The organism is Pinirhizobacter sp. (genome assembly GCF_036499745.1).
GTDB lineage: Bacteria > Pseudomonadota > Gammaproteobacteria > Xanthomonadales > Rhodanobacteraceae > Pinirhizobacter.
This window is the reverse complement of the sequence record NZ_DASYDG010000030.1, coordinates 1-57,472: the sequence shown is the minus strand read 5'-3', so window position 1 is coordinate 57,472 and position 57,472 is coordinate 1. Positions and strand designations below refer to the sequence as shown.

Below are 57,472 nucleotides of genomic sequence, written 5' to 3'. Positions count from 1 at the left end.
GGATCGAACTCGTAGCCGGCATGCAGGTCCACCCTGCGGATCGGCCTTACCCACAGGTCGTCCCAGGGGGAGCCCTGGTTGAGGAAGTCGTAGGTGGAGAGAAAAGAGCTGGCGTAGTGGTAGCCAAGATCAAGGTCGAAGCCATTCTTTTCGTAGAACACCTGGGCGTTGCCCAGCACGTTCGGAGCGCTCTGCAGCCGCTCATTCTCGAAGCCTTCGATACCAAGATCCACGCGGGACTTCTGGCGTGTGTAATTCACCGACACACCCAGTCCATCGAAGGGCTCGGGGAGGTTCTGGAACTTCTGCCGCAAAGACACTTCCAGTCCATACACCTTGCCGTCGCCACCATTGGTCGGGGTCTTGGTGAGTACGGTGCCTTCGCCAGAGGTATTGGGGTTCGCCTGTCCACCGCCGCTGTCGTAGATGTAGTCGTGAAGTTGCTTGTAGAACGCCGCCACTGAGGCGAAACCGCCCTGGTCGGTCGTCCACTGGCCGGAAAGGTCAAGGTTCGTCGACTTGATCGGCTTCAGGTTCGGATTACCCTCGGTGATGGTGGTGACGCCATCGGAGATGCTCACCTGTGAGCCACCGCCCAGCTGCACGAAGGCCGGGCGGGTGTAGCTCATCCACACCGAACCGCGATACACGGAGTTCGCCGTGGGGCGCCAGCTGGCCGCGATACTGGGCAATGGTTCGTTGTATACGGTGCGGTTGTTTGAGAAATGACCGGTCACCGGATTGCCGTCGGCGTCGTCGGCAGGCGTGGTCCAGAAGGTGTTGTTGATCGAGGTGTGCTCTAAACGCACGCCAGGGATGATCTCAAGGTTGCCCACGTCGAACGTTGCCATGGCATAAGCTGCGCTAACGGCTTCGGTGCCGCGCATGGTGTTGCAGTTGTAGTTGTTGATGTAATTGCTGCCGCAGGTGTCCAGCTCGTCGTCGGCGAAGTTGGCGCGGATCAGGTCCACCACGGCGGCATGGTTCACCTTCGGTGTTTGCCACAGGTACTTATCGGGGAATATCGATGAATAGCTCCCGTTGAAGATGCCCAGGTCGCCCAGGGTCGTCACGCCGTCGTTGATGCCGGATGTGGACCAGTCGCGGTTGGTGAATTCCCGGGAGCTGTCGGTATATTTGACGCCGAACTTGACCGAGGAAAGCGCGCCGCCATCGAAGTCGTACTGGAAATCGACCGCGGCGCCGCCTTTCTTCTGGCCCGATCGCGATTTGGTCAGCTCGCCGCTGTCATTGGCCCACATGGCCGGAACGTTGTTCACCGAATTCTGCAGGCCTGGCGTCAGCAGCGGGTAGGGGAAGCCGTCCTTGCCGTAAGTGGTGAGCGAGCTTCCACCGAAGGCGAAGTTGTCCTGGGAATATTTGTCCTCGCGGCCGTCGATCTCCACGTGCGCCGGGCGGTCGTTGTGCCCGTAGCTGTAGAACAACTTCGGTGAGATCGTCCAACCACCCGCCCGCTTGTCCGCGCCGAACTGGAAGGTGGCGATGTCGGCGCGTTCGGGATTGGTTTCGTACCAGAAACGGTTGGCGATGCGGCCGATATTCGGCACGTAGCCGCCTGACCCATCCGGTACGTAGGTAACGTCCTGCGGCAGGAGCTGGTTGTAGGTGGTGTCCTGCTCTGTTTTTGCATAGGCGTAAGTAGCGCGGGCGTAGACGTCGAGCGTGTCGTCCACCTTCCAGTTGAAGGCGATATTGCCGCCGTAGCGTCGTTCGAAGCCCGAGGCGATGCCGGCGTTCAGGCCAGTACTGGTGAGGTTTCGTGCCGGGTTGTAGCCAGGCGCGCTGGTACCGTCGGCATTGGTATGGGCGAATTCCCACGAGCCATCATTCGACGCGCTTTCGGCGGCGCCCACCTCGCTGTTGGCGATATTTCGGTAGTCGTAATAGCCGCTGGCATAAATGCCGAACTGGTGTTCGCTGCCGAACTTGGTCTGGAACTCGCCCGCCAGGCCCCCGCCGAGCCCGCTGCCGCCGTACTTCCTTGCCTGGCTCTCCGAACGGCCGCTGGCGGTGATGCTGCCGCTGGTGTCCTTGGCGAAATCGAACGCCGTGGGCGTGCGGAAATCAATGGTGCCGCCGATGGCGTCGCCATCCATGTCCGCCATCGAGGTCTTGTTGATCACGATGGTCTGCAGGCCCGACGGCGGCAGCAGCGACAGCTGTACGCTCCGGCTATAGGGCATGCCCTGGGCCACATCGATGCCGTCGATCAGGTTCACGTTGTACTCCGACGGCAAGCCGCGCACCGAGGCGAACATGCCTTCGCCGCGTGCCGCGCCATCGATGCCGCCGAAATAACCGGTGCCTGTGGTAGTGACATTCACACCGGGCATCAGGCCCAGCGCTTCGGCCACGTTGTGCACGGCGGTGTGCTGCAGGTCGCTGGCGGAAAGCACGTCTACCGTGTTCTGCGCATTCATCTGCAAGGTGCTCGCGTCGTAGCGGTTGGCCACGACTGATACCGCTTTGAGTGTCTTGGCCTGGGCCACCTGCGGCTTGGTTGCCGGTTTGCCCGGCGTTACCTGCTCATCGGCCTGTGCGGCGGCAGGTGCCGGGACCGGAGCGGTGGCCTGTTGTGCTGATGTGGTCTGGGCGATCAAAGGCCCTGACACCAATGCAGTGCCCAGTGCGGCCAGGACGGCCAGGTTCAAACGGTTCCTGCGGATATTCCTTTGCTTGTTCATGTGAACTCCCCACCCGATGCGTGACGGCCATGACGGGCAGGCGCCCGCCATCGGAGAACACTGTTCGCGCTTATCGGGGAGTCGTTTTTCTTGAACCCATAGCTGGCCGACACGTGCCATGCATCCGCAAGGAGGCGCGGCAATGTGTTGTTAAGGACAGCCGGGAAACGAGCCGATCAGGTCAAACAGCCGCTGCTTCAGGCTGAGAACGGCGGGGAATAGCCGGCCAGGCACTTCGACCGGGAGCGCAGGGCGCTGAGCTTGGCACGGGAGCGAACGCGGGCACGAATCGCAACGAAGGGCAACCGCGTCCGCTCATGAGCGGGTATGCAGCCAAACCCTTGCATTGCCGGACAACCATGCCCCATCAGGAAAACCCCAGGTGCGTAGATCCGTTTTTGCCGGAATTCGACATGACGGGAATGGCCGGACGGTAACGCACCATGATCGGACGCGTCAACTGGCCATCCGGATGGTTTTTCTTCCGTGCTGCAGCATTTGGCCGTCCAATGGGCCGCCACACCAGCGGGCGTGGCGGCTGCCATCAGGATTTCTTCAACGTGCAAGGCCCGTGTTGACCAGCACCGGCTCGGCATGGATATGTACCCGTTGCAGGTGCCTGCTCGAACCGTGTGCGAACGCGTTCCTGCCGTGCAGAAGTGTGAGATTGTCGGCGATCAGAATGTCACCGGTTCGCCATGCGTGCTCGTAGCGATGGGCAGGATCGGCCAGGGCACGATGCAAACAGGCAATGTTCTCGTGCATCGACGCCTGGTCGAGTCCGTCGTAGGTAACGGTATTGGGGTTCCTGAAGTCCGGGATGTTATCGGTAGGTGGGCTGTACCGAAGCGTCTGGACGCGATAAACCGGGTGTTCGACCACCAGGGCGCTGCGCACGCAACCACCATAGTGGGATACGGCAGGCATGCGGCTGGTGGTTTTTATGGCACGCCATTTTTCAAGAACGGATGCATCGGCATCTTCAAGCAGGCTTACCGTATCGACGAAGACAGTCTCACCGCCCTTGTCCAACTGGCCAGCGTCCACGCAATAAAACACCTGGAACTCCGGGATGGTCGGCATGTACATGCCGTCCCAATGCAGCGGTAGCGATGATGAATCGTAGATGCTGTCGCGCGATTCGTTTTTTTCCACGAGGTTGAGCACCTCACCGTAGGACGCCGTCATGATCTGGCCCCAACGGCGGGCAAAATCGGCGAGCGCCAGGCCAGTGGACTGGTTGGCAAACCCCCGGAGCAGGACGAGCTTGCTGTCCCGCGTCAGTGCGCGGAGGTGATCCACGGGTATGTCCAGGCAGTCCATGGCCGGATCATCCGGCGTAACGAGGGTGCCGAACGATGCGAGCGAGGCCGTCGACACCTGCCGATGGAGGAATGGGGTCGTCGTTCTGTTCACGGGAATACACCTTGGCTTTGCGTTTGCTCGATGACGAAATGGGAAGGACGGCCGTCGACGTGCTCCACTCGCGCACCCGCACGCTCGGCCTCCTCTCGTTTCATCAACCTGAGCTGCCCGCCGACATCCACGGCAACCCCGTGCCAGGGAGTGAGCCAACTGTCTGCGCAGTCCGACAGGTGGATGCCGAATTTTGGCGAATCCGGTGCCTGCGGATGGATGGATAGACGCAGGGCGCCTGGAAAAACCTCGTCCAGCAAATTGCCCCACGCCCGGCTGCGTCGAACCACCTCGATGGCACGTTGTTTTGAATCCGCCTGCAGCGCGGTACGCGAGCCCTCATAGCCCGGTGTCAACCCATCTTCGAACATGAAACGGGTGATGGCGCGATAGTGGGCCCGGCCGATTTCGTCTGCCATGAGTTCGGCGCGTATGTTATCTGCGCCTGTCCCGTGACGATCCATCAGCTTCGTACGGGCCCCCTCAAAATCGACGCTGGCATGATCGGCGGGAAGCAGATCGTGAAGGTTTACTATCTGGATGTGCAATGGCGCTATGGCCGCGACGAGTTTGCGTAGTTCATCCTGGTACTCCGCCACGGTCGTGTCCGGGACACGGATCGTGTCGGCGAAGACGTGGCCGTCGGCGCACAGGATGATTCGTGCACCCGGCTGGTAGTGTCTTGTGATCCGCTCGCACAGGTTGGCCAGGAATGTGAGGGCGATCCGCTCGGCCGTATCGGGCAGGCTGCCGAGAACCTTTCGGGGATTGGGGGATTTTGCCGGGAAGGCGGGAAGGACGAAGGTCAGCGGCGTCGCGCATTCGATGGCTTTTTGCAGCCTGGGCAACTGGTGTTCCACCACGATCGCGCTGTCATCCCTGGCATCTGGACGACGTCTGAAGGGCAGTAGTTCGTCCAGGACTTTGACGGCGATCGCGCGTGGCGAAATATTCGAGTGTTGTTCGCATAAGGAATGCTTTACGTCCATGTGGGTCTTCCCTCTCTTCCAGCCGCATCTGCGGTGAAAAGGGAAGTTACGCGCCCGTAGGCAACCTTGTTGCCGTCGACTCGTGACCTTTCGTGTACGGCGGGGCCAAGGTTCCGTGTAGGGCTTTGCGCTACGGGTTTGTCTTGACCTGGCTGTACCGCGGATTGCTGTCGCCGGCGATGGTTGCCCCACCACCTCTTCCAGTGACGTCCAGAACAATGATGTCGTTACTACCTTGCCTGAGCCATGACGCGGGCACGTAAAGCGTCTTCTGTGGCCCGATGTTCCAGAAGCGACCGACATCGTGTCCATTGATCCACAGGTGGCCAAGCGTCCATCCGGACATGTCCAGGAAAGTACCGGCACCGGCGGAGGCCTTGAACGTGCCTCGCCAGAACGCAGGCTGCGCCGCCGGCGCTGCTACCGGCGCCTTGAAGCGGAGCGCTGATAGATCGTCCAGTGGCAGGCTGTAGGCCTTCCAGTCGAAGAGGTCTTCATTGGCTGCGCGCGGCGTGCGGATCAGTCCCTTGGCTTCATCGGGTAAGTCTGGCCCGTAGTTCACCCGCCCCATGTTCTCCACCAGCAACCCCAGCGTGCTTCCGGCTGCTAGGTCGACATTCGCTTCATGTTGGCCCAGGCGACGATCGATCGTCCCGATCACCTTGCCGTTGCCTATGACGGTGACAAAATCCCGGGCCGAGCGGATGTCGATCGGCCCGTGGATGCCGTGATCGAGTTTCTTCTTGTACAGCACATACCCATGCTCCTGGCCAAGGCGCTCCATGCCCTGGACCCGATGCATCGTATTCGCCTTCGATAGCACCGGCAGTGCTTCGGTGAGCGGAAGCCAGGATGTCAGCTTGAACGGCCCGATGGCCTGGGTTGCCGAAGGTGGCGGTGGAGCAGGAATGGATTCGCCTTCGGGAAGATGTGCGGCGATCACCTTGCGCAGCAGGTTGTACTTCGGACCATAGCGGCCGGCTTCGTCGATCGGTGCATCGTAGTCGTAACTGGTGGTGGTGGGCATGTACGAAGCGGCGCCGCCGTTGGCGCCGGCCATCCAGCCGAAGTTGCTGCCGCCATCGACCATGTACAGATTGAAGGAAATACCCTGTGACAGGAACCAGTCCACGACACGCGCGGCCATCTCCGGCGAGCGCGTATGGTGCGGCTCGCCCCAATGGTCGAACCAGCCGTCCCAATATTCACCGGCCATCTTCGGCATGCCGGCAAGGTAGGGTTCGCTTTCCTTGAACGCAGCCTGCGCGTCGGCCACGTCCCCGTCGAAATTCACGACCGACTGCATGCCCGGCAGGCTGCCCGACTCGAGCATGTCGGGGCCCGGCCCGTTGGAGGTAAACAACGGCAGGTCGAAACCGGCCTGGACCATCTGCTTGTGGATCGCTTCCAGGTAATCGTGATCGTCACCATAGGAGCCGTATTCGTTCTCCACCTGCATCATCAGGATCGGGCCACCATGGCTGGACAGCAGTGGCGCCAGTTCCTGGTGCAATCTGTTGAACCAAGCCTGGCTAGCAGCCATGAAGCGCGGATCGAGGCTTCGCACGCGAAGCCCCGGCGTTGCCAGCAGCCAGCCCGGCATGCCACCGAAGTCCCACTCCGCGCATACGTACGGCCCGGGCCGTACGATCACGTTCAGGCCCTCTTCGGCCGCGGTGCGGATGAAGGCCGCGATATCGCCATTGCCGGTGAAATCGAACTTGCCTGGTTTGGGTTCGTTGACGTTCCAGAAGGCATAAGTGGTGATGGCATTGAGCCCCATCGCCCGAGCCTTGCGCAGGCGGTCATGCCATTCGTCGCGCGGGATGCGAGGGTAGTGCATCTCGCCCGATCGGATCAGGTAGGGTTTTCCGTCAAGCAGGAATTGCCCGCCCGCGATGGCGAAGTGTGCACCCCTCGATTGCCCGATGGCACGTTCGGCGACGCCGCCGCCAGCCTGGGCCGGAGTACCTGCGATCGTGAGCATGGCTGCCGCAACAAGGGCCCTGGCGATCGGCGCACCCGGCCAGACGGATCGGACCATGTTGCGCGTGCCATGTACGGCCGAGCCCACCATCGGCGGCACCTGTCAGTAGTCGTAAGTCACCGAGAATCGCACATAACGCGGGTCCTGCAGTACCAGCGGCGTGCCGTACAGCGGGTTCGGGGTACCGGTGGCGTCATAGTAGAAGTGCGGGTTGATGTTCAGGGTTGGCTGGTTGTTGGTGACGTTGAATACATCCAGGTGGAAGCCGAGCTTTTGCGCGGCGAAGTCCGGCGTGTAATTCACGCCCAGGTCCAGTTGCTTCTGCCAGGGCAGGTTCCCGGTAGAGCCCGGCGGCGCGGGCACGCCGTTGCAGAAGTGATAGTTGGAATTGTAGCCGGCCGGATCGCCGTTCTCGGCGCCAAACAGGCCAAGGCACGCCTTGGGGCTACCCGAAATCAGTGACAGGTTCGCCGACACCATCCATTCGGGCGTGAACTGGTAGTAGCCATAGGCCTTGAGCTGGTGCTTGTGGTTGTTGCCCTGAAGGCCATTGCTGTAAACCATCAGCGAAGGGAAATCCCAGTCTTCCGATTGCGATGGCCCGGCCGACTGCACATTCGATTGGGTGAGTCCTTCGGTGTTGCCATAACTGCGCGAATAGGTGTAATCCAGCCGCCCATACCAGTGGCCGTCGTAAGGATGTTCCAGGAAGGTATCAAGCGCGTAGTAGTTGCGCTTGATGTGCGGGAAGCCAAGTTCGCGGTTGCTGAGCGTGATGTCGTGGTGTGCCCCGGTATCGTCGGCCACCACGAAAGTATTGGCCTTGCCGGGGTTGATCAGGTAACAACTGTTGACCGAGCCCACCGTGATGCCACGTGCCTGCGCCGCGGCGGTGATAAGGTCGACATCGCAGAAGTCGTCGATGCCGGTGCGCAGCACGCGCCGCGAAGCCTTGGCGCCGTAGACCCAGTCGGTGCCGAGCGTCTTGGAGAATCCGAGCAGGAATTCGTCCTGGTACTCGCTCTTCAGGCCCTTGGCGGTGACAGTCTTGGGGTCGGGCAGCACGCCGTAGGCATTGTTGGCCGAGACCGGCCCGGACATCTGGGTGAGGCCGGTAGGCGTGCCGTCGGCGGTGATGCCGCCATAGGTATAGTACTGGCTGGTGCTCACGTAGGCGCCCGCGGCGCTGAGCGCCGGTGCCAGCGGCGAGCCCAGGTAATAGCGGCCGGCATTGCCGAATACCTTGAACGAAGAATCGCCGTCCACGTCCCAGCTGAAGCCAAGGCGCGGGGCCCACTGCGGCCGCGTCTGCTCGATGTAGGCATCGCCATGGGCGTTGTAGTTGGTGAAGGCATCGTTACGCAGGCCCAGGGAAAGCAGCAGGCGGTCGGTCACTTGCCATGCGTCTTCCAGATACTGGGCGCGCTCGGTGCTTCGCACGCTGGCTACGGAGTTCGAGACATTCTTCATCACATAGTAACCGCCCTCGCCGTTGGCGAAGGCGCCGGGCGCACCCACTCCCAGGCTCGGCGCCAGCGGATTGTTGGGCAGCGTGGTAAATCCGTATGACCAGGAATAACCTGGCCCCGACGTATGCGATCCCTGGTTCACCGCCTGGGCGGTGAGGTTGTCGATGCCTGCGGTGATCGTGTGGTTGCCCACGGCCCAGGCCAGGCTCAAGCGCAGGTTGTTCGAGGTATTTCCCTGCTTCGGATCAAAGATGCTGGTGGTGGTCTGGCCGCTGCTGCGGGCGCCACCGCCGGTGATCGCCGGGTTCTGGTTCTCGGTACCGGTGACGTAGGTCAGCGCGTCGTTGTATCCCACCGGCGATTGATAAGCCTGGGTGCGCATCTTGCCGTACTGCGCGGTAAGGGTAAGGCTGTCGGTAAGATAACCGGTGTACTTGGCGTTCCACAGGTCGCCACCGGTTTTGATTTCGTCCATATGGCCAAGCTGCCTGCCGCGCCTCAAGGCATTGAAATCGTAGTTGTAGATATCGCCGTTGGTCGTGCGCTTGTTCGACGCACCGGTGAGTTCAAGGATATTGCTGTCGCTGATGTTCCAGTCGAGCTTGGCGTACCACTTCGGTGCCTTGTAGGTGTAGTGGGTGGCTGGGCTACTGGAGGTCACCGTGCCCACCGAGGTGCCTTCGGTCTTCTGCATCTCCGCCGAGGCGAAGAAAAACAGCTTGTCCCTGATCAGTGGACCACCGAAGTACGCGTCGTACACCGTGTTCCACATGCGGTTCTGCTTTCGCGGATCGTACAGGTTGCCCGCCACGGGCGTGGGCGGAAGGCCATTGGCGTAATACGTGCTGTCGTAGGATGCCCGCGTGGACGCAGGGTCCCAGCTCACCTTGCCGCCGAAGTGCCATTCGTTGCTGCCGCGTTTGCCTACCATGTTGATCACGCCGCCATCGGAACGGCCGTACTGTGCACTATAGCCGCCGGTGTACACCTCTTCCTGGTCGATCGAACCATAGGGCAGGGTGAGGCCGCCGGCCGATTGCAGTGGGTCGGTAGTGTTGAATCCGTTGATGTAGTACGCGTTCTCATTGGCGGCCGACCCGCCAAAACTGGCCAGCGAGCCGCCGGTGGCGCTGGTGAATCCGCCGGCGTTGCCCACGACACCAGGCGCGAGCTTGGCAACGGACTCCGCCGAATAACCCAGCGGCAGTTTCGCCAGTTGCTGCGCCGTGATCACCGTGCGCGAATCGACGCTGGTGACATCGATGCTGGGCACTGCGCTGGCCGATACCTGTACACCGGAAAGGTCTTGCGCCTGTTGCGCCACGAAGGAGACATCGGTGGCCACGCCCACGCGCAGGTCGATATCTTTTCGCTCTTGCGTTACCGCGCCATGCTGCTTCAGCGACACGGTGTAACGCCCCAGCGGCAGCTGGTTGATCGCATAGCGCCCACGGCCATCGACGGGCACATCGCGCTGGAAGCCGTTGCTGCTCTGGACGGTGACGGTGTCGCCCGACCCGGGCGCCACCTGGCCGACGATGCCGCCGGTGGTGGACTGGGCAAGTGCGTGACCTGCACCGAGTGAAGCCATGATCAACAGGCAGAGCCTGCGTTTTGAAACCTTCATGAGTGTCTCCCGTGTTCGCGTGGGCCCCTGGAGCCCGGGTGATGTCGTGCGTCCCTGGGTAAATTCCGGCAACAGCCGGCCAACACGGATCTCCCCCGCGTCAGGAAAACAGCTTGCGATGTGGGTCTAGGGCGCGCTTTTCAGTTCAAGCGTGAGCACCTGGAACGGCTGCAGGGTGATGGCCTGCGGGTGGTCGGCATCGAGCGAGGCGGGGACGTCCGCCGCCGGCCCATGCCAGGTTTGTGAAGCGTTGAAATGCCGTGCCGCACCGGGTGGAAGTTCGAGCTGCCGATCCAGGTCCAGCACTGCCAGCTGCGGTTTGTCCGAAGGATTGCGCAAGGTCAGGATCGACTTCGACGGTGTCCAGGCGGCCCAGCCGTAGACGTCGAGCCTTCCAGGGTCGCCGCCGATCCAGTGCGTGTCCCTGAGCACGGCCGCATTGTTGCGCGACCATTTCGCAGCTTCCGCCAATGTGTCCCAGTCCTGCGAAGAAAGCAGCTCCGGCGTGATGTACATCTCCTGCAACGCCGTGCCGGTGGCGAAGTAGGAATGCACTTCATTGGCGAAATCGTGGCCGGGATCGGTGTTGAGGTTACGGTTCTCGCGGGCGAAGATGATCCCGTGCAGCATCAGCGAATTGAGTGGGAACAGCGGGCCTTTCACCACGATGTTCTGGTAGGTCTGCTGGTCGCGATAGGTGATCCAGCGTTCGCGTTTGCTGCCCACGCCGGTGAGCGCGTCGTCCTCGCCATCGCGCCAGATGGAATCGGCGTAACGTAGCCAGAATGGCGATGCGAGCGTGCCGGTGGTGAGATTGATGAAAAGGTCCGGCCGAGCCTTGCGAAGGTCGGCGATCAGGCTGATCGCGGCATCGAAGTCGCTGTCGAACAGGCTGCCGGGGAACACCTTGTCGGCATTGCCGGTACCGTCAAACTTGAACTGGTTGATACCGTCGTGGGCGACCAGATCAAGCACGGTGTCGTGGAACTGCCTGTAGTACTTCGGCCCTGACAGCGCCAGGCGCTTGTCGATGATCTCGTACCCCGCGGCCGCACCGCGCTGCGCCCGTTCGGCGGCGGGAGGGCCGTAACCACCCCAGGGCGACAACCACATGCCCGGTGCGGCGCCGTACTTCGCCGCGGCATCGCGCAGCGGCTTGAAGCCATCGGGGAAATCCCGGCTGAAGTGCCAGCTGCCGCTGCGGTCGTCCCAGCCATCGTCGAACAGGAAGGAATCGAGTTTCACGCCGCGCCTGGTAGTTAATTCCTCACCGAAGGTGTTGATGCGCGAGACGGCCTGCGTGGCGGTGTAGGGCGTGAAGTAGCCGATGTCGTACCAGGAGTTGTAGTGGAGAAAGGTACGATAGGGGTGGGCGCGTTCGCGTTCCACATAGGCCAGGAAGTCACGCCGCAACTGGTTGTCGTGCGTGACACCCACGGCGGCTGAGTAATCCACCGACTGGCCCTTGCGCAAGGGCAGGCTGCGCTCGATCCACAGCTGGACCTGGGTGCCATGCACCAGGCTTTTGGAGAGGGGATTTTCAAAGCCGAACCAGTCGCGGCCCGAGACCACCGGTGAGCCATCCACCGTGCCGATCACTTCGGCATCCGCGGCCCTGGCTTGCAGCAGGTCGACACGTGCAATGGATTCATCCTGCTTCAGCGCCGTGATGGTCACTTCCTCGCGCAGGTAGTCCGAACCCTGGCGTTGCACCCAGCGGGTGTCCACGCGGAAACGGCCATCGGTATCGGTGAAGCTCGCCTGCAGGGCCTTGCCCGCGAACCGTGCCGCTGCACGCGATGCCGCCGGATCGGCTTTCAATGCCAGGCTTCGGGGCTTGCCGGTTGCCCGCCACTGTCCGGGTCCGAGCTTCGTACCATCGGCAAGCGTGAGCTCAAATGCCGCGGTGACGGGGATCTCGCGCTGGTTGACATGGTCGACGATGGTCATCGACGGTGCGCCACTGCCGGTGGCCTGCCACTTGAGCGATATCGCTTCGTTGCCGAAGGAATCCTCAGCCTGGGCCATGCCAGCGAGCGAAAACGCGGCCAGCATCGCCAGGGCCAGGGTGCATCGTATGCCGGGGTGGCGGGGGCTTGCCTGCATGCGGTGTCTCCGTCAGTGTCCGTCGGTTAAAGCGACCGCACGGTCACGCGCGGCAGCAGCTGGCTGACCGTCGCGTTATCCATCCAGCCGGTTTCTTCGTTCAATGCATTGGCCGCGCCGCAGGCCACGCCAAGGCGCAGCGCTTCGGCCAGGTCGTCGCCCTGCAACAGGCCTGCGGTGATTCCCGCCAGGAAGCAATCGCCGGAACCGACGGTGTTGCGGACGGCATCCAATGCAAGCGTGGCGTGCCAGGCGCGTTGCGCGTCTACCGCGACGGCACCTTCGGCACCGAGCGTGACCACCGGATGCGCCACGCCGCTATCGAGCAGGTGGCGAGCGGCAGCGATGGCATCGTCGATACCGGTGACGTCGCGGCCGATCAGGTGCGCGGCCTCGTCGCCATTGGGTTTGAGCAGATAGGGCCGGGCGCGACTGGCATGGAAGAGGGTCTCGCCGCTGGCGTCGACTACGCAGGGAATATCGGCCGATGCGCAAAGTCGCGCATAGGTATCGGCGGCCATGCCCGTGGGCAGGCTGCCGCTCATCACCAGGGCCCGGCTGCCGGGAAGGGCGGTGCGGCAGGCCTCGAGAAGGGCATCGATTATTTCGGTTGCGATGGCGGGGCCGCGCTCGAGCACCTCGCTGGTACGCCCGTCGGCTTCGACGATGGCAAGGCAGGTGCGCAGGTCGCCGGGCATCGGGACGCCGATGAAGCTCACGCCGCGTTCGGCCAGGCGGTGGGTCAGGAATGCGGCATGCGCTTCATCGACCAGTCCGATCAACTGCACCTCTTTGCCCAATACGGCGAGCGCCTGCGCCACGTGTACACCCTTGCCACCGGGGGACACATGCGAGTGATCGGCGCGCATGACCTTGCCAGGTGCGAACTTACCTACCCGCAGCAGGCGGTCGATGGCGGTGTTGAAGCCAGCGACAGTGATCATGGCGTGGCTTCCAGCAGTACCCGCACTTCCCCTTGCGTGGCTTGTGCGGTGGTGCCGCCCACGCCACGGGTGGAGAGGCTGCCGCAAGCGCTGGCCCACCGCAGGGCAGGCACCAGGCCCATGCCGCGCAGCCATGCATGCAGGAATCCGGCGTCGAAGGAATCGCCGGCGCCGGTGGTGTCGACCACGGTCGAAAGAAACGCCGGCACCTGTACCTGCCTGTCGTCGTCCAGCGCGATGCAACCGCCGGCGCCACGCTTGATCACGACCCGGGCGCCATGCTTTGAAAGTACGTGCAAGGCCTCGCTGGCGTCGCGATGGCCTGCGATGGCACAAGCCTCGATCTCGTTGGGCAGGAACACGTCCAGGTGCGACAGCAGTGCCTGCCAGTCGCCCGCCCATGCCTGTGCCGGGTCGAATCCCGGGTCCAGCGAGGTGGTGACCCCGGCCATGCGTGCGCGCTCGAATAGCGTGGCCAGTCCCGACTGCATGCCGGTCTGGAGGAAATAGCTCGACACGTGCAAGTGCCCGGCACCGGCGAGCACGTCGTCGTCGATGTCATCGGCTTTCAGTGCGCCAATGGCACCGGGGAAGGTCACCAGCGCACGGTCGTGCGCGCCGGAAAGCACCACCGTGGCGCCGGTGGCCAGCGCACTGTCGCGGGCGACGCCGCGGGTATCGATGCCCGCTTCGGCAAGCGCCGCCACACAGGCATCACCGCGCTCGTCACGGCCGGTGCGGCCGGCAAAGCGCACAGGGTTCCCCAGCCGGGCCAGGCCCATGGCGCAGATCATCGATGAACTTCCCGGCGTTTGCCGGAAGCCGTTGGCCAGGATTTCGCCGCCGTGAACCGGGAGCTCGTTTACACCACTCAGGATGTAATCGAGATTGAGTTCGCCAGCGACGAGGGTCGGCTTCATGCGTCCTGATCCCCGCCATGAATGGCAAACTGGCCGACCACGCGCGTGAGCACGCCTTGCGAGGGAGCATCCGGTTCATGGCCGAGTTTCAGGCAATGGAAGAAGGCCAGCAGCTGCCCTACCAGCGCATGCAACAACAACTGTTGCGCCGCGGGCAGGGCATTCATCCCTGGCAGTTCCACCGCAAGGCCGGACGCGCCCAGGTGGTCGGCAGTGATGCCTTCGCCCACCACGACGCGGCGCCGGGCCAGGCCCTTGGCCGATAGCTCGCGAAGAAGGTCCGTTTCGTAGGCGCGCACCGCCGGATCAGACGACAGATACGCCACCAGCAGTCCATCGCGGCTAAGCCATGCCATCGGCCCATGGCGCAGCCCAAGGAAACTTTCCGCCAGCGTGACTACATCGCCACCGGACATCTCCAGCATCTTCAGTGCCGTCTCGCGGGCCACGCCGAGCGCAGCGCCACCGCCCAGGTAAACGGCCGTGGAGAATTCCCCGATGGCCAGCACCGCAAGGTTGTCTGCGTGTTCTTCCAATACTGTCCTTGCCAGCGTGGCCGCTGCATGGCCATCGTCCTGGCTTGCGCGCAGCAGGGCGCTGCCGGCCAGCAACAGGTTGGTGAAGCTGCTGGTCATCACCAGGCTGCGATCGTTGGTGCGTTCATCGAGCACGATCGCATCCAGCCGTGACTGGCTGGCATAGCGCGTGGCCAATGCGCCCCCGGCATTGCAGGTAAGCACCAGGTGCGCATAACCAGGTGCCTGCGCAAGCAGTTGGTCCACCACCCCGGTGCTTTCCGGGCTGTCTCCCGAGCGGGCGATGGATACCAGCAGGCCACGACCGGCTGGAAGCACCTGGGGGCGATGGGTAAGCAAGCTGCCCGCGGGGATGGCCTGGGTGGGTATGCCAAGGTTCCCCTGCAGCAGCGGCGCCAGGCATTCGCCGACATAAATCGAGCTGCCAGAACCGGTTAGCACGATATGTTCAGGCCACGCCGAAAGCGCATGCTCGAGCTTCGCGGCGGTATCGGCGGTGGCCATCGCCTCGCAGGTGGCCACCCAGGTGTCCGGTTGCTGCAGGATCTCCGCGAGCGTATGCAGGTAGCCATGGGCCTCCTGCTCGTGCCGCGAAGCAGTGCGAAGGGAGGCGAGATTGAGCGATGAGGGTTTGACAGGCATCGAGGCTTGATCGAATATGTTGGGAAACGAAAGCAAACGAAAGTTTCGATTTCAGGGTAACCGGAATGAAAAGCGACATGCAAGCACCTAATCACCAGGCACCTACACTCGCCACGCTCAACCTGCCACATGGCAAGCGCACGCGCCTGCATCGCATGCTCTACGGGCATGGCCCGGGCAACGGCACCTTGCTGGTGCTGCCGCTGGACCAGGGGCTGGAGCATGGTCCCACCGATTTCTTCCCGCATCCGCCGGCGGTAGATCCCGAGTACCAGTTCCGCCTGGCCGAAGCTGGCGGATTCTCGGCGATCGCTTTAGGGATTGGCCTTGCCAGCAAGTACATGGGTCCGTACGCCGGCAAGGTGCCGCTGATCCTGAAATTGAACGGCAAGACGAATATTCCCAGTGACGGGGACGCGACCTCGCCATTGTTCGCCTCGGTCGAGGACGCCGTGCGCCTGGGTGCGGACGCGGTGGGATACACGCTGTACGTCGGCTCGCCGCGACAGCACGAGGAACTGGCCCAGTTACGCCAGGTGCGCGAGGACTGCGACCGTTACGGCATGCCGCTGGTGCTGTGGTCCTATCCGCGCGGTTCAGCGATCGATGCCCGCGGTGGCAAGGGCTCGCTTTATGCGCAGGATTACGCCGCCCGCGTCGCGCTGGAAGTGGGCGCTGACATCGTGAAACTGCATGAGCCGGACGGCACCCGGAAGAACGTGCCGCCGCCGTACGACACGCTCGACGAAGACGCAGGCGCGCGTACGTCGCGCGTGGTCCGCTCGGCCGGGCGCACCATTGTCCTGTTCTCCGGCGGCGAGAAAAACGACGACGATGCCGCGGTGTTGCGCAAGGTGGAGTTCTACATGCAGTCGGGCGCCACGGGCGTGATGTTCGGCCGCAACATGTGGCTGCGCCCGTTCGAGCAGGCCGTGGCCCTGACCCGCCAGGTGCATGACATCATGCGTGGTTATTCGCGTTGAGGGGAAAGGGCATGGACACGGCGGACTGGAACGGTTGTGGTTGCTGCGCGCCGCCCGCGCGCATGGCGGCCATGTCCGACGGTGACAGGAACCCGCTGGAAGCCTCACCTGCCCAGGCTGATCTTCGCCTGGTCGATTTCGCGCCGCGAAGCATGCTGCACGGAGCGGTAAACCGGGTGGAGCGGCCACGCTTCCCGGTGATCGACGTGCACACCCACCTCACCTGGATGCGCCACACGCGTGGCGGGGTGTCGCTGGGTGAGGACATGTTGTCCTTCGCTGACGCCAACGCGCTCGTACCCTTGCTCGACCGCAAGGGCATCCGCTGCATGGTGAACCTTACCGGCGGCGTGGGCCGGGGCCTTGAAGATTCCATCGCGCGGTTCGACAAGGTGGCGCCGGGCCGCTTCATGACCATGACAGAGCCATCGTTCCATCTTTTTGGCGAAGCGGACTATCCAGCCTTGCAGGCGCAAGAACTCGAGCGCGCCCATCGCGCGGGCGCATGCGGGTTGAAGCTGCTGAAGACCCTGGGCCTGTACCTGCGCGAGGGCATCGATGAGGGGCAACTGGTGGGTCTGGACGACGCCCGCTTCGATCCCATGTGGGAAACCTGCGCGGCGCTGGGCCTGCCGGTGTTCCTGCATACCGCCGATCCGCTGGCGTTTTTCCAGCCCACCGATCGCCACAACGAGCGCTACGAGGAACTGGCCCAGCACCCGGACTGGTCGTTCTACGGCGAAGGTTTTCCTTCCCATGCGCAATTGATGCAAGCGCGCGACCGGGTGATTGCCCGGCACCCGCGCACCACCTTCGTGCTGCTTCACGTCGGCAACCAGGGCGAAGACCTCGATGCCATCGAGGCGACGCTCGACGCGCATGCCAATGTGCACCTGGACATCAGTGCGCGCATCGGCGAGCTTGGCCGCCAGCCGCGACGCAGCCAGCGTTTCTTCGATCGCTGGCAGGATCGCATCCTGTTCGGCACCGATGCCGTGCCGCCGCCCTTTGGCAACGCCGTGCCCCAGCAGTTGCTGGGCGATGAACTTTACGAGATCTACTACCGGTTCCTCGAAACCGACGACGAATACTTCGACTACGCGCCCGCGCCCATGCCGCCGCAGGGACGTTGGTCCATCTACGGACTGGGCTTGTCTTCGGCTATCCTGCGCAAGGTTTACCACGACAACGCCGCGCGACTGCTCAAGCTCGACGCGCTGCCCGATGACGCCTGAAGGACGATGAGCAAACCAAGCCCGGCACCACCACCCAAGCTCCTGGTCGAGGAGCGCCAGCGCCAGATCGTGGAACTGGCGCGCGCCGAGGGCCGCGTGACGGTGGAAGGCCTGGTCGAGCGCTACGGCATCTCGGCGGTAAGCATTCGCCGCGACCTCGAATACCTCGAGCAGGTGGGCTCGCTCAAGCGCTCGCACGGCGGCGCGGTGCCCGCGGCGTCCTCGCAGCTGGATGTGCCGCTGCCGATCAAGGAAACCCGCCGCCTGCCGGAGAAGCGCCGTATCGGCGAAGCCGCCGCGCGCATGATCGCCGACGGCGAGACGATCATCCTGGACTCCGGTTCCACTACGGTCGAGATCGCGCGGCAGATCCGCCAGCGCAAGTGGAAGTCGCTTACCGTGATCACCAATGCGCTCAATATCGCGCTGGAACTGAGTGGCCTGCCCAGTGTCCGCGTGATGATGCTCGGCGGCATGCTGCGACAGACATCCTATTCACTGGCCGGCCCCGACGCCGAACAGGCGCTATCGCGGCTCACCGCCGATCGCCTGTTCCTGGGTGTCGATGGCCTGGATCCGGCAGTGGGCGTGACCACACCCGACCCGCAGGAGGCCTCGTTGAACATGCTGATGATCAAGGTATCGCGCGAGGTGGTAGCGGTGCTCGATGCCACCAAGCTCGGCCAGCGCAGCCTTTCGGTAATTGCCCCGGTGCGCAGCCTGCATGTGGTCATCACCGACACCAGCGCATCGAAAGTCCACGCCGATGCCATCCGCAAGCAGGGCGTGGAACTGGTCCTGGTGTAGCCCGATCCGGTCGCGGGCTACCGGGTTGCCCAGGCGCGGACGTGGGCGGCGAAGCCGACGCAGTCGGTGAAGCGGTTGTAGAGGGGTACCGGAGCCATGCGGATCACGTCAGGTTCGCGCCAGTCGCCGATCACGCCGTTGTCCGTCAGGTATTCAAACAGCGACCGGCCGGCATCGCGGCCGGCCTTGACGCGGATCGACAGCTGCGATCCGCGGCGGGCGGGCTCGGCCGGCGTTACCACTTCGAGCACGTCGGCGAGGTCGGTCTGGATCAGCCATTCAAGGTAACCGGTGAGCTTGCGCGACTTCTCACCGATGCGCGGCATGCCGGCCTCGTGGAAGATATCCAGTGACATGCGCAGCGGCGCCAGCGACAGGATCGGCGGGTTCGACAACTGCCAGCCTTCAGCGCCGGGCGTGGCCTGGAAATGCGGGCCCATCTGGAAACGCGTGGCCTTGTCGTGGCCCCACCAGCCGGCGAAGCGCGGCAGGTTCGCGGTGGCATGCCGCTCGTGGACGAAGACACCCGCCACGGCACCCGGTCCGCCGTTCAAATACTTGTAACTGCACCAGATAGCGAAGTCGGGACCGGCATCGTGCAGGTTCAGTATCGTGTTGCCCACCGAGTGGGCAAGGTCGAAACCCACCATCGCACCGTGGGCATGGCCTAGCCGGGTGATGGCGCCAAGGTCGAACGATTGCCCCGTGCGGTACTGCACGCCAGGCAGCATCACCAGCGCGAGCTTCGCGCCATGTTCGGTGATGGCGCGCTCGATTGCACCGATCGAGATGCTGCCGTTGGGCTCGTCGGCCTCCAGTTCGATAAGCGACGTGGCGGGGTCGAAGCCGTGGAACTGGATCTGCGATTCAACCGCGTAACGATCGGTGGGAAAGGCGCCCGCTTCGATCAGGATCGAGTGGCGCTCGGGTGTGGGACGGTAGAAGCTCACCATCATCAGGTGCAGGTTCACACCCAGGGTATTCATCGCCACCACTTCCGACGGAAGGGCGCCCACGACCTCGGCCAGGTTGTCGCGCACGTATTCGTGGTACGACAACCACGGCAGCTTGCCTCTGAAGTGGCCTTCCACCGCAAGTTCCCCCCAATAGTCGAGCTCCGACGCGATCGCCTCGCGCACGCTGCGCGGTTGCAGCCCCAGGGAATTACCGCAGAAGTAAAGGCTGTCGTGCCCTTCGTGCGGCGGGATCAGGAAGCGGTCACGAAAACCCTTGAGCGGGTCGGCGTCGTCCTGGGCCTGCGCCCAGGCCTGGTCGTTGCGGTAATCCATGATGCGGCTCACTGCGGTAAATGATTGGCTACGTCGTCACAGCCGGCATCGAACGAGGCCTGCCAGCGGGCGTCGCCCGTGGCCGGACGCACGCAGCGCACCTGGATGGCAAGGTTGCCACTGAAGGCGTAGCGCTCGTGGTAGGTGAACTTCTCGCCGGTTTCCTGCGCGGTATAGAAGTAGTCGTTCGGCGTGGCGGCGCGATGAGTGTCGGGTGCGTAGCCGTTGAGCTGGCGCGCGCGCGCGGTCAGCTGGCCCATCCACGACTGGTAGCCTGCCAGGTTGCCCGCCTGTTTGACCGACACCGTCACCCGTGACAGCGTCTTGGTGCCGACGGGCGAGGGGTCGGGCACCTGGAACACCTGGGTTTCCGGATCGCCCTGGGTTTGCATGATCGGCACCCAGCTGTCGGGCACGCTGAAGCGCACGGCGCCTTTGGCCATGGTGATGTCGCCGGCCATGGCAGGCGCCTGGAACAGCAGCCCAATGGCGGCGAAGGCGGCTAGGTGCACGCAGCGCGGAAGGATCATTCGGTTCAATTCCCGGGTCTAGGGTTTAGTGTCGCTCGAAACGGCTGCGAGGCAATTGCAGCCATTCCAGCGCGGTGCCATGGAACAGGCGTTCGCGGCTTTCGTCATCCAGGCCGAGCGAGTCGATACCGCTGCCGGGAACCTGTTCGCCCAGCGGGAAGGGATAGTCGGTGCCCAGCATTACCTGCGATACGCCGGCCGTGTCGAGAAGGTATTGAAGTGCACGCGGATCGTGCACGCAGGAATCGAAATACAGCCGGTGCATGTACTCGCGGGGATTTCGCGCATTGTCGGTGGCTACCAGGTCCGGACGCATGCGAAAGCCGTGTTCGATGCGGCCAATGCTTGCCGGGAAGCTGCCGCCGCCGTGGGCCAGCATGATGCGCAGCTGCGGCAGGCGTTCGAGCACGCCACCGAATACCAAGGAACATGCCGCGCGGGATTGTTCGGCGGGCATGCCTACCAGCCAGGGCATCCAGTAGCGCGGCATGCCCGCCGCCCCCATCATGTCCCACGGATGCACCAGGACCGCCGCGCCCAGATCGGCGGCGGCCTCGAAGAAGGGGAAGAGCTCCGGTGCGTCGAGGTTCCAGTCGTTGCAGTGCGAGCCGATCTGGACACCTTGCAAGCCCAGTTCGTCCACACAGCGTTCCATCTCCTGGATGGCGAGCGTGGGCGATTGCAGCGGTACGGTACCGATGGCGGCATAGTGGCGGCGATGGTCATGGCACAGGCGTGCGGCGTGGTCGTTCAGGAACCGGTGAAGCTCCAGCGCCTGGTGGCCCTTGGCCCAGTACGAGAACAGCACAGGCACCGTGGAGATCACCTGCACGTCCACGCCATGCCGGGCGTAGTCGGCGATGCGGTGCTCGGCATCGAAGGCGGATTCCCACACCTCGCGGAAGAATTTTCCGTCCTTGTAGATCCGGTGCGATCCCCCGGCGTGCTGCATCACGGGGAAACGGTCGTCGCCGTATTTGGCGGCGAGGTCCGGCCACTGCCTGGGCAGGATGTGGGCGTGGGTATCGATCTTCAGCATGGTGCCAAGTGTAACCTGCCGACCGCCCTCGACGGCACTTAACGTCGTTGAAGGATATGATTGATTGTATTGACGTTATCTACCAGCCGGTCGCTAACGGTAGCTATCTGGTCGGCGGCGCCCGTTAGGCGTCCCCCGGCCAGTGCGGTGACGATTTCCCGCTGCCGGGAGCGCAGGTCCGGCAGGGCCTCGGGGGGCCGTGAATGACGCAGGGCATCGGCCAATTCATGCAACGCCCCGGACGAATCACGCACCAGTGGCGAAACCAGGTCCCAGTTGAGCTGATCGCCCACGTCGTCCGCCATGGCCTCAAGGGTCATCGCCGTGCGGGCCAGGCGGTTACCGTTGGCAAAAAGGGTCTGCGCCATTTCCATCAGGTGCACGGGTGTGGCAGGTTCCGAGCGCATGCGGTCGAGCGAAGCCTGGGCGTTTGTGCGTGCAGTGCGGGAAAGCGTGCGCGCGTCGCGGCGCTCGCGGACATGGGCTGGCCCGGACAGGGTGGCAAGGTACGCTGCATAGGCGTCGAGCATGTCGGCCAGCGCGGCGTGCGCGCGCGTGCGCTCCCACGTGGGCCACAACACGTAGGCTACCAGCGCCATGACCGACCCCAGCACGGTGTTGAGCACGCGGTCGCTCATGGCCGCGGTGGACTCCACGCCATCAAAGGACAGCAGGATCACCACCGTACCGGTGAGCGCCGCCACCGCGATGCCATAGTGCGCCGTGGCGAGATAACGGAAGGCCACGCACAGGATCGCCAGCACCGCGATGTGCGCCCACGGTGCATCAGGGGTGAAGCGCAACACCAGGGTGGTGAGCACCAGGCCAAGCACCGTACCCACCACGCGCAGCAAGCCGAAATTCAAGGTGGCGGCGAAATCCGGCCGCAGCACGATGGCAGCGGTCATCGGTAGCCAGTAGCCGTGCGGCAGGTGGGCATAGCGGGAGATGGCCAGCGCAAGGGTAAGCACGACCGCGCAGCGCACCGCGTGCCGGAAGGCGATGGACTGCGGAATCATGTTCGCGCGCATCGCCGCGAGCGCCGAACCACTGCGTAGCGCCGTGGGAAGGCTGCTTTCGGCAGTCTCGGCGCGGATTTCGCCCCGGCTGCCGGCCCAGTTGGCATTACGGACGGCCGCGGCCAACTGACCGGACAAGGCATGCACGTGGTTGCCGGCGAAGCTGGGCTGGGCCTCCCCGAACAACGCCCGTTCGCTGGCCTGCAGGGTTTTCAGCGCAGCTTCCGCGCGTGTCGGCGGCCCGGCTTCGTCCAGCGCACGGGCCACCCCGCGCAGCACCCGTGCGGCGTCCGCGCGGATCATCTCGCCCACGCCGCTGCCCACGCCGAGCTCCTGCATGGTGATCAGTTCCAGGCGGATCCGTTCGGCGATGTCCAGCAGTACGCGGAAGGCTTCCATCGCGCGCCCGCGAGCATGGAAACGCCCCAGCAAGGTGTGCTGCAGGGTGGTCATCGCCTCGGTAAGCGCGGGTGCTTCGTTGCCCTGGCCCTTCGGTTGTGCGGCAAGCGCCGCCAGGCCACGGTAGACCTCAGCCAGGGCATGGCGCTCGGGCCGGTACCGTTGCAGCGGCCACGCGGCGATCGAGAACAGCGCCAGCAACATGCCGCCGGCGAAGATCAGCAGCGATGCACCGATGGCCTGGCCCACAGGCAAGGGCGTGGCGGCGGTGATCACCAGCAGCAACATGCTGGTCATCCCCACGCGCGCGATGTCCGGACCGAAGATCACCAGCATGCCGCCGAAGAATCCTAGCACCGCGGTCGCCAACGACAGCGTGAGCGGATGGCCGCCGACCAGGAAACCCAGGAGCGCGGCACCCCCCGCCGCCAGTGCCGCCAGGAAAAGTCGTTGCAGGCGTTGCTGGTAGGGGCCGGGCTGGTCCGAGAACATTGTGTCCAGCGCGCCCGCGGCGATGCCGATGCCGATGCCCTCGTGCCCCGTGGCCACGCCGATGGCCAGCGGGATCGCCACTGCCGCAGCGTTGCGCAGCGCCACGCGCATCGGCACGTCGGGCCGGCGCGTGGTGGTGAGCGACTGCAGCACGCTGCGGGGAAGGGAGAATCCCGAGGTCATCCGTTGCTCGTTGGAGAAGGGGCTGCGGGCAGCCCCGTGGCTTTTATGCGCGGCCGGCGAATTCGCCGGTGAGGGTGTTCACCGTGACCTTCTCACCCGTGGTGATGTACTCAGGCACCTGTACTTCCACACCGGTTTCGAGCGTGGCGGGCTTGGTGCGCTTGGTGGCGCTTGCGCCTTTCAACTCCGGCGCGGTGTCGGTGACGGTAAGCACCACGCTGGTCGGCACCAGCAGGCCAACGGGCGCTTCGTCGATCAACTGCACGTAATACCCTTCCAGCCCCTCGACGATATAGCCGGCGTTGTCGCCGACAATCTCCGGCGGCAGCAGGTACTGCGTGTAGTCTTCAGCGTCCATGAACACGAAGACTTCGCCATCCATGTAGGAGTAGGTGGCCTGGCGGCGGCTGAGTTCCACTTCCCTCAGTTCGTCTTCGGCGCGTTGCGAAAGGTCGAATTTGCGCCCCCCGGGGATCGAATACAGGGTGAAGCGGAAGGTAACGTTGCCGCCACGCGCGCTTGGCGAGCTGCGCTCGATGTCACGCACCTGGTACACGGTGCCGTCGTGCTCGATCACGGTACCGCGCTTGACGTCGGAAGCTTTCATGCGAAGGGCTCGGGTGTTGGGCTGGAAAGGAATTACTTCGGCTGCAGGCGCACGGCGCCGTCCAGGCGGATGGTCTCGCCGTTGATGTAACGGCTCTGCACGATGAAGCCCACCGTGCTTGCGAATTCCTCAGGCTTGCCCAGGCGTGCCGGGAACGGGATGGTAGCGGACAACGATTCCTGCACCTGGGGCGTCATGCTGTCGACCATCGGTGTCCAGAAGATGCCCGGGGCGATGGTGACCACACGGATGCCGAAGCGCGAAAGCTCGCGCGCCATGGGGAGTGTCATGCCCACTACACCACCCTTGGAGGCCGAGTACGCTGCCTGGCCGATTTGGCCTTCATAAGCGGCGACCGAGGCGGTGTTGATGATCACGCCACGTTCGCCGTCCTCGCCGGCATCGTTGCCCTGCATCAGGTTGGCCGCGGCCTTGGCCACATTGAAGCTGCCCACCAGGTTCACCATGATGGTGTTGCTGAAGTTCGACAGCGGCATCGCGCCGTCCTTGCCCACCACGCGGCCGGCGCCGAGGATGCCGGCGCAGTTCACCAACACGTTCAGGCCACCCATGACCTCGCGCGCGGCGGCGACGTTCTTTGCCACGTCGTCTTCGGAGGTCACATCCACCCGGCGGAAATGCGCGTTGTCGCCCAGCGCCTCGCAGGACGAGGCGCCTTTCGCGTCGTTGACGTCGAATAGCGCGACCCTGGCGCCGTTGTCCACCAGGTGGCGGGCCACCGCGTAGCCCAGGCCGGAGGCTCCGCCGGTGATCACGGCCTTGACGTTTTCCAGATGCATGGGGAGGGTCCTGTGCGTGGTGCAAAGACCGTCATCTTACCCGAGCGCAAGCCTTACCTGCAGGGCGGAATCGTGGCGCATGCGGGCGAACGGCAGGACGGGCGGCGGCGGATTGGCCGGAACCGCCAGCTCCCTTTGCCACAGGCCCACATCGTGCCACCGGCCGAGCTTGTAGCCGCTGTGGCGCCATACGCCGGCGGGCTGGAAGCCGAGCGCGCCGTGCATGGCCACGCTGCTTTCCCCGGGCAGCGTGATCGCCCCCACCGCCTGGTTGAAGCCCTGCATCTGCATCACGTCCAGCAGGCAGGTGTACAGGCGCCGCGCGATACCGCGCCGGCGCGCGTTTTCATGCACGTAAACCGAGGTCTCGGCGATCCAGTCGTAGGCGGCGCGGTCACGGAAGCGCCCCGCGTAGGCATAGCCGAGTACCGCGCCGTCGTCTTCGAACACCAGCCATGGGTAGTGGGCCAGCCGCGCCTGGATGCGCTGGGCCATGGTGTCGGTGCCGGGCAGTTCCGTCTCGAAGGTGATGGCCGTATGCAGCACGGCCGGGGCATAGATGTCGTGGCAGGCGGCGGCGTCGCCGGCGGTGGCGATGCGGATCATGCGAGGGATTTTTCCATGAAGATGCTATGCGGCGTGGCGCGATGGCTGCCGAAGCTGCCGCAGCGGCGGTAGCCGGCGCGTTCGTAGAGTTCCTGGGCTTCGGTCTGGGCGGTGCCTGATTCGAGCCGTACCAGCTTGCCGCCCGCGCGGCGGATTTCGTCTTCAAGGGCTTCGAGCAGCTGCTTGCCCAGGCCCAGGCCGCGCACGGTGGGGATGACATACATCTTTGCCACTTCCACATAGTCGCCGTGGTCGGCGAAGGCGCCGCAGGCCACTGGCACGCCGTCCACCCGCGCGGTCAGGAACGTGACATTCGGACGGTGCAGCGGCGAGGCGGCGTCACCCGGGCGGCGCTCGCTTTCGGGATAAAGCTCTGCGAGATAGCCTTCGAACTGTTCGATCAGCGGCACGATGTCCCCGGCCCCGGGGTCGTCGACCTGGAAGGTAAGCCGGGGCGGTTGCCTGGCCACCGCTTATAGATCCCTGATGAAGAAGCGGTCGCAGCTGAAATGACCGGTGCCGCCCATCGCGCGGTTCAATGGCACGAAGCCGTGGCGGCGGTAAAGCGTTTGCGCTGAATCCATGCCGGTAAGCGTTTCCAGGTAGCAACGCTTAAAGCCCATGCGCCGCGCCGCCTCAAGGCAGCACTGCATCATCGCCGCGCCTGCCCCGATGCCGCGCGCGCTGGGCAGGAAGTACATCTTGCGCAGTTCGCAGACGTGTTCTTCCGGCGCGTTGATCAATGGTGCGATGCCGGCGCCGCCGGCAACCTCACCATCCATGATCACCACGTAATAGGCGGTGTTGTCATGTGCATAGGCTTTGGCCATGCAATCCACTTCTTCATCATGGATGGCGAAGCCCGGCCCGTCGGCGCCGAACTCGGGCATTACCTGGCGGATGATCGCCGCCATGGCGGCATCGTCGCGGGGTTCGATCGGGCGGATCTGGAAGCTGGGACTCATGGATGACCGTCGGGGCTGCGGTAGAGGGTTCCATCCTTCATCACCAGCACCGGATGGGCAAGGTCTTCGATGTGGGCACTGGGATCGCCCGAGAAAGCGGCAAGGTCGGCGCGCATGCCCACGGCAATGCGGCCGAAGTGGTCGCCCTGGCGAAGGATACGCGCGGCCACGTCGGTGGCGGCGTGAAGCGCCTGGGCCGGGGTCATGCCGTCGCGCACCATGGCAACGGGCTCGCGCCAGTTGGTGCCATGGGCGAACACGCCCACGTCGGAGCCATTACCGATGGTCACGCCCACTTTGAGCGCGGTACGGAAGGCGTGTTCTGCTTCGCGCATGTTGTCGGTGGGCGGATCGCCGGGCTTGTAGTGGTGGAAGTATTCCTCGGTGGCATCTACCGCGGTGAGCGTGGGCTCATAGGTGGTGCCCTGTTTTTTCATTTTGGCAAACGTGGCTTCGTCGGTGCCGTAGCCGTGTTCGATGGTATCCACGCCGGCGGCCACCGCCATCGCCACGCCTTCGCGCGAGGCGGCATGGGCTGCCACCGGCCGGCCGATCAGGTGGGCGGTATCCACGATGGCCTTGAGCTCAGCCTCGGTGAAGGTGGGCGCGGTGGTGCCATCGGGACCCACGCGGTAATCGGCATACAGCTTGATCCAGTCCGCGCCGCGGGCCGCCTGTTCGCGCACGGCGCGCATGGCTTCATCGGTGCCGCTTACTTCCTGGGCGCCGGAGGGAAGGTCGAGATCGGGGCGGAAGCCGCGGGGGCCTGGGCCGTAACTGGCCGTGGCGACGATCGCGCGGGTGGCTACGAACATCCGCGGCCCGGGGATCAGGCCTTCGTTGATCGCGCGCTTGATGGACACATCGCCGAAACCCGCGCCCTCGGTGCCCAGGTCGCGCAACGCGGTAAACCCGGACATCAGCGTGTCCCGCGCATGGGCGGCGGCCTCGAGCACGCGATAGTCCGGCGCTTCCTTCAGCACCTGGTCGTTCCACAGGGTTTCGTTGTAAGGATGCAGGAACACATGCGAGTGAAGATCGATCAGGCCCGGCATCAGGGTGGCGCCGGGCAGGGCGATCTCGCGGACATCGGCGGCCGGATGCAAGCCCTCGCGCGGACCGACGCCGGCAATCACGCCATCGCGCACCAGTACGGCCCAGCCGGCATGGGCGGTATTGCCCTCCGACGTCCAGACACGGTCGGGCAGCAGCAGGATATCGCGGGCGGCAACGGGTGCAGCCGCGGCCACGAGCAACGCAACGAAAAGGATGGCGCGTGTCATGGAGCTCCCCAGTCAACCGGAAACCCGATGATAGCCCGCTCAGGTCGCGGTGCGTGCCCGCGTCACCCGGCTGGCGGTTTCCTTGCCCAGTTGCGCGGCCAACCACGCGCCCGTGGCGATCAGCAGATCCAGGTCCACACCGGTTTGCATGCCCATGCCATGAAGCATGTACACCACGTCTTCGCTGGCGACGTTGCCGGTGGCGCCCTTGGCGTACGGACAGCCGCCGGTGCCGGATACGGCGCTGTCCACAACGCGTACGCCTTCTTCCAGGCAGGAAAGGATATTGGCCAGGGCCTGGCCGTAGGTGTCGTGGAAGTGCACGGCCAGCGCTTGCATGGGCACTTCAGCGGCGACGGCGCGCAGCATGTCGCGGGCCTTGGCCGGCGTGCCCACGCCGATGGTGTCGCCGAGCGAAACTTCATGGCAGCCCAGTTCATGCAGCGCCCTGGCCACGCGCACGACATCGGTGAGCGGCACGTCGCCCTGGTAAGGGCAACCCAGCACCGTGGACACATAACCGCGCACGGTTACGCCATCGGCGCGGGCACGCGCCAACACCGGCCTGAAGCGGTCGATGCTTTCATCGATCGAGGCGTTGATGTTTTTCTGGTTGAAGGCTTCCGAGGCCGCGGTGAACACGGCGATCTCGGTGACACTCACGGCGCGGGCGCGCTCATAACCCTGTTCGTTGGGCACCAGCACCGGGTAGGTTACGCCCGGCACCTTGCGGATGCCGGTGTATACCTGCGCTGCGTCGGCCAGCTGCGGCACCCATTTGGGACTGACGAAGCTGGTGGCTTCCACCACGGAGAGACCCGTGGAGGACAAACGGTCGATCAGCGCGATCTTGACGTCCGCGGGAAGGAGGGTTTTTTCATTCTGCAGCCCATCACGCGCGCCTACTTCGACAATGCGTACGAAAGTTCCGGAGTTCATCTGATAAATCCTCAAGCTTTATCGTTGGCGGCCAGGCGGGCGAGCACGCGGTCCGCTTCAACGAAGTCGCCCTGTTCGGCGCTTATCGATTCGATGGTACCGTCGCGCGGCGCCTTCAAGGCCAGCTCCATCTTCATCGCTTCCATCACCAGCAACTCCTGGCCGGCGGTGACGGTATCGCCGGGTTTCACGCGCACCAGCACGATGCGACCGGGCATCGGCGCCAGCACGCGGTCGTCGCCCGCGGTGTCGGCCAGGATCCAGGCGAAGGCCGGGGCGCGTTCGAAGGCGTGGCGGAAGCCGGCGGCGTCGTGCACGGCCACGTGCGCGGCATCCAGGTGCACCCGAAGGCGCCGTGCGTGTCCATCGAAACGTGCGGTAAGCACACCATCGGCCAGGCGCGCGCCGGACACCTCCGTGCTGGCATCGCCGAACCTCAGGTGATACGTACCGTCGTGGCCATAGGCGGCGATGTCACGGCGTTCGCCGTCCACCACCAACGCGACCAGACGCTTGCCCGGGTGCGCGTTGCGCCAGGCGTCGTTGGCGGCCCACGGTGAATGTGGATCGCCCGCCGACGCCGTGGCCCGGCCTTCTTCGTCCAGCAGCACGGCGGTCGCGGCGGCGAATACGTCACCGTCGGCCGATGGCGTGGCGCCTTTGAGGAACTGATCCAGGTGCCGGTCGAGATAGCCGGTATCGATGTTGCCTTCCACCACCACCGGATGGCGTGCCAGGCGTTCAAGGAACGCGATGTTGGATGCAGGCCCCACGATCTCGCAGGCGGCCAGCGCCTCGCGCAGGCGCTCGAGCGCGCGCGGCCGGTCGCGATCGACGACGATGAGCTTGGCGATCATCGGGTCGTAGAAGATGCTCACCGTATCGCCTTGCACCACGCCGGCATCCAGCCGCACATGCGCTGAAGGTTCGGGCAGGCGCAGGTGCGTGAGCTTGCCCGAGCCCGGCAGGAAGTTCTGCTCGGGATCCTCCGCATACAGGCGCACCTCGATGGCATGGCCGCGGGCCTCGACGTCGCCCTGGGCCAGTGGCAGGTAGCCACCGGCGGCGATGCGCAGCTGCCATTCCACCAGGTCCAGGCCGAGCGTTTCCTCGGTCACCGGGTGTTCCACCTGCAGCCGTGTATTCATCTCCATGAAGAAAAATTCCCCGTCCTGGGCGACGATGAATTCCACGGTGCCCGCGCCCACGTAACCCACTGCCTGTGCGGCGGCCACGGCGGCCTCGCCCATGCGCGCGCGGCTGGCCATGTCCAGGAACGGCGAGGGCGTTTCTTCGAGCACCTTCTGGTAGCGGCGCTGCGCTGAACATTCGCGCTCGTTCAGATGGATGACGTGGCCATGCGTGTCGCCGAACACCTGGAATTCGATATGGCGCGGGTGATCGACATAGCGCTCCAGGATCACCCGCGTGTCGCCGAAGGCACTGGCCGCTTCGCGTTGCGCGGACGCCAGCGCTTCGGCGAAGGCCTCGGCGTTGCGCACGATGCGCATGCCCTTGCCACCACCGCCGGCGGCGGCCTTGATCATCAGCGGGAAACCCGTTTTGGCTGCCTGTCCGGCCAGATGGGCCGGATCCTGGTTTTCCCCGTGGTAACCGGGCACCAAGGGCACGGCGTGTTTTTCCATCAGCGCCTTGGCGGCGGCCTTCGAACCCATGGCATCGATGCTTTCCGGGCGCGGGCCGATGAAGACGATGCCGGCCGCGGCGCAGGCACGGGCGAAGCCTGTGTTCTCGGACAGGAAACCGTAGCCGGGATGGATGGCCTGGGCACCGGTCTTCTTCGCCACCTCGATGATGGCATCGCCGCGAAGGTAGGAATCGGCCGGGCGCGGTCCACCGATCGGCCAGGCTTCGTCGGCCAGGCGCACATGCTGGGCGCCGGCGTCGGCTTCGGAGTACACCGCCACCGTCCTGATGCCGAGCCGGCGGCAGGTACGGATGACGCGGCAGGCGATCTCGCCGCGGTTGGCAATGAGGATGCAATCGAACATGCGGGTAGGGCCCTGATGCGGCGAATCCAAACCATGAAAGCTAGCAGATTCCGGGTGAGGGGCCGATTGCGTTGCAGCAATCAAAGGCGCTTTCGGATGACGTCGAACAGTGGCGTGGCCTTTCGAAGCACGGGGTCCGGCGTGCCGGCCTCGACGGCTTGCCAGTACCGCCAGGGCACCTTGCCGGTACCCAGTTCGTAGTCCATGGCATCCCAGGTGTCTTCGCGGAAGCTGTAGAACGCCCAATGCACGCCGTTGGTGTCAAGCGTACCGATGACATCTTCGAGATAACCTGCGCACCCGGCCAGTTGCCGGACGCAACCGAATTCGGCAGCGACCAGGCGGTTGGCCGGGATGGCGTGGCGGGCAGCCCAGTCCATCGGGATCTTCAGGTACGCCTTGACCCGCCCTGCATCGAAGTTCAGCTGTTTTCCACCGAAGGGAACGACACCTGGATAGGCATAGGGTTTGCGCCGCTTGAGGTTCGGCGCGCTGGTGACGGCGTATGGCTCGTACATGTGGAAGGCATAAAGCACGCGGGTGTCGCCCAGGGGCGCCGGCCAATAGTCGAAGGCATCTGCGGCGGCGTACCAGCCAGCGTCGACCATGATCGGGGTGGTTTTGTCGACTTCGCGGATGGCGGCGATCACCCTGGCATAGAACGCCGGCAGGTTGCGTGCGCCCTTTCTTTCCCGCGCGAACCACGCGGCCATGGCGGCGGGCGGGGCGTGCTCGGGCAGGCCGCCAAGTTTTTCCGGCGCCGGCTCGTTGATGATGTTGTAGGCAGCAATCGCCGGGTGGTCTCTTAGCGCGGTGGCAGCATCGCGCCAGTAGCGCGCCGCCGTGTCCCAGTGTTTGCGATCACGCCAGAGCCGGTCGTCGAAACGATCGCCGTTGTTCTGCGACCAGCGCATCCATGGCAGCGACAGCGGCGCCACCACTACCTTCAGGCCTGCTGCATGCGCGCGATCAAGCGTTGCGCGCAATGTCGCAAGGTCATCCGTATCGAGCGTACGGTAGTCGTCGGCATTGCCGATGAGGAAATCGCGCTGGGCTGGTTTCCATTTATCGAAGGACAGGCGAACCCAGGTGGCGCCATGACCCTTGAGTGCCTGGAAATAGGCGCGGTCCGGCGGCAGCCGGTTGAAGCTGTTGCCGCCATGCCTGGGGATGTTCCAGAAGGTGATGAGGTCGGCGGCCGCGATCGGGGCGCTGGCGGCGAGGCCGGCGAACGTGATGAACACGAGGGCCAAGGGGCGGTGACGGGATGCCATGACAATCCTTGTCGTTTGCGCAGGCGTTGAGTCCAGGCCATGCGCCTGTGCGGTTCGGGGAGGTTAGTTACGCCATGTCGGCCCGCGTTTTTCAAGAAAGGCCTGCAAGCCTTCCTGGCCTTCGGCCGACACCCGGAGGCGGGAGATCAACGCGGCGTTTTCGATATCCATGCGATGGGCTTCATCGGCAGTCTGCCCGCCCATGGCCAGCGCCAGTATCTTCGCTTCGCGCTGCGCCTCCGGACCGCCGGGCCACAGCAGGGCCACGGCATTGGCCACGGCGTTGTCGAGCTCGTCGGCCGGGACCACCTCGTGCAACAGGCCGATGCGCTGGGCGTGGCTGGCGTCGAATACCTCGCCGGTAACGAACAGGCGCCGCGCATGGCGCAGGCCGATGGCAGCCACCACGTAAGGGGAGATAACCGCCGGTACCAGCCCGAGTTTCACCTCCGACAGCGAGAACTTCGCCCCGAAGACGCCGATGGCGATGTCGCAGCAGGCGATCAGGCCCACACCGCCCCCGTAGGCGGCGCCATTGACGCGGGCGACGGTGGGTTTGGAGAGGAACTGCAGGCGGTGCATCAGCGCGGCCAGGCGTTCGGAGTCGGCCCGGTTCTCAGCCTCGCTGGCGCCGGCCATGCCACGCATCCAGTTGAGGTCGGCGCCGGCCGAGAAGCTTGCGCCCTCGCCGGTCAACACCACCGCCCGGACCGTGTCGTCGGCGTCGAGGTCGGCCAGGACGCTCGTCAGCGAGGCGATCAGCGCGTCGTCGAAGGCGTTGTGCACGGCCGGCCGGTTCAGGGTGATGGTGGCCAGGGTTCCGGAGCGCTCCAGAAGGACGGCATCAGTCATGAGTTAAGCCCGGTAGGTAATGTGCAAGAAAGGATACAACGGCGTATAATGCGAATTATTCTTATTTGAGTAATCATCCGTGCGGTTGTCCGAGTTGCCCAAAGGCGCGCCCGCCATGGTCCAGGATGTTGAAGATGCCCACCCCGCCGATCCTATCGCCCAGCGCCTGCGCGATCTGGGCTTTGTCAGCGGCGAGCCGGTGCGCATTGTCGCCCGTGGGCCGCTCGGCGGCGATCCGCTGCTGGTACAGATCGGTTCCACGCGCTTTGCGCTGCGCCGGTCCGAGGCGGCGCGGGTGACTGTCAGACAGGAGGCCACGGCATGAGCGAAACCATCCTGCGCATTGCCCTGGTGGGCAATCCCAACTGTGGCAAGACGGCCCTGTTCAACCAGCTCACCGGCGGCCGGCAGAAGGTCGCCAATTACGCCGGCGTTACCGTGGAACGCAAGGAAGGCCGCTTCGTGGCGCCATCGGGCCGCAGCTTCCAGCTGCTCGATCTCCCCGGCGCCTACAGTTTTGCCGCCACCAGCCCGGATGAAGCCATCACCCGTGATGTCTGCCTGGGGCGCTACCCGGGCGAGGCCGCGCCCGACCTCATCGTCTGTGTCGCCGATGCCACGAACCTGCGCTTGCACCTCCGATTCGTGCTGGAAGTGCGCCGCCTGGGCCGACCGGTGGTACTGGCGCTGAACATGATGGATGCGGCCAAGCGGCGAGGCATCGTGATCGACGTGGACGAACTGCAGCGGCGCCTTGGCGTGCCGGTGGTGCAGACCATCGCCGTGCAGCGTGGCGGTGCGAAGGCATTGATCGAGCGTGTCGATGGCGAGGTGCCGGAGGCCGCGCCCTCCGATCCGATTCCGCTGACAGCCTCCGAAGTGCATGCCGAAGTCCGTGAGCTCCTGGCTGCCACCGTCACTACACCGCGCCAGACCGCCGCTGTCGACGACGCCCTGGACCGCTGGGCGCTGCATCCGGTGATGGGCATGGTGATCCTGGCCGGGTTGATGTTCTTCATCTTCCAGGCGGTTTTCTCGTGGGCGAAGCCGGTGATGGATGGCATCCAGGCGGGTATTACCTGGCTTGGTGCCTGGGTCACCGCTTTCCTGCCTGCCGGCAGTGCCCTGCACAGCCTGTTGAATGACGGCGTGTTCGCAGGCCTGGGTGCCGTGCTGGTGTTCCTGCCGCAGATCCTGATCCTGTTCTTCTTCATCCTGGTGCTGGAGGAATCCGGCTACCTGCCGCGTGCGGCGTTCCTGCTCGACCGCACGATGTTCAAGGCGGGCCTTACCGGCCGCGCTTTCATTCCACTGCTGTCCAGCTTCGCCTGCGCCATTCCCGGGATCATGGCCACGCGCAGCATCAACGACCCGCGCGACCGCCTGACCACCATCATGGTGGCGCCGTTGATGACGTGTTCTGCGCGGCTGCCGGTTTATACCTTGCTGATCGCAGCGTTCATCCCGCACCGCATCGTGGGCGGGGTGTTCAACCTGCAGGGCATCGTGCTGTTCGTGCTGTATTTCGCCGGGATCTTCAGTGCACTGGCGGTGGCCTGGGTAATCAAGCGCATGCGCCGCGACAAGAGCGAGCACGCATTGATCATGGAACTGCCTTCCTATCGCGTGCCGCACGCGCGGGACATCGCCCTGGGCCTGTGGGAGCGCAGCAAGATCTTCCTGCGCCGGGTGGGCGGCATCATCCTGGCGCTTACCGTGCTGCTGTGGTTCCTGGCGAGCTTCCCCGGGCCGCCGGCCGACGCCACGCTGCCGGCGATCGACTACAGCCTGGCAGGGCGCATCGGACATCTATTGCACTACATCTTCGCGCCGATCGGCTTCAACTGGCAGATCTGCGTGGCGCTGGTGCCGGGACTGGCCGCGCGCGAGGTGGCCGTGGCGTCGCTGGGCACGGTGTATGCCATGTCCGGTGGCGAAGACGCCGTCGTGTCGCAACTGGGAACACTGATTTCCCATCAATGGTCGCTGGCCACGGCGCTGTCGTTGCTGGCCTGGTACGTGTTCGCGCCGCAGTGCATGTCCACGCTGGCGGTGATCCGCCGCGAGACCAACTCCTGGCGCAATGTGGCGATTGCCGCGGGCTACCTGTTCGGCCTGGCGTACCTGGCTTCGTTTGCTACCTACCAGATCGCGGCGGCGCTCTCATGACCGCGTTTGCTGTCATCCAGGCCATCGTCATCGGCATCGTGGTGTTGCTGGCCTCGGTGTCCGCGTTCCGCAAGCTGTTGCCGAAGACGGCGACGCGGGTGCAGGCACGAATGTCCGCGTCGTTGAATGCGCCATCGCAGGCCAGGTGGCTGCGGGCCTTGGGACAGCGCATGCAGCCCAAGGCGGCCACGGGAAGCTGTGGCGACGGCTGCGGTAGTTGTGGAAGCTGTGGGCCGAAGCCCGTGGGCAACCAGCCGGACGTCCAGCCGCTGCATTTCCGGCCGCGCCCTCGGCCCTGAGCCCTCGCTAGCCGAGCTCGGCGGAGATGTCCGCCGCCGCCTTGCACAGCGTGCGCACCGTCATCGCCATGTCGATGGAGGATCCTTCCCGGGCGATGAACGGCACGGTGAGTGCGCACACGGCATGTCCGTGTTCGACGATGGGCGCGGAGAGATCCGTGACGCCACCGACCACGTGGCTGGGTGCCGAGGCGTAGCCTTTCTCGCGGATCTTCGTCAGCCGGCGGAGCAGGGCCTTGCGCTCGACGCTCTCGTCGTGCGCTTCGACGATATCCAGCCAGTGGTCCCTGACGGCATCGCCTTGCCAGGCCAACAGCACCAGGCCGGAAGTTGCCTGGGCCATGGGGCGGCGGTGCCCGACGCGCACCACCAGGCCGATGTCGCCGGGTGGGTCGATGCGCGCCACCACCACGATCTGTTCGCCCGAAGGCACCACCAGGTGGCAGCTCTGTTCGATTTCGCCTGCCAGGCGATGCATCACGGGCAGGGCGGTTTCTACCGCATTCTTCACAGGCGGCTGTTCCATGCCCAGCCGGAACAGGCGCGGGGTGATGGCGTAGCTGCCGTCGCCTTCGCCACGGGCGATGTAATCGCGTTCCTCCAGTACCTGGAGCATGCGGAAGATCTCGCCGCGCGAGCGGCCGACACCCTCGGAGATTTCGGCAATACTCAAGGGTGCCGGCGCCGCCGCCAGCAGTTCGATGATGTCCAGGCCCTTATCCAGGGCGGGGGCTCGGTATTTGGTCGGTTCCTTGGCCATGTCCGCTTCGTTTGTGATGACGTGCAAGCTTGCCTGATCGGAAAGGCGGCGCGCCATGCCTGGTTTTGCTGCACTGCGTCTTGTGCGTGCATGAACATTAAGTTCATATTTGCACAACGTGTGCACCGGTGACCACAGGAGCAGTCAATGGCGAGCGCCACCCCGTTACCGATGCCGGCCAGCCGACAGGCGGCCCAAGGCCTGATCGGTCCATTGGTATTGATCGTTGCGTTGTTCTTCCTCTGGGGCCTGGCCAACAACCTCAACGACGTGCTGGTGGCGCAGTTCAAGAAGTCGTTCGTGTTGAGTGACTTCCAGGCAGGACTGGTACAGAGCGCGTTCTACCTCGGGTATTTCCTGATAGCCATGCCGGCCGGCTTGTTCATGCGCCGCTTCGGCTACAAGAGCGCGGTGGTGTTCGGCCTGGTGCTGTACGGCGCGGGCGCCTTCCTGTTCTGGCCGGCGGCAAGCCTTGGCACCTATGGCCTGTTTTTGTTCGCACTGTTCGTGATCGCCAGCGGGCTGGCGTTCCTGGAGACATCGGCCAATCCGTTCGTGACCCTGCTGGGGCCTCCTGAGTCGGGCACGCGCCGGTTGAACCTGGCGCAGGCTTTCAACCCGTTGGGCTCGATCACAGGCGTGCTGGTGGGCCAGCACTTCATTTTCTCCGGCATCGAACACACACCGGCGCAGATGGCCGCAATGGATGCAGGCACGCGCGCGGCATACCTGGCGCAGGAAACCAGCGCGGTGCAGTGGCCGTACTTCGTGATCGGCGTGGTGGTTCTGGCGTGGGCCGCGTTGATCGTAGTCACCCGGTTTCCGGTAGCCGAGGTCGCTACTGATCAAGCACCTGCACGCCATGGCGTGATGGGCCGCCTGCTGCGCGACCGTTCGTTCGTGTTCGCGCTGGCCGCGCAGTTTTTCTATGTGGGGGCGCAGGTGGGCGTATGGAGCTACCTGATCCGCTACGTGCAATTCGGTATGCCGGGAACGCCGGCGAAGGAAGCGGCCAATTTCCTTACCGCGTGCCTGGTGGCCTTCATGGCCGGGCGATTCATCGGTACGGCCTTGATGAAGCGCGTACCGGCCGAGCGCCTGTTGATGGGTTTTGCCGCCATCAATGTGGCGCTGGTGCTCGTTGCCATGACGATGCCGGGCATGGTGGGCGCCTGCGCGCTGGTGGCCTGCAGCTTCTTCATGTCGGTGATGTACCCGACCATCTTTGGCCTGGGTGTGCGTAACCGCAACGATGACGAGCGCAAGATCGGCTCGGCGCTGCTGGTGATGACCATCATCGGCGGCGCGGTACTCACCGCGGGGCTCGGCGCTGTATCGGACCGGTTCGGCATCGCCCATGCGATGGTGGTGCCGGGTATTGCCTTTGTGGTGGTGGCTGCTTTCGCGCGGCACCATGTGCGGGCGCGCGCCTGATGCCGGGCGAGGACGCCGCGGATCAGACTGCCTCAGGTCAGGCCGTTCCCGGGCAGACCTCTTCTCGTCGGGTGTTCGCCCTTGACCTTCGCAACGACGCTCAGGCGATTGCCGAGTACGAGCGCTGGCATCGCGCCGACACCATCTGGCCGGAGGTGGTCAAGTCCATCCGCGACGCCGGCATCGACGACATGCGCATCTATCGCACCGGCAACCGGCTGGTGATGGTGATGGAAGCCGGGGCCGGCTACGACGCGGCGGCCAAGGCTGCCTCGGATACTACCGATCCGCACATTCAGGCATGGGAACGGCTGATGGACACCTTCCAAAAGCGCCTGCCGTGGTCTGCCGAGGGGCAGAAATGGGTACCGATGGACGAGATATTCAGGCTGCCGTGAAGCATCCCGTCGTGAAGGTGCTACCAGAGCGCGTCGCGACTGATCGCTTTGACGTCGGTCTGGCCACATAGCGCCATCGTCGTACTCAATTCCTTACGGATGATCTCGATCGCGGCGGTCACCCCAGGCTGGCCCATCGCGCCCAATCCATAAAGGAACGCCTTGCCTATCAGCGCGCCGCGCGCGCCAAGCGCCAGTGCCTTGAACAGCGCCTGGCCGCTTGTGACGCCGCCGTCGAACAACACTTCGCAGCGATCGCCCACTTCCTGCACCACGGCGGGCAGGGCATCGATGCTGGCCGGTGCGCCGTCGAGCTGGCGGCCGCCATGGTTGGATACCACGATGGCATCCACACCGTGGTCGGCGGCAAGTTTCGCATCGCGCGAATCCATGATGCCCTTGATGATCAACTTTCCGGGCCATTCCTGGCGAATCCATGCCAGGTCCGCCCAGGTGAGGGTGGGATCGAACTGGCTGGCGATCCACTGCGCCAGGGTGGTGAGGCTGTCGCCACCGATGCGCCCGGCGAGATTGCCGAACGAGCGGCTGGGCGCGCGCAGCACGTTCCACATCCAGCGCGGCTTGCTCATGATGTCCAAGGCGTTGCGCAGGGTGAGCTTCGGCGGCACGGAGAGGCCATTCTTGATTTCCCGGTGACGCTGGCCCTGGATGGTCAGGTCAACCGTAAGCATCAGTGCCGAACACTTCGCCGCGTGGGCGCGCTGGATCAGTTCGCGGGTGAAGCCGCGGTCGCGCATCACGTATACCTGGAACCAGAACGGCGTGGAGCTTGCCGCTGCCACCTGCTCGATCGAGCAGATGGACATCGTGCTCAGGGTGAAGGGAATACCCGCTTCCGCCGCGGCGCGTGCGCCCAGGATCTCGCCACTGCCGTATTGCAGTCCGGTAAGCCCCGTGGGCGCGATGGCCAGCGGCAGGCTCACCGGCTGGCCGATGAAGCTGGTGGCCAGGTTGCGCTGGTCGACGTCGATCATCACCCGCTGGCGTAGCTTGATCCGGTCAAGTGCGCGGACGTTCTCGCGAAGGGTGGCTTCGTCGTACGAGCCCCGGTCGGCGTATTCGAAGAAGGCGCGAGGCACGCGGCGGCGCGCCAGTTCGCGCAGGTCCGCCACGTTGGTGATGATGGTCATGGTCTAGCCCGTCATGACGACAGGCGCATCCTGCCATACCGGGCCATCGGGGAAGCGGTGGGCATCGATCGAGGCCTGGTGCATTTCGGCCGAGAAGCCTGGCGCCGCCGGGGCGATGTAGCGACCGTTGCGAAGGATCACCGGATCGACGAAATGCTCGTGCAGGTGATCGACGAACTCGATCGCACGATCGTCCTTGGCCCCGGTGATGGCGACGTAGTCGGCCATCGCCAGGTGTTGCACCAGCTCGCACAGGCCCACGCCTCCCGCATGCGGGAAAACGCGCACGCCGAACTTCGCCGCCAGCAGCAGGATGGCCAGGTTCTCGTTCACCCCGCCCACGCGCGCGGCGTCGATCTGGATCAGGTCCACGCTGCCGGCCTGCAGCAGCTGCTTGAACATCACCCGGTTGTGGGTGTGCTCGCCGGTGGATACCGGCGTGCCGATGGCGCGGCGGATGGCGGCATGGCCCAGGATGTCGTCGGGGCTGGTGGGTTCTTCGATCCAGGCCAGACGGAAGCTTTCCAGCTGGTGCATCCATTCGATGGCCTGCGGCACGTCCCAGCGCTGGTTGGCGTCCACGGCAATGGCAATGTCCGGGCCGACGGCTTCGCGTGCCAGGCGGCAGCGTCGCATGTCGTCTTCCACATGCGCGCCCACTTTGAGCTTGATGGTGTTGAAGCCGTCGGTCACCGCCTCGCGTGCCAGGCGCTGCAGTTTTTCGTCGCTATAGCCCAGCCAGCCGGGCGATGTCGTATAGGCGGGATAACCTTCCTCAAGCAGCCGGGAGATGCGCGCGGCCCGGTGCGGCTGGGCCGCGCGCAGCATTCCCAGCGCCTCATCCGGCGTGAGGGCGTCGGTGAGGTACCGGAAATCGATGGTGGCCACGAGGGCCTCGGGGCTCATCTGCGCGATGAAGCGCCACAGGGGCAGGCCCTCGCGGCGCGCGGCCATGTCCCAGGCGGCATTGACCACCGCGCCGATGGCCATGTGCATCACACCCTTTTCAGGGCCAAGCCAGCGCAGTTGCGAATCGCCCACCAGGCGTGCGGAGAAACCGCCCAGGTCGTCCACTACGTCGGCAAGGTCAAGGCCCACCACGTGCGGGCGCAAAGCATCGAGCGCGGCCGTCTGTACGTCGTTGCCGCGGCCGATGGTGAAGACCAGGCCATGGCCTGAGAGCTCGCCTTCGTCGGTGCGCAGGACCACATAGGCGGCTGAATAATCAGGATCGGGGTTCATCGCATCGGAGCCGTCCAGTTCCCGCGACGTGGGGAAACGGACGTCGACGGTTTCAAGCGCGGTGATCCTGGCCATGGTCAGCGGTCCGCCCGATGGGCATGCGCCACCTGGCGCTGCTCGCCCAGGCCTTCGATACCCAGTTCCATCACGTCGCCAGCCTTGAGGTAGGTGGGCGGCTTCAGGCCCAGCCCCACACCCGCCGGTGTGCCGGTGCTGATCACATCGCCCGGCATCAAGGTCATGTAGCGGCTGATGTAGCTCACCAGTTTCGCCACGCCGAACACCATGTTCCGGGTGTTGCTGGACTGGTATCGATGCCCGTTGACGCTTAGCCAGAGATCCAGGTTCTGCGGATCGGGAATATCGTCGGTGGTGACCAGCCACGGGCCCAGCGGGCCGAAGGTGTCGCAGCTCTTGCCCTTCACCCACTGGCCGCCATGCTCCATCTGAAATTCGCGCTCGGAAAGGTCGTTGACCACCATGTAGCCGGCAACATGGCTTAGCGCCTGGGCTACCGTTACATCGCGCGCGACCGTGCCGATCACCACGCCCAACTCCACTTCCCAGTCGGTCTTCACCGAGCCACGCGGGATCACCACGTCGTCGTTCGGGCCCATGATGGCCGTGGTGGCTTTCATGAACAGCACCGGCTGTTCGGGAATCGGTGCGCCGGTCTCGGCGGCGTGGTCGGCATAGTTCATGCCCACGCAGATCATCTTGCCCACGTTGCCCACGGCGGAACCAAGGCGGACGCCGGCCTCGACGCGTGGGAGGGTGGAAGGATCGATCGACGCCAACGTCTTGAGCGATGCAGGCGACAAGGTGGCGCCGGTGATGTCGGGAACCTTGCCGCCCAGGTCTCGCAGCACGCCATCGGCATCCACAAGACCTGGACGCTCGGCTCCGGGATTGCCATGTCGAAACAGTTTCATCGATACATTCCTAGTTCGACCAGCCGCCGTCGATGACGTGCACGGTGCCGGTGGTGAAAGACGATTCGTCGGAGGCCAGGTACACGGCGAGCGCGGCGATTTCCCCAGGTGTCCCCAGGCGGTCCATCGGCTGGCGGTCGGTGAAACTTTTCCAGACCGCCGCTTCATCGCCACCCAGGGCACGTACACGTTCACCCAGTGATGGCGTCTTCACCGTGCCGGGGCAAATGGCATTGCAGCGCACGCCGCGCGATACGTAATCAGCCGCGATGGAGCGGGTGAGGCCGATCACCGCGGCCTTGGTGGTGCCATAGGCAAAGCGGTTGGGCACGCCCTTGATGCTTGACGCCACCGAGGACATGTTCACGATGCTGCCTTGCCCGCGTTCGAGCATGCCCGGAAGCACGGCGCGGCAAAGGTGGAACATGCTGTCCACGTTGATGGCGAACGAACGCCGCCACGCGCTTTCGTCAGTATCCAGGATGGTCCCGGCATGGACGAAGCCTGCGCAGTTGAACAACACGTCCACCGGATGCTTCGCGATGGCGGTGATGGCGGCCAGGTCGGTAACGTCCAGCACCTGCGTGGCGATGCCGGGGTGTTCTTCGGCCAGCGACGCCAACGCCGAAGCATCGATGTCGGTCGCCAGCACCTGCGCACCTGCAGCGGCGAAGGCCAGCGCGGTGGCGCGGCCGATACCGGCACCGGCGGCAGTGACGAAGGCGCGTTTGCCCGCCAGGCGGCGGGAAGTCTCAAGGGTCATTGGCGGGCCATGGCATGTGCGGGAAGGGATTGGCGGGAGAGGTCCAGGCGGTAGAAACGCGCCGCGTTACCGCCCATCAGCGCCGCCTCGTGATCTGGCGTGAGTGCACGGACGTAGCGCAAGGCCAGTCGCAGCCACGTGGCGTAATCGCAGCGCAACGTCGCCACCGGCCAGTCGCTGCCCCACATCAGGCGCGCGGGCCCGAAGCTTGAGAACAGGTGTTCGACGTACGGCGTGATGGTGGACGGATCCTGATCGGGCGTGAGCTGGGTCAGGAGACCTGAGAACTTGCAGTGCACATTGGGGTACCTGGCCAGCCGCTCGATGCACGTGGCCCAGCGCGAGAAACTGCCATCGGCAAGGTCGGGTTTGGCGCCGTGGTCCACCGCCACGCGAAGCCGTGGCTCGCGGTCGAGCCGCCGCTGCAGCGCAGGCCATTGCGATGGTCCTACCAGGGCATCGAAGGCCAGTTCGCGCGCGTGCAAGCTGGTGAATGCAGCGTCGATGCATGCGCTGTCGAGCCAGTCCGGGTCCTCGATGTCCTGCGCCATGGGGCGTAGTCCCACCAGCAGGTTGCGTCCGTCGATGGCCAGCGCCGCGATGCGTGAGTCGACATCCGGTGCTTCAAAATCCACCCAGCCCACCACGCCTGCCACGCTGGCGTCCTGGCGTGCCAGTTCGAACAGGAAGCGGGTTTCGTCCTCGCTGGGAGCCGCCTGCACCAGTACACACGCTTCGACTCCGGCTTCGTCGCGGATGGCGGCGATGTCCTGGGGAAGAAAATCCTGGCGCAGGGACGCCGGCGCCCCGGCCAGCCAGCCGTAATCGCCGCGGGAAGGTTTCCAGTAGTGCTGGTGGGCGTCGACGATCATGCCGCTACCAGGCCTTCGTCGCGCAGGCGCGCCCATAACGTGGCCGGCAGGGAAGCGGCCATGCGCCGCGTGGCGGCATGCACTTCATCAGGGGAGCGCAGCCCGCAGACCACGGTGGCCACGGCCGGATGCATGAGCGGGAATTGCAGCGCCGCCGCGCCGATGTCGACGTGTTCGGCGCGGCCGATGTCGTAGTAGCGCTGGGCCCGTGCGCGGATCGTTTCGCTGACTGGCTCGTAGTTGTAGGTACTGCCTGGTCCGTCCCCGGCGCCGAGAAGGCCTGAGTTATAGGGCGCACCCGCCATGATCGCCACGCCGCTGCGATAGGCCATGGACATCACCCGAAGGCTCTGCGCCTGCTCGAACAGGGTGAAGCGGCCGGCCAGCAGGATGGTGTCCAGTTCGAAGCGCGGCATCACTTCCAGGCACACGGATTCTTCATTCACGCCGATGCCGACCGCCCGGCATACACCCTGGTCGCGAAGTGCCGCCATGGCGGGAAGGGCCTCGTCGAGCGCCTGCTGCAATACGGCCGACGCGTGTTCGCCATGGACGAGGCTGCCGATGTCATGCAGCAGCAGGATGTCGACGTGGTCGGTGCGGAGCCGGCGCAGGCTCTCTTCCACCGAACGCATGACGCCGTCCCGGCTGTAGTCGAATACCGCGTGCCGGCCGTCGACGGCGAAGCCGTCACCGGTCGGTGCGCTGCCATGCTCAACGAGCCGGCCGACCTTGGTGGAAAGGGTGAATCGGTGACGATGGATGCCGGCCAGGGCATCGCCCAACCGGCTTTCCGACAGTCCGTAGCCGTAATACGGGGCCGTATCGAAATGGGTCATGCCCGATTCGAAGGCGGCGGCAACGGCCGCCTGGGCCACGGCATCGTCGACGCCGGAATAAAGGTTGCCGATGGGCGCCGCACCGAACGAGAGCGGCGACAACGCCCCGACCCGCGATTTCAAGCGGTCAGTGCGGTCGGGCGCCTCGCCGGGGAGGGACATCGGGATTCCGTCGTCTTGTGTGTATATGAACTTTACGTTCATATGTGTACAAAGCCAAGCTGCGATGCAACAACCTCCGCGCGATGCGCGAGGTATTCATTCGCCGCTCCGTTTCGAGCCAGGGTGCGGCTCCATCGAGGGATCGGGCCTGTCCGCGTCCGCCTTCCCGCGCTGGGCCCGCAGCTGCACCCAGCGCACCGCAAGATTCAGCGAAAACCAAAGGGCGATCGCCGCCAGGGGCCACGCCAGGCCTCGCGGCCAGAACACGCCGATGGCGCCCAGCACCAGCAGCCCGAAGAAGCCTGCAAGCACCGGTCCGGTTTCGGTGTCGCCCAGGACGCGGCGTTCGCTCAACGCGGCGCCCACGGTATTGGCCAGGCGCAGTGCGCTGGCGGCGGCGCGGCTGGAGCTGCCACCGGACCGGGACGGACGTGGCGGGCGGGGTTCGCTGCTGGCCACGCGCTCGCGGCCTCGCGAACGTCGCGACGGCGCCAGAACGATCTCGGTAGCGTTCTCAAGGTCCGTTTCATACTGCCGCGCCATCTGCCCGGCGAAGCCCTCATCTTCGATGGCCACGTCGATCTCGCGGTTGCCCAGCCAGCTTTGGATGTTGAGGTTGGACGAACCCACGCGCGCCCACTGGCCGTCGGCTACCGCTGTTTTCGCGTGCAGCATCGAACCGTTCCATTCGAACACCCGGACACCGGCCTTCAACAACGGTTTGTAACCGGCGCGCGACATACCGGCCACCAGCGGGATATCGCTTGTGCCCGGCACCAGCAGGCGCACGTCCACGCCGTCGCGCGCGGCCGCGCAAAGCGCCTGCACGTAGGGCGCGATGCCCACGAAATAGGCATCGGTCAGCCACAGGGATTTCGTTGCCAGCGCCGCGATCATCTGGTCCAGGCGATAGGTGCCGGCCGTGTACGGCTGGTTGGCCACCACCCGAAGGGCGATATTCCCCACCTCAGGACAAGCCACCGGCGGCGGCAGTTCCAGCGGATCGGCGATATCGGCCCAGCTGTCGAAGAAAGCGTTGTCCAGTTCCGCCACGGCCGGCCCACGGATCGATACGCCGGTATCGCGCCAGGGTGGGATGTCCTTCTTCGGGTTACCCAGCCACTTGGCACTGATGCACACGCCTGAAAGAAAACCCAGGCGTCCATCGGTGGTCAGGAGTTTGCGGTGGTTGCGGCTTACCCAGCCGAAGGGGCTGCCGATGCGCGGCGGATTATGGATGCGCACCTGGCCACCGGCGGCGCGCAGCGGCGTCCAGAACGATGGGCGCGATTGCCCCAGGCAACCCACCCAGTCGCTGATCACCGCCACGAACACGCCGGCGCTGGCGCGTTCCACCAGGGCATCGCGGAACGCCCGCCCCACTTCGTCGTCGCGAATGATGTAGTTCTCGAGGAAGATCCGCTCTTTGGCGTTTTTGATGGCCTCGAGCCATTGATCGAAATGCACCTGGGCGTCGATCATCAATTCGACGTCGTTTCCGGCAACCAATGGTGCGCGCGCGGAGCGGCTCAGCGCCTGTTCGGCCAGGCGCCGGTCCGACGCTGCCTGGCGGGCGTGGCGGGAAGTCATGGAGGCAGGGGTTTCCGTGCGTGCGATGAAAGCGAGTCTGGCATGATGCCGTGCATGCCGTCATCGGAGCGTTTACCGGGCCTCGCCGCCTGCATGCCGCCTGACCGCGGGCGGTCATGGCGCTTGCGGTATCCTAGGCACCTGGCCGCATAGCCCCCATATCGACCCCATGACCGAAGCTTCCCCTTATTCCCCGCGTGATGCCACGCCGCAACAGCGCCGCCCCAGTATCGGCGTTCGCGTCGGCAATGTACTGGTGGGTGGTGGTGCGCCGGTGGTGGTGCAGTCGATGACCAACACCGACACCGAAGACCCGGCAAGCACCGCCAAACAGATCGCCGAACTGGCGCGCGCAGGCTCCGAACTGGTACGCATCACGGTCAATACACCGGCCGCCGCGGCCGCTGTGCCGCGCATCGTCGAGCGCCTTGACATGATGGGCGTGCAGGTGCCGATGATCGGCGACTTCCATTACAACGGCCACCAGTTGTTGCAGGGCGAGCCCGCCTGCGCCCAGGCGCTGGCCAAGTACCGCATCAACCCCGGCAATGTCGGGTTCGGCAAGAAGAAAGACACCCAGTTCGCCTCGATCATCGAGTTCGCACTGAAGTACGACAAACCCGTTCGCATCGGCGCCAACTGGGGCTCGCTGGATCAATCGATGGTGGCGGCGCTCATGGATGAAAACTCCACGCGCAGCGATCCCTGGGATGCCAGCCACGTGGCACGGGAAGCACTGATCCGTTCGGCGCTGGATTCCGCCGCCCGCGCGGAGGAAATCGGACTGCCGCGAAACCGCATCATCCTTTCGTGCAAGGTTTCCGGCGTACAGGAATTGATCGCCGTGTACCGTGATATCACCACCCGCGGCGATTACGCCCTGCACCTGGGCCTGACCGAAGCCGGCATGGGTTCGAAGGGCATCACCGCCTCCGCCGCGGCGCTGGCGGTGTTGATGCAGGAAGGCATCGGCGACACCATCCGCATCTCGCTTACCCCCGAACCCGGCCAGTCGCGCACCAACGAGGTGATCGTGGCGCAGGAACTGCTGCAGACCATGGGACTGCGCGCGTTCACCCCCCTGGTTACCGCGTGCCCGGGCTGCGGTCGCACCACCAGTGAATTCTTCCAGGAACTGGCAAAGACGGTGCAGGCGCACGTGCGCGGAAAGATGCCCGAATGGCGGGTGAAGTACGACGGTGTGGAAAACCTCACCCTGGCCGTGATGGGTTGCATCGTCAACGGTCCGGGCGAGTCGCGCCACGCCAACATCGGCATCTCGCTGCCGGGCAACGGTGAGGCGCCCTCGGCGCCGGTGTTCATCGACGGTGAGAAAGCCATGACCTTGCGCGGCGACAACATCGCCGATGAGTTCGTCGGCATCCTCGACAACTACGTCGAAACGCATTACGCCCAGCGATAGTTCATGCAGGAGTTGATCCTGCGTTCACTGCCGCCATGGGAATACACTCAGGCGTTTTCACCCATGGAGCATTGCATGACCGCCAGGCAACCCCGGCTTACCCTCAACGACGGCCACACGGCGCCGCAACTGGGCTTCGGCGTATGGCAGATCGATGACAACGTGGCGACCGAGGCCGTGGCCAGCGCCATCAAGGCCGGCTACCGCTCCGTCGACACCGCCGCCATCTACGGCAACGAGAAAGGCACCGGGGAAGGCCTGCGCCGTGGCGGCGTTCCCCGCGAGGAGATTTTCCTCACCACCAAGCTATGGAACGCCGACCAGGGCTTCGACAGCACGCTTCGCGCCTTCGACAAAAGCCTGAAGCTGCTGGGCACCGACTACGTGGACATGTACCTGATCCATTGGCCAATGCCGGCGAAGGGCACTTACGTCGATACCTTCAGGGCGATGATCCGCCTGCGCGACGAAGGTCGCATCCGCAGTGTCGGTGTGTCCAACTTCAATCCCGCCCACGTGGACCACCTGATCGCCGAGACCGGCGTCGCTCCTGTGGTCAACCAGATCGAGCTGCACCCGGACTTCCAGCAGAACGATGTGGTGAAACACAACCGGGCGAAGAACGTCGTTACCGAATCATGGAGTCCGCTGGGGCAGGGCGGCGATCTGCTGAAGAATCCAACGCTATCGCAGATCGCCGGGGCCCATGGCAAGTCCGTCGCCCAGGTGATCCTGCGCTGGCACCTGCAGACCGGCCACATGGTGATCCCCAAGTCGCAGACCCCGGCGCGCATCGAGGAAAACTTCGACGTGTTCGATTTCCTGCTAAGCACCGCGGACATGCAGAAGATCGCCGGACTCGATGCAGGCCACCGCATCGGGCCGAATCCGGACAGCCTGAACTAAGCCCAGCCCCACATGCCCGCGGGCTGTTTCTCCCGCACCAGTGCCGCGGCATGATCCAGGAACGCATCGCGCGATAGCTCAACGGCGCCCATGCTCAACAGGTGTGGGTTCGTCACCTGCGCATCGAGCAGCGGCATGCCATTGCTTTCGAGCAGCCGGCACAGGGCGATCAACGCCGCCTTGGAGCCACCGGTGGCGTGGCTGAACATCGACTCGCCGCAGAACAGGCGACCCATGGCCAGGCCATAGATGCCGCCGACAAGCCTCTCGCCGTCCCACACTTCCACGCTGTGCGCGTGGCCGTCGCGGTGCAGGGCTTCGTAGGCGTGCATCATCGGCTCGCCGATCCACGTTCCGCGCTGGCCGGCACGTTCGCCGGCGCAGGCGCGGATGACCTGGCCGAAGGCCTTGTCGATGGTATAGGTCCATTCGCTGCGTGAAAGCAGCTTGCGCATGCTGTGGCTGACGTGGACGTTGGCGGTTTCAAACACGCAGCGCGGATCCGGCGACCACCACAGGATCGGTTCGCCAGGGTTGTACCAGGGGAAGATACCCTGGCGGTAAGCCGCCAGTAGCCTGTCGGTGGAGAGGTCGCCGCCGAAGGCGAGCAGGCCGTTGGGTTCTTCCAATGCCGTACGCGGGTCGGGGAAGGATTCAGGCACGCCAGGGTGCAGTTTCGGCAGGCGTATCATCGAGCTGGCGCGGTTGTGCAGGGCATGGCTTAAACGTCTTGCCGTTTAAGTTGCAAAAGGTCCCAGCGGTTGCCGTAGAGGTCCTCGAACACTGCAACCATGCCGTAGGGTTGCTCCTTGGGTTCGCGAATGAAGCGCACGCCGGCGGCGACCATGCGCGCGTGGTCGCGCCAGAAGTCGTCGGTGTTGAGGAACAGGAACACCCGGCCGCCAGCCTGGTTGCCGACGAACGGCTCCTGACCGGCATCGCTGGCCCGGGCCAGCAACAGCGAAGTACCGGCCGAACCTGGTGGTGCCACCACGACCCAGCGCTTGTCCTGATCGGGCTGGTAGGTATCTTCCACGAGGGTAAAGCCCAGCACCTGCGTGTAGAAGGCGATGGCTTCATCGTAGTCGCGGACGACCAGGGCGACGTGGACAATGGATTGCTTCATGCTTCGCTCCGCATAGCGTACGGGCTGTGTTCCATCAGTTCGTCACCATAAGCCTCGCGCGCGCGGCGTTCATGCCGCAACGCATCGGCGACGGCCTCGTGGAAACCCTCGTGCACCAGATAATGACGCGAATGCGTGCGTGTGGGCAGGAAACCACGTGCCAGTTTGTGCTCGCCCTGGGCGCCGGGCTCGAACGTGTGCAGGCCCCGGGCTATCGCGTATTCAATGCCGCGGTAATAGCAGAGCTCAAAATGCAGGCCAGGGACATCCACCACCGCGCCCCAGTAACGGCCATACAGCGTGCCGCCGCCGACCAGGAAAAACGCCATCGCCACCAGCTGGTCACCCATGCGTGCGGTGGCCACCTGCACATCGTTGCCGAAGGACTGGCCCAGATGGCGGAAGAAGGGCCGCGTAAGTGCCGCGTGGTTGCCCTTCATCTCGAAGGTGGATTCGTACAGCGCATGGATGGCGCGCCAGTCGGCGGCGGTCAACTCGGCGCCGCCCGTCATGCCGAGCGTCAGCCCGGACTCCTCAGCCTGTCGGCGTTCCTGGCGGATGTTCTTCCGCTTCTTCGACGACAGTGCGCCAAGGAAATCGTCGAAACTGCCGTAGCCCGGGTTGTGCCAGTGGAACTGCCAGTCGAAGCGCGGTAGCCAGCGCTCGTCGAAGGCGGGAAGATCGGCCTCCTCCAGGAAATTGGCGTGGACCGACGAAAGCCCAAGGCGCCCGGTCTCGGCCAGCAGGCCCGCCACCAGCTGCTTCTTGTGTTCGAGCGACGCGGCCAGGAGGCGCGGGCCAGGCACGGGCGAGTAGGGTGCGGCCGCCAGCAGTTTCGGATAGTAGTCGCCGCCGGCACGCTCGTAGGCGTGTGCCCAGGCGAAATCGAAGACGAACTCGCCGTGGGAATTGCCTTTCAGGTAGGCCGGCACCGCACCGAGCAGGCGTTCGCCTTCATACAGCGCCAGATGACGCGGCTGCCAGCCGTAGTCCGGACGCAGGCAGCCATGCACCTCCATCCCACGCAGGAACGCATGGGACACAAAGGGATTCCCGTCGCCGACGAGGGCATCCCAGTGGGCGGGATCCACGTCGGCAAGGCTGTCCAGGAAGCGGATCACCCCATCAGGTTCTGCTGATCCAGCCAGCGCTCGGCGTCCAGCGCCGCCATGCAGCCGAAACCGGCGGAGGTGACGGCCTGGCGATAGACATGATCGGCGACGTCGCCGGCGGCGAACACACCCGGCACGGAGGTCATGGTGGCCATGCCGTCAAGGCCGCTACGGATATGGATGTAGCCGTCGTGCATGTCCAGCTGTCCATCGAAGATGCCGGTGTTCGGGGTATGGCCGATAGCGACGAAGAAGCCGCTGACGGGGATGTCCCGCGTGGCGCCGGAGTTCACGTCCATCACGCGCACGCCGTTCACGCCCGAGGCATCGCCCAGCACTTCGTCCACCGAGTGATTCCAGACCAGCTCGATCTTGCCGGCGGCGGCCTTCTCGAACAGCTTGTCCTGCATGATCTTTTCAGCGCGAAGCTTGTCGCGGCGGTGCACCAGGTACACCTTGCGGGCGATGTTGGCCAGGTACAGCGCTTCTTCCACGGCGGTGTTGCCGCCGCCGATCACGGCCACGTCCTGGTCGCGGAAGAAGAAGCCGTCGCAGGTGGCGCAGGCCGACACGCCCTTGCCCTTGAAGTGCTCCTCGGAGGCCAGGCCCAGGTACTTGGCGGTGGCGCCGGTGGTGACGATCAGTGCGTCACAGGTATAGCTGCCGGCATCACCCTTCAGGTGGAAGGGACGCTCTGACAGCTCCACCGAGTGGATGTGGTCGAACACCATCTCCGTTTCGAAGCGCTCGGCATGCTCGGCCATGCGGTGCATCAGTTCCGGGCCCTGCACGCCTTTCTGGTCACCCGGCCAGTTGTCCACTTCCGTGGTGGTCATCAGCTGCCCGCCCTGCTGCAGCCCCGTGATCATCGTGGGCTTCAGGTTGGCCCGCGCGGCGTAAACGGCGGCCGTGTAGCCCGCCGGGCCGGAGCCCAGGATCAGCAGGCGACTGTGCTTGGGGGTGCTCATGTATAATCCTTGAGGTTTGAATGCGATTTGGGTGACGCGCTTAAGGGCACTTCTGAAGCCGGTTTCGAGGTCCAGTAACGACCTTTCGAGCCCGACAGAATGGGGAACCGGGCGCGTTGAATCAAGGTCGCAGGCGTAAGGCAAGAGTGCCGGACCCGTCCCCACGGGCCTGGCGTGTGACTTTCCCCACAGGATTTCCCAGCATGCGTATCGGTATTCCCTCAGAAACCAAAACCCTCGAAGGCCGCGTCGCCCTCGTCCCCGCCGCCGCCGCCGACCTCGTCCGCCGCGGCCACGAGGTGTTCATCCAGGCCGGCGCCGGCACCAAGAGCGGGTTTTCCGACGAGGACTACAGCAAGGTCGGCATCAAGATCGTCGCCGACGCCGCCGCCCTCTACGAGGCCGGCGAGTTGATCGTCAAGGTCAAGGAGCCGATCGCCGGCGACCTGGCCCTGCTGAAGAAGCACCACCTGCTGTTCTGCTACCTGCACCTGGCCGCCGAGCCCGAGCTCACCACCCGCCTGCTCGACATCGGCCTCACCGGCGTTGCCTTCGAGTCGGTCGACGAAAATGGCTCGCTGCCGCTGCTGCTGCCGATGTCCGTGATCGCCGGCCGCATCGCCACCCAGATCGGCACCACCCTCCTGCACCAGCCCAACGGCGGCAAGGGCAAGCTGCTGGGGGGCATGGCGTCCACCCCGCGCGGCAAGGTCGTGGTGCTGGGCGCTGGCGCCGCCGGTAGCAACGCCGCGGCCCTGGCGGCCAATGCCGGCGCCAATGTGGTGGTGTTCGACAAGCGCCAGGATCGCCTGGCCGAGATGATGGCCCTGGCCCCCAACGTTACCGCGCTGTACGCCTATGAGTCGTCGGTGGCCGAGGAAGTGGCTACGGCCGACATCGTTGTCGGCGCCGTGCTGATCCCGTCCGCCAAGGCCCCGCGCGTGGTCACCGCCGACATGGTCAAGACCATGGAGAAGGGCAGCGTGCTGGTGGACATCTCCATCGACCAGGGCGGCTGCTTCGAAACCTCCCGTCCCACCACGTGGAAGGAACCCACCTACACGGTGGACGGCGTCACGCACTTCTGCGTCACCAACATGCCCGGCGCCGTGCCGCAGACGTCCTCCATGGCCATCTCGGCGGCGATCCTGCCGTACGTGCAGCGCCTGGCCGGTGGCAACCAGTGGCGCGATTACGCCCCGCTGAAGGCCGGCATTAACGTTGAAGGGGGCAAGATCGTGCATCCGGCCCTGTCGATGGCATGATGTGCGCCAACGAACGAGCAGAACTGGCTATATAAGTGGCGCGAAGCGCAGGTAGTACCAAGAAGGAAAAAACCCCGGCTCCGGGCCTCAGCGACGAGGCACGGCGCCGCCTGCGCGAAGCCGGGGCCCTGTTGCTGCTGCCGCTGGCGCTGTATCTGCTGGTCTGCCTGTTCAGCTACAACGACCAGGACCCCAGCTGGGGCCACCTGGGCAATGTCGACCATGCCCGGAATTTCGGTGGGGCGGTGGGGGCGAACATCGCCAACATCTCCCGCTACATCTTCGGGCTGGTCTCTTATGTGTTCCCGGTATTGCTGCTGGTGCTGGGCGTGCAGGTGCTGCGCCACCACGGCGAGCGTACCGTGGCGCCGTGGGAGCCTTCGCTAAGGCTCATCGGCTACGTCTTCTTCTTCATTACCGGCCCGGCCCTGCTGTGGCTGAACTTCCACGACGCCGCCGTACTGCCGGAAGGCCCCGGCGGCATCCTGGGCCGCTGGGTGGGCAACGGCGTGTCGCGTGCCTTCGGTGACAAGGGCGCGCCGCTGTTGCTGCTGACGATGTTCCTGATCGCCGTCACCCTGGCCACGGGGCTGTCGTGGTTCAAGCTGATGGATATTGTGGGGCAGGGCGTGCTGAAGCTCGCCGGCTGGTTCGGCGGCAAGGTCAAGCAGGCACCGGAGGTCTACGCCGCCCGCCAGGCCCGCGCCGAGCGCGAAGTGGTGAAGAAGGTCGAGGCGGTGAAGCAGGCCAGGCGCGAGCCACTGCGTATCGAGGCGCCGGCAGCACCCGTGGCAAAGAGCGAGCGCGCCACCCGCGAAACACAGATTCCCCTCTTTACCGGCGCGGCCGCTGATGGCGAGTTGCCGCCGCTGTCGTTGCTGGATGAACCCCCGCCGCAGCCAGCGGGATATTCGGAAGAAACCCTCGAGGTGCTTTCGCGCCAGGTGGAGCTGAAGCTCAAGGATTTCCGCATCGAGGCCAAGGTGGTGGGGGTCTATCCGGGCCCGGTGATCACCCGCTTCGAACTGGAACCTGCCGCCGGCGTGCGCGGCAGCCAGGTGTCCAGCCTCGACAAGGACATCGCCCGCGGGCTTTCCGTGGTGAGCGTGCGCGTGGTGGACGTGATCCCGGGCAAGAACGTGATCGGCCTGGAAATTCCCAACACACGCAAGCAGATCGTCTACCTGTCGGAAATCCTGCGTTCGGAGAAATACGACCAGCTGAAGTCGCCGCTGGCGCTGGCGCTGGGCAAGGACATCGGCGGCAAGCCGTCGGTGGCCGACCTTGCCAAGATGCCTCACCTGCTGGTGGCCGGCACCACGGGCTCGGGCAAGTCGGTGGCGGTGAACGCCATGGTGCTGAGCCTGCTGTACAAGTCCAGCCCGAAAGACGTGCGCATGATCATGATCGACCCGAAGATGCTGGAGCTCTCGGTATACGAGGGCATCCCGCATCTGCTGGCACCCGTGGTCACCGACATGAAGGAAGCGGCCAACGCGCTGCGCTGGTGCGTGGGCGAAATGGAGCGCCGTTACAAGCTGATGGCGGCGGTGGGCGTGCGCAACCTCGGCGGCTTCAACAAGAAGGTGCGCGAAGCCGAGGCCGCCGGCCAGCCGATGCTCGATCCGCTGTTCCGGCCCAACCCGGACATGCCGGGCATGACCGCCGATCAGCTGCATACCTTGCCGCACATCGTGGTCATCATCGACGAATTCGCCGACATGATGATGATCGTCGGCAAGAAGGTGGAAGAACTCATCGCCCGCCTGGCGCAGAAGGCGCGCGCCGCCGGCGTGCATTTGATCCTGGCTACGCAGCGCCCGTCGGTGGATGTGATCACCGGCCTGATCAAGGCCAATATTCCCACCCGCATCGCCTTCCAGGTGTCGTCGAAGATCGACTCGCGCACCATCCTTGACCAGTCCGGCGCCGAGACCCTGCTGGGCCACGGCGACATGCTTTACCTGCCGCCGGGCACCGCCACGCCCGACCGTGTACACGGTGCGTTCGTGGACGATCATGAAGTGCATAACGTGGTCGAGTGGCTGCGCGCCCAGGGCAAGCCCGATTACATCGCAGGCGTGCTGGAAGAAGTGCAGTCCACCGGCGACGGGAAGTTCATCAACGACGCCGGCCTGCCGCAGGATGCCGAAGAAGGCGATGGTGATAACGCGCTTTACGACAAGGCCGTGCGCATCGTCACCGAATCGCGCCGGGCGTCGATATCCGGCGTGCAGCGGCACCTTCGCATCGGCTACAACCGCGCCGCCCGCCTCATCGAACAGATGGAGCAGGAGGGCGTGGTAAGCGCACCGCAACACAATGGCAACCGCGAAGTGCTGGCGCCGCCGCCTCCGGCGCGCTAAGCACCGCACCCATCCACCGTCAGCTTGCCCAGGTGTACCGCATGATCCGCCGCCTCGCCTTCCTTGCCTGTTTCCTTGCCGTAAGCGCCGCCCATGCCGCACCGGGCGCCGCACGCGAGCGACTGGATACCTTTGCCAAGGGCCTGCATTCGTTGAGCGGGAATTTCTCGCAGGTGTTGCTGGACGTGAACGGCAAGAAAGGCAAGGTAAGTTCCGGCACCCTGGCCCTGCAGGCGCCGCGCCAGTTCCGCTGGGAAACCACCGCCCCGTATAAGCAGACCATCGTTGCCGATGGCAGCCGCGTATGGCTGTACGACCCGGACCTGGACCAGGTAACGGTAAAGATCCAGAGCAGCGAGGAAGCTCATAGCCCGCTCACCGTGCTCACCGACGTCGGCCAGATCGACAAGAATTTCAAGGTGACCGAGCAGGGCGAGAAGGATGGCCTGGCGTGGCTGCGCCTTGCCTCCACCGGCAAGGATCCGCAGTTCGACTATGCCGATCTCGGCTTCGATGCGGCGGGTCTGAAAAAGATGTCGTTCAAGGATGCGCTGGGCAACACCACGCAGATCGAATTCTCCAACTGGCAGCGCAACGCCGAGCTGCCGGCGGCAACGTTCAACTTCACGCCACCGAAGGGCACCGACGTGGTCGGCGACGCCCCGGTGATCAGCACGCAACCGATCAAGGATTAACGCTGGCCGCGGCGCGAGGGGCGCGGCGGCAGCGGGCGGGCACAAGGGGAAGGGCGGGATGATGTATGTCGTCTGGGGCTTGGTGGGCGCGGTGCTGGGATTCGCGCTGCAGCAGGAATTTTTCGCCACCGTATTCGGCGCGATGCTGGGCATCGGCTGGGCCCGCATGTCGGGGCTGCGGCGCGATCTCAACCTTACGCGAAAGGAATTGGCCCAGGCGCGGCAAGCATTCGGCGCCGCGCCGCGCGCGGGTGATGCACCGCCGCGACCGGTGGCAAGCTATGGCTCGCCTGATACGGGCACGGCTCCGGTGCCTGACGGCGTGGGAGTGCCGGTTGGTGCCGGGGATGCCGTCCCGCCACCACTTCTTCCCGCCGGTGTGTCGGATCTACGGCCGACGGTGACCGATGCGGGTTGGACGGAGGGCACTGCACCGGGTGTGTCGCCGCCGGTACCTCCCGGTCCGCCTCCCATGCCACCGCGCGACACCGTCGCCCCCGCACAACCGCCTGTTCCGCCGCGCCCGACCTGGATCGATGCCGTGGTAACCCGTGTGCGCACCTGGTTCACCGAAGGCAATGTGCCGGTGAAGATCGGCATGCTGGTGCTGTTCGCCGGTGTCGCTGCCTTGCTGAAGTACGCCTCCGATGCCGGCATGTTCCATCTGCCGGTTTCCGTGCGCGTGGCGCTGGTGGCGTTGGCGGCGATCGTTGCGCTTGCCTTCGGCTGGCGGCAGCGTTTCAGGCGACGCGCGTTTGCGCTGTCGTTGCAGGGCGGTGCGATCGGCGTGCTGACCATCGACGTGTTTGCTGCCTTCCGCCTGTACGAACTGCTGCCTCCCACGGCGGCGTTCGGCATGCTGGTGGTGCTGGTCGCTGGCGCAGGCGTGTTGGCGGTACTGCAGGATTCGCTGGCGCTGGCCGTGCTGGGTCTGGTGGCCGGCTTCGCCGCACCCATCCTTACCAGCACCGGCCACGGCAGCCACGTGGCGCTGTTCTCCTACTACGCGCTGCTGAACCTTGGTGTGCTGGCCATCGCCTGGAAACGCGCGTGGCGCGTGCTGAACCTGCTGGGCTTCGTCGCCACCTTCGGCGTGGGCGCTGCCTGGGGCGTGCTGCAGTACAAGCCCGAACAGTTCGCCAGTACCGAGCCCTTCCTGCTGCTGAATTTCTTCTTCTACCTGGTTATTCCCTGGCTCTACCTGCGTCGCGCGGCACAGACACGCGAGCGAGTGCTTGATGCCTGCCTGTTGTTCGGCAATCCGCTGGTGAGCCTGCTGCTGCAAGGTGCGCTGCTGCGCTGGCAGGGCAAGGCGATGGCGGTGTCGGCGCTGGTGGCGGCGGTGGTGTACCTGGGCGTGGCTTACAGCGTGCGCAAGCAACGTGACCTGGGCGTCCTGCGCGACGCGTGGGCGGTGCTGGCGATCGGCTTTGCCACCCTTGCCGTGCCGCTGGCGCTCAGTGCAAGCGTCACCGCCGGCATCTTTGCGGTGGAGGGCGCGGGCCTGGTGTGGCTGGGCTGGCGACAGCAGCGCTGGTTCGCTCGTTGGTCGGGCCTTGGCCTGCAGGGGATTGCCGCGTTCGCATGGGCGGCGGGACACGTGCCTTCGTGGCAGGTGCCGGCGGTGGCCCATCGCAACTACCTCGGTGCGCTGTTGATCGCGGTGGGTGGTGCGGCCAGTACCTGGCTCTACCACCGTTATGGATCGGAGAAGCCGCGTTCGCGCATGGCAGCGGTGGTGTTGTTCGGCTGGACCATGGCGTGGTGGTTGCTCCCCACCACCGTGGAGATCGCCCACCACCTGACCGACGCGCACGCCGCGGCCGGCATCCTGGCCCTGGTGGGCATCACCGCCTGGGTGGTGGCAGAGCTTGCGCGCGGCGCGGTGCATGGGTTGGGAACGGCCATGCGGCTGGTGGTGGCGGGTCTTACATGGGCGTCGATACTGGTGATCGCACTATGCCTGGTGCCTTCATGGCAGGTGCTCGGTGGTTGGCTGTTGCTGGCAGTAGTGGCGACCTTCGCCAGTGGGTGGCGGGCAGTGGCATGTCTGCGGGGTCATCCTCGCCTGGCGGCCGCCACGCAGTTGGGATGGTGGTGGCGCGTGCCGGTGACGATAGCCTGCGCGCTGGTGGTGGCGATGGATGGCTGGCACTGGCTCGACGACAGCTGGCGGCTGCTGATGGTGGTGGCGCCAGCACTAGTGCTTTGGTTCATCGCATTGAGTCGCCCGGCATGGGTGCAACGGCCACTGCAAAAGGAAGATTCCGCGGTGGATCTTCTGCTGCACTCGTTGTTCGTGATGCTGGGTGTGATCTTCCTCTGCTCGTTGTTCGCCGAAGGTT

The 57,472-nt window shown here is 64.9% G+C and carries 49 protein-coding genes (1 of these 49 cut by a window edge); 14 read left to right on the top strand and 35 right to left on the bottom strand.

The genetic code is table 11. The features are described 5' to 3' along the window. From VGM61_RS10480 to VGM61_RS10440, 9 genes are all read right to left on the bottom strand, one after another. Window positions 1-2,705: the 5' portion of a TonB-dependent receptor gene (locus VGM61_RS10480; protein ID WP_331522751.1), read on the bottom strand. It extends 142 nt beyond the left edge of the window; the window shows 2,705 of its 2,847 coding nt (coding positions 1-2,705); the start codon lies at window positions 2,703-2,705; its stop codon lies beyond the left edge, outside the window. Window positions 2,706-3,260: 555 nt separating this feature from the next. Next, window positions 3,261-4,121, bottom strand: coding sequence for a TauD/TfdA family dioxygenase (locus tag VGM61_RS10475; protein WP_331522750.1), 861 nt, complete (start codon window positions 4,119-4,121; stop codon window positions 3,261-3,263). Further along, window positions 4,118-5,110, bottom strand: coding sequence for an isocyanide synthase family protein (locus tag VGM61_RS10470; protein WP_331522749.1), 993 nt, complete (start codon window positions 5,108-5,110; stop codon window positions 4,118-4,120). The genes VGM61_RS10475 and VGM61_RS10470 overlap by 4 nt, the downstream gene beginning before the upstream one ends. Before the next feature lie 130 nt (window positions 5,111-5,240). Next, on the bottom strand, window positions 5,241-7,154 hold the full coding sequence (locus VGM61_RS10465; RefSeq protein WP_331522748.1) for a beta-galactosidase family protein: 1,914 nt from the start codon (window positions 7,152-7,154) through the stop codon (window positions 5,241-5,243). Between the two features lie 45 nt (window positions 7,155-7,199). Further along, window positions 7,200-10,193: a TonB-dependent receptor gene (locus VGM61_RS10460; RefSeq protein WP_331522747.1), complete on the bottom strand. Its 2,994-nt coding sequence runs from the start codon at window positions 10,191-10,193 to the stop codon at window positions 7,200-7,202. Between the two features lie 126 nt (window positions 10,194-10,319). Next, window positions 10,320-12,299, bottom strand: coding sequence for an enterotoxin (locus tag VGM61_RS10455; protein WP_331522746.1), 1,980 nt, complete (start codon window positions 12,297-12,299; stop codon window positions 10,320-10,322). Between the two features lie 26 nt (window positions 12,300-12,325). Next, window positions 12,326-13,243 (bottom strand): 1-phosphofructokinase family hexose kinase, encoded by a 918-nt coding sequence (locus VGM61_RS10450; protein WP_331522745.1) that lies wholly within the window; start codon window positions 13,241-13,243, stop codon window positions 12,326-12,328. Continuing rightward, window positions 13,240-14,163, bottom strand: coding sequence for a carbohydrate kinase family protein (locus VGM61_RS10445; protein WP_331522744.1), 924 nt, complete (start codon window positions 14,161-14,163; stop codon window positions 13,240-13,242). Before VGM61_RS10445 ends, VGM61_RS10450 begins: the two co-directional genes overlap by 4 nt. Continuing rightward, window positions 14,160-15,341 carry a tagatose-6-phosphate ketose isomerase gene (locus VGM61_RS10440; protein ID WP_331522743.1) on the bottom strand — a complete coding sequence of 394 codons (1,182 nt, stop codon included), beginning with the start codon at window positions 15,339-15,341 and terminating at the stop codon, window positions 14,160-14,162. Before VGM61_RS10440 ends, VGM61_RS10445 begins: the two co-directional genes overlap by 4 nt. Before the next feature lie 77 nt (window positions 15,342-15,418). On the opposite strand from VGM61_RS10440, the gene VGM61_RS10435 reads away from it, so the two are divergent. From VGM61_RS10435 to VGM61_RS10425, 3 genes are read left to right on the top strand one after another with little or no spacing between them, the layout of a single operon-like run. After that, window positions 15,419-16,324 carry a fructose-bisphosphate aldolase gene (locus VGM61_RS10435; protein ID WP_331522742.1) on the top strand — a complete coding sequence of 302 codons (906 nt, stop codon included), beginning with the start codon at window positions 15,419-15,421 and terminating at the stop codon, window positions 16,322-16,324. An 11-nt stretch (window positions 16,325-16,335) separates the two neighbouring features. Further along, window positions 16,336-17,559, top strand: coding sequence for an amidohydrolase family protein (locus VGM61_RS10430; protein WP_331522741.1), 1,224 nt, complete (start codon window positions 16,336-16,338; stop codon window positions 17,557-17,559). Between the two features lie 6 nt (window positions 17,560-17,565). Next, window positions 17,566-18,366, top strand: coding sequence for a DeoR/GlpR family DNA-binding transcription regulator (locus VGM61_RS10425; RefSeq protein WP_331522740.1), 801 nt, complete (start codon window positions 17,566-17,568; stop codon window positions 18,364-18,366). A gap of 17 nt (window positions 18,367-18,383) precedes the next feature. Here the strand turns inward: VGM61_RS10425 and kynU are convergent, their stop codons facing one another. From kynU to VGM61_RS10355, 14 genes are all read right to left on the bottom strand, one after another. Then, entirely contained in the window at window positions 18,384-19,655 is a 1,272-nt protein-coding gene (gene kynU, locus VGM61_RS10420; protein WP_331522739.1) for a kynureninase, read from the bottom strand. 8 nt (window positions 19,656-19,663) lie between these two features. Then, on the bottom strand, window positions 19,664-20,185 hold the full coding sequence (locus VGM61_RS10415) for a hypothetical protein (RefSeq protein WP_331522738.1): 522 nt from the start codon (window positions 20,183-20,185) through the stop codon (window positions 19,664-19,666). 25 nt (window positions 20,186-20,210) lie between these two features. Further along, window positions 20,211-21,224: an amidohydrolase family protein gene (locus VGM61_RS10410; RefSeq protein ID WP_331522737.1), complete on the bottom strand. Its 1,014-nt coding sequence runs from the start codon at window positions 21,222-21,224 to the stop codon at window positions 20,211-20,213. Between the two features lie 38 nt (window positions 21,225-21,262). Continuing rightward, window positions 21,263-23,317, bottom strand: coding sequence for an FUSC family protein (locus VGM61_RS10405; protein WP_331522736.1), 2,055 nt, complete (start codon window positions 23,315-23,317; stop codon window positions 21,263-21,265). A 43-nt stretch (window positions 23,318-23,360) separates the two neighbouring features. Further along, window positions 23,361-23,924 carry an elongation factor P-like protein YeiP gene (gene yeiP / locus VGM61_RS10400; protein WP_331522735.1) on the bottom strand — a complete coding sequence of 188 codons (564 nt, stop codon included), beginning with the start codon at window positions 23,922-23,924 and terminating at the stop codon, window positions 23,361-23,363. A 32-nt stretch (window positions 23,925-23,956) separates the two neighbouring features. Further along, window positions 23,957-24,724 carry an SDR family NAD(P)-dependent oxidoreductase gene (locus tag VGM61_RS10395; RefSeq protein ID WP_331522734.1) on the bottom strand — a complete coding sequence of 256 codons (768 nt, stop codon included), beginning with the start codon at window positions 24,722-24,724 and terminating at the stop codon, window positions 23,957-23,959. 36 nt (window positions 24,725-24,760) lie between these two features. Then, entirely contained in the window at window positions 24,761-25,330 is a 570-nt protein-coding gene (locus VGM61_RS10390) for a GNAT family N-acetyltransferase (protein WP_331522733.1), read from the bottom strand. Next, window positions 25,327-25,800, bottom strand: coding sequence for a GNAT family N-acetyltransferase (locus VGM61_RS10385; RefSeq protein WP_331522732.1), 474 nt, complete (start codon window positions 25,798-25,800; stop codon window positions 25,327-25,329). The genes VGM61_RS10390 and VGM61_RS10385 overlap by 4 nt, the downstream gene beginning before the upstream one ends. A 3-nt stretch (window positions 25,801-25,803) precedes the next feature. Beyond that, window positions 25,804-26,295, bottom strand: coding sequence for a GNAT family N-acetyltransferase (locus tag VGM61_RS10380; RefSeq protein ID WP_331522731.1), 492 nt, complete (start codon window positions 26,293-26,295; stop codon window positions 25,804-25,806). Further along, on the bottom strand, window positions 26,292-27,578 hold the full coding sequence (locus tag VGM61_RS10375) for an amidohydrolase family protein (protein WP_331522729.1): 1,287 nt from the start codon (window positions 27,576-27,578) through the stop codon (window positions 26,292-26,294). Before VGM61_RS10375 ends, VGM61_RS10380 begins: the two co-directional genes overlap by 4 nt. A 39-nt stretch (window positions 27,579-27,617) precedes the next feature. Next, window positions 27,618-28,517 carry a hydroxymethylglutaryl-CoA lyase gene (locus VGM61_RS10370; RefSeq protein WP_331522728.1) on the bottom strand — a complete coding sequence of 300 codons (900 nt, stop codon included), beginning with the start codon at window positions 28,515-28,517 and terminating at the stop codon, window positions 27,618-27,620. Between the two features lie 11 nt (window positions 28,518-28,528). Next, on the bottom strand, window positions 28,529-30,529 hold the full coding sequence (locus VGM61_RS10365; RefSeq protein WP_331522727.1) for an acetyl/propionyl/methylcrotonyl-CoA carboxylase subunit alpha: 2,001 nt from the start codon (window positions 30,527-30,529) through the stop codon (window positions 28,529-28,531). An 80-nt stretch (window positions 30,530-30,609) separates the two neighbouring features. Next, entirely contained in the window at window positions 30,610-31,803 is a 1,194-nt protein-coding gene (locus tag VGM61_RS10360; RefSeq protein WP_331522726.1) for a glycoside hydrolase family 5 protein, read from the bottom strand. Window positions 31,804-31,866: 63 nt separating this feature from the next. Then, window positions 31,867-32,655: an enoyl-CoA hydratase/isomerase family protein gene (locus tag VGM61_RS10355; protein WP_331522725.1), complete on the bottom strand. Its 789-nt coding sequence runs from the start codon at window positions 32,653-32,655 to the stop codon at window positions 31,867-31,869. A gap of 79 nt (window positions 32,656-32,734) precedes the next feature. On the opposite strand from VGM61_RS10355, the gene VGM61_RS10350 reads away from it, so the two are divergent. From VGM61_RS10350 to VGM61_RS10340, 3 genes are read left to right on the top strand one after another with little or no spacing between them, the layout of a single operon-like run. Continuing rightward, window positions 32,735-32,980 (top strand): FeoA family protein, encoded by a 246-nt coding sequence (locus VGM61_RS10350; protein ID WP_331522724.1) that lies wholly within the window; start codon window positions 32,735-32,737, stop codon window positions 32,978-32,980. Beyond that, window positions 32,977-34,824: a ferrous iron transporter B gene (gene feoB / locus VGM61_RS10345; RefSeq protein ID WP_331522722.1), complete on the top strand. Its 1,848-nt coding sequence runs from the start codon at window positions 32,977-32,979 to the stop codon at window positions 34,822-34,824. Before VGM61_RS10350 ends, feoB begins: the two co-directional genes overlap by 4 nt. Further along, on the top strand, window positions 34,821-35,123 hold the full coding sequence (locus tag VGM61_RS10340; RefSeq protein WP_331522721.1) for a DUF6587 family protein: 303 nt from the start codon (window positions 34,821-34,823) through the stop codon (window positions 35,121-35,123). Before feoB ends, VGM61_RS10340 begins: the two co-directional genes overlap by 4 nt. A 7-nt stretch (window positions 35,124-35,130) precedes the next feature. Here VGM61_RS10340 and VGM61_RS10335 read toward each other — a convergent pair whose 3' ends face one another. Further along, window positions 35,131-35,883 (bottom strand): IclR family transcriptional regulator, encoded by a 753-nt coding sequence (locus VGM61_RS10335; RefSeq protein ID WP_331522720.1) that lies wholly within the window; start codon window positions 35,881-35,883, stop codon window positions 35,131-35,133. 171 nt (window positions 35,884-36,054) lie between these two features. Between VGM61_RS10335 and fucP the strand changes: the two genes are divergently transcribed. Then, entirely contained in the window at window positions 36,055-37,317 is a 1,263-nt protein-coding gene (gene fucP / locus VGM61_RS10330; RefSeq protein ID WP_331522950.1) for an L-fucose:H+ symporter permease, read from the top strand. Next, window positions 37,317-37,715, top strand: coding sequence for an L-rhamnose mutarotase (locus VGM61_RS10325; RefSeq protein ID WP_331522719.1), 399 nt, complete (start codon window positions 37,317-37,319; stop codon window positions 37,713-37,715). The genes fucP and VGM61_RS10325 overlap by 1 nt, the downstream gene beginning before the upstream one ends. 20 nt (window positions 37,716-37,735) lie before the next feature. On the opposite strand, the gene VGM61_RS10320 is transcribed toward VGM61_RS10325, so the two are convergent. The 7 genes from VGM61_RS10320 to VGM61_RS10290 all read right to left on the bottom strand — a co-directional run bounded on the left by VGM61_RS10320 (window position 37,736) and on the right by VGM61_RS10290 (window position 45,266). Beyond that, on the bottom strand, window positions 37,736-38,866 hold the full coding sequence (locus VGM61_RS10320) for an alpha-hydroxy acid oxidase (RefSeq protein WP_331522718.1): 1,131 nt from the start codon (window positions 38,864-38,866) through the stop codon (window positions 37,736-37,738). 3 nt (window positions 38,867-38,869) lie between these two features. After that, the gene (locus tag VGM61_RS10315) at window positions 38,870-40,183 is read right to left on the bottom strand and encodes an L-fuconate dehydratase (RefSeq protein WP_331522717.1); all 1,314 of its coding nucleotides are present in this window, start codon (window positions 40,181-40,183) and stop codon (window positions 38,870-38,872) included. 2 nt (window positions 40,184-40,185) lie between these two features. Then, window positions 40,186-41,040 (bottom strand): fumarylacetoacetate hydrolase family protein, encoded by an 855-nt coding sequence (locus VGM61_RS10310; protein WP_331522716.1) that lies wholly within the window; start codon window positions 41,038-41,040, stop codon window positions 40,186-40,188. Window positions 41,041-41,050: 10 nt separating this feature from the next. After that, window positions 41,051-41,803, bottom strand: a complete 753-nt coding sequence (locus VGM61_RS10305; RefSeq protein WP_331522715.1) for an SDR family oxidoreductase — start codon at window positions 41,801-41,803, stop codon at window positions 41,051-41,053. After that, window positions 41,800-42,675, bottom strand: coding sequence for an amidohydrolase family protein (locus tag VGM61_RS10300; RefSeq protein ID WP_331522714.1), 876 nt, complete (start codon window positions 42,673-42,675; stop codon window positions 41,800-41,802). Before VGM61_RS10300 ends, VGM61_RS10305 begins: the two co-directional genes overlap by 4 nt. Then, window positions 42,672-43,676, bottom strand: coding sequence for an aldo/keto reductase (locus VGM61_RS10295; protein WP_331522712.1), 1,005 nt, complete (start codon window positions 43,674-43,676; stop codon window positions 42,672-42,674). The genes VGM61_RS10300 and VGM61_RS10295 overlap by 4 nt, the downstream gene beginning before the upstream one ends. A gap of 96 nt (window positions 43,677-43,772) precedes the next feature. Continuing rightward, window positions 43,773-45,266, bottom strand: coding sequence for a phospholipase D-like domain-containing protein (locus VGM61_RS10290; protein WP_331522711.1), 1,494 nt, complete (start codon window positions 45,264-45,266; stop codon window positions 43,773-43,775). Between the two features lie 169 nt (window positions 45,267-45,435). Between VGM61_RS10290 and ispG the strand changes: the two genes are divergently transcribed. Together ispG and VGM61_RS10280 are read left to right on the top strand one after the other, a co-directional pair. Then, the gene (gene ispG / locus VGM61_RS10285) at window positions 45,436-46,689 is read left to right on the top strand and encodes a flavodoxin-dependent (E)-4-hydroxy-3-methylbut-2-enyl-diphosphate synthase (RefSeq protein ID WP_331522710.1); all 1,254 of its coding nucleotides are present in this window, start codon (window positions 45,436-45,438) and stop codon (window positions 46,687-46,689) included. A 75-nt stretch (window positions 46,690-46,764) separates the two neighbouring features. After that, complete coding sequence (locus tag VGM61_RS10280; protein WP_331522709.1) at window positions 46,765-47,595, top strand: aldo/keto reductase; 831 nt, start codon at window positions 46,765-46,767, stop codon at window positions 47,593-47,595. Here VGM61_RS10280 and aat read toward each other — a convergent pair. From aat to trxB, 4 genes are read right to left on the bottom strand one after another with little or no spacing between them, the layout of a single operon-like run. Next, window positions 47,592-48,287: a leucyl/phenylalanyl-tRNA--protein transferase gene (aat, locus tag VGM61_RS10275; protein WP_331522708.1), complete on the bottom strand. Its 696-nt coding sequence runs from the start codon at window positions 48,285-48,287 to the stop codon at window positions 47,592-47,594. The two genes, VGM61_RS10280 and aat, sit on opposite strands and share 4 nt — an antisense overlap. Window positions 48,288-48,316: 29 nt before the next feature. Continuing rightward, entirely contained in the window at window positions 48,317-48,721 is a 405-nt protein-coding gene (locus VGM61_RS10270; protein ID WP_331522706.1) for a VOC family protein, read from the bottom strand. Further along, complete coding sequence (locus VGM61_RS10265; protein ID WP_331522705.1) at window positions 48,718-49,842, bottom strand: GNAT family N-acetyltransferase; 1,125 nt, start codon at window positions 49,840-49,842, stop codon at window positions 48,718-48,720. The genes VGM61_RS10270 and VGM61_RS10265 overlap by 4 nt, the downstream gene beginning before the upstream one ends. Continuing rightward, complete coding sequence (gene trxB / locus VGM61_RS10260; protein WP_331522704.1) at window positions 49,839-50,801, bottom strand: thioredoxin-disulfide reductase; 963 nt, start codon at window positions 50,799-50,801, stop codon at window positions 49,839-49,841. Before trxB ends, VGM61_RS10265 begins: the two co-directional genes overlap by 4 nt. 203 nt (window positions 50,802-51,004) lie before the next feature. Here trxB and VGM61_RS10255 point away from each other — a divergent pair, with 203 nt between their 5' ends. The 4 genes from VGM61_RS10255 to VGM61_RS10240 form a co-directional block, all read left to right on the top strand. Beyond that, window positions 51,005-52,066, top strand: coding sequence for an alanine dehydrogenase (locus VGM61_RS10255; protein ID WP_331522703.1), 1,062 nt, complete (start codon window positions 51,005-51,007; stop codon window positions 52,064-52,066). Between the two features lie 35 nt (window positions 52,067-52,101). Further along, on the top strand, window positions 52,102-54,432 hold the full coding sequence (locus VGM61_RS10250) for a DNA translocase FtsK (RefSeq protein WP_331522702.1): 2,331 nt from the start codon (window positions 52,102-52,104) through the stop codon (window positions 54,430-54,432). Between the two features lie 41 nt (window positions 54,433-54,473). Further along, window positions 54,474-55,127 (top strand): outer membrane lipoprotein chaperone LolA, encoded by a 654-nt coding sequence (lolA, locus tag VGM61_RS10245; protein ID WP_414694852.1) that lies wholly within the window; start codon window positions 54,474-54,476, stop codon window positions 55,125-55,127. A 58-nt stretch (window positions 55,128-55,185) separates the two neighbouring features. After that, the coding region (locus VGM61_RS10240) for a DUF2339 domain-containing protein (protein WP_331522701.1) at window positions 55,186-57,472 on the top strand (2,287 nt) is incomplete at its 3' end.

Excerpts from the sequence above, each read along its gene's own strand:
- VGM61_RS10270 (WP_331522706.1), bottom strand. The coding sequence starts at position 48,721 with ATGAAGCAATCCATTGTCCACGTCGCCCTGGTCGTCCGCGACTACGAT.
- feoB (WP_331522722.1), top strand. The coding sequence starts at position 32,977 with ATGAGCGAAACCATCCTGCGCATTGCCCTGGTGGGCAATCCCAACTGT.
- VGM61_RS10310 (WP_331522716.1), bottom strand. The coding sequence starts at position 41,040 with ATGAAACTGTTTCGACATGGCAATCCCGGAGCCGAGCGTCCAGGTCTT.
- VGM61_RS10355 (WP_331522725.1), bottom strand. The coding sequence starts at position 32,655 with ATGACTGATGCCGTCCTTCTGGAGCGCTCCGGAACCCTGGCCACCATC.
- trxB (WP_331522704.1), bottom strand. The coding sequence starts at position 50,801 with ATGAGCACCCCCAAGCACAGTCGCCTGCTGATCCTGGGCTCCGGCCCG.
- VGM61_RS10360 (WP_331522726.1), bottom strand. The coding sequence starts at position 31,803 with ATGGCATCCCGTCACCGCCCCTTGGCCCTCGTGTTCATCACGTTCGCC.
- VGM61_RS10440 (WP_331522743.1), bottom strand. The coding sequence starts at position 15,341 with ATGCCTGTCAAACCCTCATCGCTCAATCTCGCCTCCCTTCGCACTGCT.
- lolA (WP_414694852.1), top strand. The coding sequence starts at position 54,474 with ATGATCCGCCGCCTCGCCTTCCTTGCCTGTTTCCTTGCCGTAAGCGCC.
- VGM61_RS10450 (WP_331522745.1), bottom strand. The coding sequence starts at position 13,243 with ATGATCACTGTCGCTGGCTTCAACACCGCCATCGACCGCCTGCTGCGG.
- VGM61_RS10335 (WP_331522720.1), bottom strand. The coding sequence starts at position 35,883 with ATGGCCAAGGAACCGACCAAATACCGAGCCCCCGCCCTGGATAAGGGC.
- VGM61_RS10430 (WP_331522741.1), top strand. The coding sequence starts at position 16,336 with ATGGACACGGCGGACTGGAACGGTTGTGGTTGCTGCGCGCCGCCCGCG.
- VGM61_RS10375 (WP_331522729.1), bottom strand. The coding sequence starts at position 27,578 with ATGACACGCGCCATCCTTTTCGTTGCGTTGCTCGTGGCCGCGGCTGCA.
- VGM61_RS10340 (WP_331522721.1), top strand. The coding sequence starts at position 34,821 with ATGACCGCGTTTGCTGTCATCCAGGCCATCGTCATCGGCATCGTGGTG.
- VGM61_RS10455 (WP_331522746.1), bottom strand. The coding sequence starts at position 12,299 with ATGCAGGCAAGCCCCCGCCACCCCGGCATACGATGCACCCTGGCCCTG.
- VGM61_RS10470 (WP_331522749.1), bottom strand. The coding sequence starts at position 5,110 with ATGGACGTAAAGCATTCCTTATGCGAACAACACTCGAATATTTCGCCA.
- ispG (WP_331522710.1), top strand. The coding sequence starts at position 45,436 with ATGACCGAAGCTTCCCCTTATTCCCCGCGTGATGCCACGCCGCAACAG.
- VGM61_RS10410 (WP_331522737.1), bottom strand. The coding sequence starts at position 21,224 with ATGCTGAAGATCGATACCCACGCCCACATCCTGCCCAGGCAGTGGCCG.
- VGM61_RS10365 (WP_331522727.1), bottom strand. The coding sequence starts at position 30,529 with ATGTTCGATTGCATCCTCATTGCCAACCGCGGCGAGATCGCCTGCCGC.
- VGM61_RS10305 (WP_331522715.1), bottom strand. The coding sequence starts at position 41,803 with ATGACCCTTGAGACTTCCCGCCGCCTGGCGGGCAAACGCGCCTTCGTC.
- VGM61_RS10460 (WP_331522747.1), bottom strand. The coding sequence starts at position 10,193 with ATGAAGGTTTCAAAACGCAGGCTCTGCCTGTTGATCATGGCTTCACTC.
- VGM61_RS10370 (WP_331522728.1), bottom strand. The coding sequence starts at position 28,517 with ATGAACTCCGGAACTTTCGTACGCATTGTCGAAGTAGGCGCGCGTGAT.
- VGM61_RS10390 (WP_331522733.1), bottom strand. The coding sequence starts at position 25,330 with ATGATCCGCATCGCCACCGCCGGCGACGCCGCCGCCTGCCACGACATC.
- VGM61_RS10435 (WP_331522742.1), top strand. The coding sequence starts at position 15,419 with ATGCAAGCACCTAATCACCAGGCACCTACACTCGCCACGCTCAACCTG.
- VGM61_RS10315 (WP_331522717.1), bottom strand. The coding sequence starts at position 40,183 with ATGGCCAGGATCACCGCGCTTGAAACCGTCGACGTCCGTTTCCCCACG.
- aat (WP_331522708.1), bottom strand. The coding sequence starts at position 48,287 with ATGATACGCCTGCCGAAACTGCACCCTGGCGTGCCTGAATCCTTCCCC.
- VGM61_RS10280 (WP_331522709.1), top strand. The coding sequence starts at position 46,765 with ATGACCGCCAGGCAACCCCGGCTTACCCTCAACGACGGCCACACGGCG.
- VGM61_RS10395 (WP_331522734.1), bottom strand. The coding sequence starts at position 24,724 with ATGCATCTGGAAAACGTCAAGGCCGTGATCACCGGCGGAGCCTCCGGC.
- VGM61_RS10255 (WP_331522703.1), top strand. The coding sequence starts at position 51,005 with ATGCGTATCGGTATTCCCTCAGAAACCAAAACCCTCGAAGGCCGCGTC.
- VGM61_RS10425 (WP_331522740.1), top strand. The coding sequence starts at position 17,566 with ATGAGCAAACCAAGCCCGGCACCACCACCCAAGCTCCTGGTCGAGGAG.
- VGM61_RS10295 (WP_331522712.1), bottom strand. The coding sequence starts at position 43,676 with ATGTCCCTCCCCGGCGAGGCGCCCGACCGCACTGACCGCTTGAAATCG.
- VGM61_RS10465 (WP_331522748.1), bottom strand. The coding sequence starts at position 7,154 with ATGGTCCGATCCGTCTGGCCGGGTGCGCCGATCGCCAGGGCCCTTGTT.
- VGM61_RS10300 (WP_331522714.1), bottom strand. The coding sequence starts at position 42,675 with ATGATCGTCGACGCCCACCAGCACTACTGGAAACCTTCCCGCGGCGAT.
- VGM61_RS10415 (WP_331522738.1), bottom strand. The coding sequence starts at position 20,185 with ATGATCCTTCCGCGCTGCGTGCACCTAGCCGCCTTCGCCGCCATTGGG.
- VGM61_RS10405 (WP_331522736.1), bottom strand. The coding sequence starts at position 23,317 with ATGACCTCGGGATTCTCCCTTCCCCGCAGCGTGCTGCAGTCGCTCACC.
- fucP (WP_331522950.1), top strand. The coding sequence starts at position 36,055 with ATGCCGGCCAGCCGACAGGCGGCCCAAGGCCTGATCGGTCCATTGGTA.
- VGM61_RS10380 (WP_331522731.1), bottom strand. The coding sequence starts at position 26,295 with ATGAGTCCCAGCTTCCAGATCCGCCCGATCGAACCCCGCGACGATGCC.
- VGM61_RS10320 (WP_331522718.1), bottom strand. The coding sequence starts at position 38,866 with ATGACCATCATCACCAACGTGGCGGACCTGCGCGAACTGGCGCGCCGC.
- kynU (WP_331522739.1), bottom strand. The coding sequence starts at position 19,655 with ATGGATTACCGCAACGACCAGGCCTGGGCGCAGGCCCAGGACGACGCC.
- VGM61_RS10325 (WP_331522719.1), top strand. The coding sequence starts at position 37,317 with ATGCCGGGCGAGGACGCCGCGGATCAGACTGCCTCAGGTCAGGCCGTT.
- yeiP (WP_331522735.1), bottom strand. The coding sequence starts at position 23,924 with ATGAAAGCTTCCGACGTCAAGCGCGGTACCGTGATCGAGCACGACGGC.
- VGM61_RS10290 (WP_331522711.1), bottom strand. The coding sequence starts at position 45,266 with ATGACTTCCCGCCACGCCCGCCAGGCAGCGTCGGACCGGCGCCTGGCC.
- VGM61_RS10445 (WP_331522744.1), bottom strand. The coding sequence starts at position 14,163 with ATGAAGCCGACCCTCGTCGCTGGCGAACTCAATCTCGATTACATCCTG.